Here is a 57,132-nt window from a genome sequence, read left to right as displayed (position 1 = left end):
CGGGGAGAGGGCCGGTCAGACCAGCACGACGACTTCGCCGAGCGCGTCCCAGATCGGCATGGGGTCGACGCCTTCGGGCAGCTCGGCGGCCAACTCCCACCAGTCGGAGCCGGGCACCGACTCCTGCGGGTAGTGGGGGAGGCCACGGCACCCGTCCACGCACGCCCGATCGGCGGGACTGCCGCAGGCCGCGCAGTCGGTGATCTTGACGGTCTGGCGCACGTCCCAGACCTTGACCACGGTCGCGCCGCTCTCGCCCCGGTAACGCACCGGCTCCGGCTCGTGCTGGACGGCGGTTTCCTGCTCGTGCGGGGGGCGCAGGTCCGGGGCGAGCACATCCGCCCCCTCCGAGCGTCCCCACGGGCCCGCGCCGGGGGAGCGGGTGACGGCCAGCAGGGACAGGCCGCGCTGTCCGCCGGGGATCTGGCGACCGTGGGACCGCCACGCCCCGCTCCCGGCCAGGCTCGTCGCCTGGGGGTCCTGAAACAGAGCGAGTGCCCGGTTGCGGGCGGTGTAGCGACCGATGCGGTCGGCTGAGGCGATGAGGTCCTGCCACGCCTGGGGCGTGGTCAGCGAGCACAGTTTCTTCTCAAGCATCAGCTTGAGCTGGGGCGGGGTGATCCGCGCGCGCGCCATCAGCGCTCTCTTTCATTGCGGAGACGGTCGTATCGGTGCTGATGGGGAGAGGCCAATCCCCCTCATCAACAATCCCTATTCTAACACACTTTTGGTGGTGTTCGTTCACCACCAGCGGCTTCGGCTGTCTCCAATCATGGGCAGGATGGTTCCATGACAGATGCCTCCGCTCCTGCTGACTCCAACCCTTTGGACTCTCCCGCCGAGTCCATCGCCCGCATGCGCAACGCAGTCGAGCGCACCCGTGCCCGCAACATCACGCACCTCCACCGAGCCCGCGCGAGCATGGACCGGCTCCAAGAGACGATCCGAGGCCAAAAGACCCAGTCCACAGAGAAGGAGGAGACGCCGTCGTGGACGGACCCGGAGAAGGACTGACCGCGGCCGCACGGTCCGAGGCGTTCCAGCACCGGCTCCGCCCTTCGACGTCTACCACCCCAGCCACAGGACGAGCATGCTGATCACCACCGTGACCCTCAACCCTGAGCACGCGCCTCACCGGCCCGGCAGCGACATGGACACGGTCATCGCGCGCGCCATCGACGCCGATGAGGACACCCCGCGTCCGCTGTGGGTGCTGGCCGACCACACTCACCTCATCCTCCAGTCGGACGTGGCACCCGAGTGGGACCTGATCCCGGGGGCGGTCTCGGCGACATCACGCCGTGCGCCCACGCATGCCCGAGGGGATCGCGTTCATTGGTCGGTCCTGGTGACCGCGGAGCGCAGCATCCCCTCTGGGGTGCCTGGAAGGCGCGGAAAGAAGGTCACCGTCCGTGATGACGAGCTGGAGGGGTGGCTCCGAGAGAGGATGGGCGGTCTACGCCTGGACCAGGTCAGGGCCCGGCCCGTGCTGGAACACCGGCGCCAGCGCCGGTACGCCGCTCAGGGCACGGGGGTTGTCACGGATCCGGATACGTTGGCCAAGGTCAAGGCGGCCGGTCTCGGCACGAAGAAACACCAGGGGTGTGGGCTTCTGCTCACCTGGAACGCCTGACGGGTCCGCCCTGGTGGACACGCACACCCGTGCGGGCACCACGCGGGCCGGTCACGGAGTGCGCCCTGAGAACACCAACGAGGACCGGGCCTGTCCGCCGTGAAATGCCCCCGGTCCCTGCCGGAGCACTCCACCACTCCGGGCTGGACGTTGATACAGGTCAGCTAGTCGTAGGCGGGCTCGGCTGGCAGCACGGCCGCTTCCAGCGCGAACAGCTCGGCATGCCCGCGGGCGCCACCTACACCCCGGGGCGGGGGTGGACGGCATGACCGCGGCTAGGACCGTGGTCATGCGCGTGGGCGGGGTGCCTGGAGCGGCGGGAGACGGCTCCCACGCGGGCGCCGGCGCGCTGCGGCCCCTGATCGACGCCAACGACAACCAATGAGCGAGCGTCCCATGTTCTACGACCCACACAACGATTCTGAACTACCACGCAGGAGAGACACCCACATGGACGAAACCGAACGTGAACCGCGAGCGGAGATCGCCGAGCCCACGGAACACGATGAGCCCAAACCCCTACCGACCCCCGAGGAACTGGCAGCGGCACACGATCCCTCGCCATGGGAACCCTCACGTCAGCACTGGAGGAGCTGACGTGACCGCCCCCTCGCTGGAGGATGGCGCGCTCACGGCCGCCTCCGACGACCTGCGCGACCACGGGCCGGGGTACCCGGGCCTGGACCAGGCCGTGCGCGACGTGCTCGCCTGCGGGCGGAACCTGGACTGGCTGGCCGGGGCCACCAGGCCCGGGAGGACCAGCGCGGTCGAGGCCCTGACACGGAGGGCGATCGCGGGTGTGACCACCACGCGGCTCTCGGTCGGCCAGCTGGCCGCGGCCACCCACGTGCCCTACACCACCCCTGACCGCGTGTCCTGTCAACCGCTCCCGGACCGGGGATTGGTGCTGGTCAACGACGGCGACCTGGTCACGTTCAGGCGTGGACGGACTGGCTCGACACGCTCGCCGAACGGGTGCGTGCCGCCGACGGCAAACTCGTCCTCATCGTCCCGGCCTCCGTTCCCGGCTGGGAGTGGTGGACGTGAACGCATCCGACTGCCCCGCCCCCGCCCAACAGGACACTGCGGACACCTGGTTGCCTCACCTTCGAGAGAAACAGGAGTCATGAACGAAGAGCTGTCGAAGGAAGAGCTGTGGTCCGGGGTCGCGGTCCTGCTCAAGGGTCTGGGCGCTGTCGTGGCGGTGGGGGCGTGGGCGCTCGCCGCGCAGTGGATGCTCTGGCCCGTCGCGCAGAATGGCACCTCCCCCGCGGATTCGTTCCTACCGCCTGGGTATGTGGTGTGTGCCCCGCCCGCTTGGGATGTCGATGAGCGTCAGGAGTGGCCGGGGTGTCTGGAGCGGCGGGAGAAGGCTCCCGCGCGGGCGCTGACGGCCGTGGTGATCGCGCTGCCCGCGACCTGGCTGTGGCTGGGGCTGCGTGTGCCGTCCTCGCCGACCAGGCGTACCGAGGACGAGGGGTGATCAGCCGCCCCGGTCTGCCCTCAACCCGGACCGACCGCCGACACGTTGCGCACCCTGGTCTGCTCCTGCGAACCGGTAGGGGTGCGCCACGGTCACCGGCAACCGCCGACGTACACAGGTGAGCGGCCCAGCACACTCAGCGACCGTCGGGGTGTAACTTCGCTCGCATGAGCACGCGGCGAATCTGCACCGTCCCTGTGGAGACTGTCCACGAGCCAGGTGAGGCGGACCAAGGCACCGCACGGACCGGGCCGGGCACCTTCTCCTCCCGAGCACCGTCGGCGGCGGCCGCCCGTCACCTCCTGGCGGCCGCCGCAACCCTGGAGGGCGTCGGTGGTCGTGCTGACGCCGCGACGACCGGTGCCCCCCGACCGCCTCTCTTCGTCATGCCCACGATGAGAGGACCACCGTCGTGCGCGGCCACCTCCGGCGCCGCCCCAACACCAGCACCAACGCCCCTGCCTCGTCCCGCTCCGGCGGCTCCGCCGGTGAGGTTGACCTCGGCGCCGTCGTCGGCGCGATCATCGTGGGCCTGATCGTCCTGGGCCTGATCGCGCGCATCGCGGGCTGATCGCCCCCACCCGCACCACCACACGTGATCGCGGCGAGGTTCGCCTCCTCTGGCCAGGGGCGAACCCCGCCGTCGACCACCCCGACGGTGCGACCCGCACCGGCTGGTGGGGGATGGCACGAGCACAGGGGCGTCAGCGGTCCGTGAGGCACAACCCCGCACTCGTTCGGCGCGCGATCACGAACTCTCGATCCCACAGGTTCGACGCAGTCCGGCCCGGGGCCTGGGCGAGGCGGCCGCGGCCTCGAACACCCGGCAGCCGGTGACTCCGGATCGGGGGATCCGGTCACCGGCGCAGCACGTACACCCGCTCCTCGCCGATGATGGGGGCGTCCTCGCACCCCTCAGGGGTGGCCAGGTAGGGGCCGCGCCAGACCCGCTTGGTCTCCCCGCGCTTGGGCCAGTGGCGGGTGATCCGGTGGGGGGCGACCCACCAACGGACGCTGTAGGTGCGGCCCGTCCCGTCGCCGGGGGAGGGGCGGGCCCCGGTGGCGGCTCCGGTGGGCGGCTCGTAGCGGCGCAGCGTCACATAGTCCACGGTGCGGGTCGGATCTCCTCCGGCGCGCTCGATGCGCCGCGCCGCAGACTTGGAGGCGCTGACGCGCTCCACCTCGTGCAGGCTGCGGCGGCTCGCGGGCTGGCGGATCACCAGCCAGGTCGCCAGCAGCATCCGCATCACGGCCACGGTGTCGCTCTCGGCCTCCTGGGTGCCGTCGCCGTTGATCAGCGCGGACCAGGGGCGTTCGCGCCCATCGGCGGGGATGCGCGACTCCCACAGCGGGACCAGGTCGGGGATCAGGTGGGGCGGGGTGTGGCGCGCGATGCCGGCGCGCAGGCTCTGGCCGAGTCGGGGCGGGTCGGTGGCGTGCGGGTGCATCAGGAGGTTGACCTCGATGGTGCGGCCGCGGGTGCGCCACATGACGCCGTCGGGGGCGTAACGCATCCCGTCGTCGGGGTCGGCCGGAACGTGGGGGCGCCGTCCCCACAGCAGGATGCCGTGGGGTTGGGGGAGGTCGTCCTCAGCGTCCACGGCGAGCGTGCTCAACTGGTCGGCCATCTCCTGGGCGGTCTCGCACATGTCCGGGGCGACGTAGACCATGCCCGCCCGGTCCAGGGCCTGGCTCCACCGCTGGGTGACGCGCCGGGCCTGGCCGGTGTCCATCTCGGCGGAGGCGGCGACGGTGTCCACGGCGGCGGGGGAGGCGTACCACGCGGCGAGCCGGTGGCGGATCTCGGGCAGGTGGCGGGGGCCGGTCGCAGGGGGCGCACTCATGGATCCCAGTGTGTGCCGTACCGGTGACAGTCCGCCAGTGCCCGAGGGTGTTCGCCCCCTCTCACGCAGCGGGCCCGGCCGCACGGCCGGGCCCGTTCCCCTCACAGGAGCGATGATGTCTCTCACCTGGTCAGATCCCCCATTCCTGGACGTCCTTGATGTCGTCGATCAGGTCGCTGATCTGCTCGCTGAGCATCGTCCACAACGCGTCTTCGGTGGGACGCTCCTCGCCGTGCTGGCCGTGGGACGTGGCGGCCCACTCCTGGTCGCTGATCCGGCGCAGGAGGGACAGGGCGTAGCTGACCTGCGCTCCGCTCGCCTTGGGGAGCGCGTCCAGGCGCTCGCGCTCGGCCTGCTTGCGGTCGGCGGCGTAGGCGCGCTGGGCGTCCTCGGGCCAGATGCCGTACTTCTTACGGACCGGGCCGTCGTCGGTGTGCTCGACCACCTCCATGACCAGGCGGTTGTCGGCGGTCCAGCCGAGTACCTTGCCCTGGTAGCGGCGTCGGGTGCCGTCCTCGCGCTGGGCGTCGACCACGCACAGATCGCCCTTGTCATGGCCCAACCGGAGCCAGATCTGATGTTTGCGCACGCGGGTGTTCTCCTTCTTCCTCGTGATGAGGTGCCGGGGCCCGCTCTCCACGCGCCCCGGCACCGGTGGGTGAGTCGGCACTGGCCGCGTGCTCCCGGCCCACTCCGCAGGCGGGGGAGCGGGAGCACGCAACATGGTGCCTACCTGGTGGGTAGGTCGGGGAGCGTGAACGCCTCCACGCCGCTCCCGGGCAGGCGCAGGGCCTGGCCGGGCCCGTGCTCGTGCACCCGCGTCAGCGCTCCCGTGGCGGCTCCGAGTAGCCAGGTGAGGATCTCCGCCTGGACGGTGCGGTCGATCTCCGGGTCGGTGAGCGACCCCAGGGACACCCGAACCGCTTGCTCGACGGTGCACACCCGGTGGGTGGGCACGACCGCGTGCAGCACGAGGTGGTCGTGCTCGGCCGCGGCGACGGCGTGCACCCCGATCCGCTCCCACGGCCCGTCGGTGAGCGGCCCGATCTCCTGATGGTTCTCCCCGGTGGTGTGCACGGCCAGGAGCCTCAGGTCGCCGATCCCCTGGAACTGGACGGGCGGGGGGTCGGCCCACACCAGCAGCGGCGGATCCATGTCGGCCAGGCCGGGGGCGGGGATCTGGTCGGGTGCGTCCACGGAGTGGCCGATCACTATGACGGGGCCGCGGCCCCAGAACCGGTGCGCCGCGACCAGGGCGGCAGCGCGTCCGACCATGGCCTGGGTGTCCTGGTCCAGGCCGGGGACGGTGACCTCGCCCAGGCGCGGACCGTGCAGGGCGTGGCCGAGGCCAGCGCGGGCCAGGTCGGTCTCGTACTCGGCGACCAGGTGGTGGAGTCGGAGCAGGGCGCGGGCGCCCTGCTTTGCGGCGGTGGGGGTTGTCAACGGGCTCCTCCATGGGCAGCGGACGGCAGGCTGTTCGGCGACGTCGAACGCGTCGCCTGGTGATGGGGTGCAGGGCCCGTTCTCCACGGGCCCCGGCACCGGTGGGTCAGGTGCGGGCCGGGCGTGGTCCCGCCCCGCCCGCGGAGCGGAGCGGGACCACGCAACCCGGGTGTCTACACGACCACGGTGAAGTGTTCGCAGTCGCGGCGGGCGTGCTCGTCCAGGTCCGGGTGGTCCATCAGGAGGTAGACGTCCCCGTAGGTGGCGGTGTGCGCGGCCACGATCGGGTGCGCGGCCAGACCCTCGGGAACCGGTGCCGCCGAGAGCATGGCTCCGATGCAGTCGCAGTTCCTGTACAGCCCGTTGTTGAGCGTGTAGGAGCGCCGTGCCAGCGGGGCCAGGGCCGCCCGGTAGGACACGGGAGACAGGCCAAGCAGTCCACCCACGTTGAACGTGGCGCGTTCCCAACCGCCGATGCGCTCCCACCGGCACCGGGCCAGCATGCGTTCGGCCGCGGCCACCGCCTCGTCCTCGGTGCGCTGACGTCCCAACGGGATCTGAGCCAGGGGACGGCTCTCGGCGTAGCCGTCAGCGGACAGGTCCACGGTCAGTTCCCACCGGTCGCCCGTCTGCGGGTGCACACCCGCCCTGTAGTCGGTCATGATGCCTTCCTCACGTCGTTGGGGAAGGGCGCCCACCCCTGGCCTGGGGTGGGCGCCGCCGTGTCGGCGCGTTGGGATCCTCACCCCCGCAAGGGGGGTGCCACCGGAGCCACCACGGGAGGGTGACCCCGAACGGTGCGACCGTCATGCTGGGGGCGTGATGGTCCGCTCCGCCCAGGCGGGCAACGTCGTGGGCGCGGTCGGGTCGATGTTGATGCTCAGCGCGCTGGCGCCCTCCGAGACCGGCACGTCGCGCACCACGGCGTGCAGCTCCTGCTGGAGCAGCGGCGCCACCCACCGGGGCAGGTCCTGTCCGCCCACCCCCGTGGCGGGCTCGGCGTAGGAGGTGGCGATGTCGCGCGGCACCGGTTCCTGCACGACCACGATCTTGGCCCCTCCCTCGTAGTCGGCCACCGCCTCGAACCAGGCGTCCGAGACCGTGACAGCCCCCAACTCCTCCAGCAGCGACGCATGAGAGAACGCCATGACCGCGTTTCCGCGCCGGTGCAGCGACGTCGGCAGGGGCAGGCGAGGGATGTCCTCGGCGTCCTCCGCGGCCAGGACCAGGAACGGGATGAGGTAGTCCTGCCCGCTGGCCTCCGGGGTGAGCACAAAAGTCGTGAAGTGCGCCGACGGCGCCGATCCGGGCCGCGCGGCGGTGTCCTCCTCCGGGGCGGGGGCGGTCCCGCCCGCGTCGCGAACACGCCAGGTGGGGCCCTGCCCGTACCGGTCCGGGCCCTGCTCGACCTGGCCATCCTCGGCCAGCGCCCCCAACGCCAGACGCAGCGCTACGACCTCCTCGGGGCCGATTCCACTCACCTCACCGATCTGGGCCATCACCAACCACTGTCCGGGCCGGTCCGCCAACACCTCCAGGACCTGGGGGCGGATCTGCTCGGCGCGCCGCTGCTCGTCAGGCTCGGCCATCGCCCCGGCCAGCCCACCGAACAACGCGTCCAGACCGCCCGCCCCCGCCCCGGGGGACGGCGCGGGGGCGGGGCGGCCCTGGTCATCCACGGTCAGCCCCATCCGGCCCAGCATCTGCGCCATCACCTCACGCACCTCCGGCGGCGCCCCGGCCATACCGCGGTCGGCCAAAATCCGTTCGGCGTCCACGCGGCCGCGCGCGGTCGGGTCCCCCATGCCCAGGCGCATCAGCGCCCGCTCGTACAGGTCGGTGACGTAGCCGCCCTCGCTGTCGGCCTCGGCGCGTACCCGGGTCAGGGCCTGTTCGGCCTGCTCTGCGCTGTACCCCGCCAGGCGGGCCCGCTCCAGGTAGTCCCTGTGCTTCCTGCTCGGCACGTTCATGCTCCTTCGTGGTGGTCGGTGTGACGCTAGCGTGGGGTGATGACCGGGGGGCGGGGCGCGGATTGATCCGGGGGCGGACGCACCGCGCTCGAACCCCCCGCGTCCTGTCGGTGGGTGGGGCGCCCCGGAACGGGCGCCCCACCGTGGGATGGGTCAGCGGACGGGCCCGTACTCGGCGGCCAACTCGGCCAGCAGCGTTTCACGCTCCGGTGTCAATGCATGGCGCACAGCGATGAACGCTCCCCAGGTGGAGGCATCCCACGTGTCACCGTCGCGGCCGTTGTAGGCCAGGGTCCACACAATCCGGTGTGTGCGGTCCACCCGCAGCTCATCGGGCAGCCCCGCGCGAAACAGCGGCCGTTCCTGGTAGGGGACCGGCTCGGCCTCCTCCGGGGTCGGGCCGGTGATCGGGCGCGGGCACACCGCCCCCAACGCCTCGTCCGGGATCCGCCAGGACAACAGGGCGCGCGTGCGCGCGGCCAGCTCGTGGCGCCGCCGCCGGTCGGCCTCGCGTGCCAGGATCGGCGCGGCCTCCTCGGCGGTGGCCGGGCGCACGGTGGCGGTGTAGACGTATCCGGTATCGGCACCGGCGCCGAAGCTCATCCCGTCCTCGGCGTAGTACCGGGAGTCGGTTTCCACCGGCACGACGATCCCGCTCACCCACTCCTGCCGGTCCACCCACCCGCCGGGCACCTGCTCGGGCGTGAACGCCCCGTCCCCGGTGGGCGGCCAGGACAGCCGTTCGGCCACCCCCACTCGGTAGGGGCCCGCCTCCACCTCCGACTCGCCACCCGACCCGCGAGACACCCGCATCGTCGGCGTGCCCGGCTCGACCGTCACGCGCTCGCGCCGCCCCGCGCGCCCGAAGTGCCCGCTGCCCAGACTCCGCCCCCGGGGCCGGTGGTTGGGCTTGACGAACTCGTGTTCGCGGTAGGCGTCCCACGCCTCTTCCTTGGTGGTGAAGCGCCCCGTGGCACCGTCGGACACGTCGATGTCGTCGTAGTCGCCCCCGGCCCACCCTCCGGCCCCGGACACCTCCACGTCCCACTGGGTGGTCGTGGTGCTATCCGACAGGTGCAGCGTCACCTCGTACAGGTAGGCGCGGCCGCGCCCCCACCCCAGCCCCTTGGACGTGACCTCGGCCCGTTCGGTACGGACCACGTCCAGGTCTTTGATGCGTTCGGCCTCGGCCGCCCGCGCCGCCGCCTCCGCGGCCTCCTTGGCGGCCTTCTTGGCCGCGCGGCGCTCACGGTCACGCTGGCGCCGTTTCTCGCGCTTGGTCTCCTCGGCGCGCTCGCGCTCGCGCTGGGCGCGGATCTGGGCGGCGCGTTCGGCCTGCTCGGACTGGTAGTCCTCGAACGACCGGACGGGGGTGGTGGTGCATTCCAGGCTGGCCCGGTGGCGGGTGGTCCAGGTGCCGGGCTCCCCGCCTCGGACGGCGACCTGTTCGGCCTCGCGCGCCAGCACGCTCACCCCGCACAGCGCGCACTGGGCGCCGTCGCGGGCGCTGCGGGTGGGGCAGGCGTCGTCGTCGTGCTCGAACCTGGTGTTCTCGTGCCACCCGGCCAGCCAGCCGCGGCGGGCCTTGACCATCTGCCCGCACCAGTGGCATTCGACGTCGCGGCTGTTGCGGCCCCGCCGGTCGGTGGTGGCCACCACGGGCGCGGCGGCCACCTGCGCGTCCAACGCGGCCAGGGCGGCGCGCAGCTGCTTGAGGGTGGTGGCACCCCACGCCCCGGTCATGGTCTTGTAGCTGCGCCGCCAGACCTCGACCAGGGCACCGGGGGCGCCCTCCTCGACCCTGTACAGGGTCAGAGTGGGGGCGTGCACCGGCACCTCGCGGTCGCGGTACCGGTCCACGGTCCAGCCGGTGGTGGCCTTGTCCACGGCCAACACCAGGGTCCCGGCCGCCAACTCCGCGGCCGTGCCCGGGGCGAGGAACGCGCCCTGGACCATGGCGCCCTTGGTCTCGGTCTCGTCCAGGCCGGTGAGGGTCTTGCGCCAGGCGGCGCGGGGGTGGATCCCCTCGGGCACGTCGGGGACGGTGACCGTCACCGACGGGGGAGTGCTCTGGGTGCTCATATACTCGTTCTCCTGTGATCCGTGCGCTGCGTGTACGTGGTCACCAGGGCTCGGCCGGGTGCGACCACACCCGCCGGGCCCGCCTCATTTCTCAGTCGGCCACCGTGTCCTCCTCCTCGCTCGCGTGCGGGCCGTCATCGACCGCCGGGGGCGGGTCGACCCGCAGCACCCCCCCGGCGTAGGCGTAGGTGCCCACCGGGATCGGACGCCCGTCCTGGTCGGTGAGCTGCTCGCCGTCAAACCGCAGCTCGTCGGCCTCCAACACGGGATGCCCCTCCTCCAGCACGCGGGCGTGCTCGGCCGAGACCAGCACGGCGACGTCTGCGCTGCGGCTGGTGACGATGGCCTGGGGGCCCTGGTCCTCGGCCAACTGCCGCACGCGCGCCAACTGCCGGCGGGCCTCCTCCACGGGCCACGACCCGCTCAGGGCCAGTCCGGCCCGGAGCACGTCGCGCGTCGATACCAGGGCGCCCCCGGGGTGTCCGTCACTGGTGAAGGTCAGGCGCGTGCCGGTACTCGATACCTGGGTGACGAACTCGCCCAACTTGGGGCGCAGCCGTCGAATGGGCACCGGGTCGGTGGACATACCCCTCCTCGTTCCTTACACGGGTGTAAGTTCACGATCTACCTTACACGCGTGTAAGCATCTGAGGGTGGGGTTCCACAAAAATCTCCGGGGAACCTGGTCTCGGCTCCCCCGAAGCCAGGGCGAAGGGCAAAGTGACCGTCAAAGGCGCCGACCTCCCCCGCCGAGACAACCTCGGCGGGGGAGGGTCCTCATGTCAGGAGATCAGGGAGTCCGTGAATTTGAACGCGGCAGCCCACGCGGCCGCTGCCGCAAGGACATCTTCGGCGGGGTGGTATCCAGCCACCCACAGCAGTACGGCGGTGACTCCAGCACACACGGTCGCGGCCAGAACCACCATGGCGGTGCGGGCGGGCACCGACGAGCGGTCGGGATCAGTGGTCATGCGGGTCCTTCCTGGTCGTTCTCCATGTGGTGGCGGCCGCCGTGGAACACGCTAGGCCGCATGGAGATCGCCCGGACCCACAAAAATCTCACTCTCTGCAACAGATTCGGCCAGCCAGAAGAAGACAGTGAGCCATAAACAGGGCAATTCGAGTGCGAGATAGGCGCTTTCCCAACTCCCGAACACCGAACTTCATGGAAACCCGACGCCGAGCGACCAGCTGTTATCTCGGAGCGTGACGAAAACGGGTCATTCGTCGGCCGTCGGGGCATCGACCGCCGCGCCCCTGTCGGCGTCAGTCGGCAGCTCATATTGTTGTGTGGTGGCGGGGCAAGAGTGCCCCATGAGTTCGGCGACGGTCCAGATATCCGTTTTCCCGCTTCTGACGAGCTGGGTTCCGAAAGTGTGCCGCAGAACGTGGGGGCCGAAGGGCTCGCCATGGTCGTCAGATTCGAGCCCGGCCGCCCTGCCCAGTACGGCGATAATTGTGCTGGCCGTGCGGGTGGAGAGTCGGGTGCCACGAACATTTCGGAAAACCGGTCCGCTCTCAGGCCGACCCGCCTCCTCTAACAGGGCCTCCAGGGTGGCGCGGAGGGTGGATTGCATGGGAACCACACGGTCCTTGCCGTTGCGTCCCTTGCCACGCACATCCACCCTGCGCGCGGTGATGCGCACGTCTTCGACGTCCAGGGCGACGATCTCGGAGACGCGCAGGCCCGCGTAGTAGGCCAAGTGGCAGATCGCCCGGTCGCGCACCGCGGCATCGCGCTCCACGATGCGCAGGAAACGGGTGAGCTGGCGCTCGTCCAAAACGCGCGGTGCGGTGCGCCGTGTAGCGTCCTCCCGGTCCACCCGGGGCCTGCCCAACCCGCGCAGCAGGAAGAAGCATTCGATGGCGGCGAGCCGGTTGTTGATGGTGGCGGGGGTGAGCCGGGTGCCGCGGTCGGTGCGCACGGTCTTCAGGTAGGCGAGGTAGTCCCTGACTGCCCGGTCGCGAGCGTCGGTCCCAGTGAAGGGGTCGCTGTCGGGCGCTCCGGGGTCGCGGGCTTCGGCGAGCCAGGACAAAAAGCGAGCGACGTTGCGGGCGTATTTGTCGCGCGTGGCAGCACGGAGGCGAGTTCGGCGCTGCATCCCTTTAACGAAGGCGACCTGCTCGGCGTTAAGGTCGGTCGGAAGTGCGGGGGTACGGGCCGACCACCCCAGCCTTTTCTTTTCAGAGGCCGCACGGGAAGTGTTCTCTGTTATAGAGGCCGCGTTTTCAGAAGCCATGCCAGTATTATATTGCTAGAAATGTTTGCCTTCAGAAACATGACACCTGCTGGCGCAGGTCAGCGCCCCGCGACACGATAACGCACCACACCCGGCAGTCGGCGTAGGCTCGACGCCATGACCCACGCCCCCGACACCCCCGGCGTCCTGGTGCCCACGGCCGGGCAGATCACCGCCCACGACGGCCCAAACCACTCCGGTCCCGGTCTGGTCGATCGGATCCGCGCCGCGTGGCTACTCGCGCAGACCTCCGCGCACACCCGCGCCGCCTACGCCCGGGACCTGGACATGTGGGCCGGGTTCCTCGACGGCCTGGGCGTGGACGTGCTGGCGGCGCGACGCACGCACGTGGACGCCTGGGCGCGCGTGCGGGAGGCGTCCCGCGACTCGGCGGCCACGCTCGCCCGGCGCCTGGCCGCCGTCTCGGCGTTCTACGCCTTCGCGGCCGCCTACGTGGACGAACACGCCCTGGCCGTGGACGTGACCAACCCTGCGGCCCTGGTACGGCGGCCGCGACAGGATGCCGGGTCGAGTACGCGGGCGCTCACCGCGCAGGAGTACGCGCACCTGCTGGAAGCGGCCGCCGACGAACCACCGGCGTGGGGGGCGCGCGACGCCGCGGTGGTGGCCATGCTCGGCCTGGGGGGCTTCCGAGTCTCGACCCTGACCGGGATGGACGTGTCCGACCTGGGGGTCCAGGGCGCGCACCGCACGATCTCCTACCGGGTCAAGGGCGGACGTCGCAAGACCGCGCCGATCTCACCGGTGACCCTGGTGTACCTGAACTCCCACCTGGACGCGCGCCGGGAGCTGGGCACGTTCCTGCCCGGGGAGCCGCTGATCCTGTCGAACAGTGGGGGCAGGTTGGACCGCCACCAGGTGAACCGGCTACTGGTCCGGTGCGCGCGCCGCGCGGGCCTGGCCGATCCGGACGGAATCCACGCGCACGTGCTGCGGGCCACGTACATGACGGTGGGGGAGGAGGCGGGGATCTCGTTGCGCGACCTCCAGCAGGGCGCGGACCACCAGGACCCGCGCACCACGGAGGGTTACATCAAGCGGGGCCAACGGCTGGACCAGGCGCCCACCTACCGGCTGGCGAACCACATCCTGGGGAGCCGGTGAGCGGCGAGCTGCTCAGGCAGACCTGAGACCAGGCACCCCCACAGGACGTCGGATCACACCAGGACCCGCGCGTTCGCGCCCGTGCGGACGTTCTGACGTGGACACTCACAGCAGATATGTACACAAAAAACGGCGTGGTGGGAGAACTGACCACCGCAGCGGGCTTTACGTCGTAGATTCACCATGAGGTGGCGCAGGAGTGGCGGCCCCTCATGGTCCAGGGTAGCCGTGTCCGTCCTCGGGGTGGGGCCGGTTCGTCGGACTTCTGGATTCGCGTTGCCGTGGCCGTTACGGTGATCGGGTGAACGTCGATGTTGCCGAAGATGTGCGGGACCTGGTGCCCGCCGAGGAACTCCAAACGCTGCTGGACGCCTTCGCCTTCGAGTGTGTGGAGTGCGGACGGCGGGGGTCGACGCAGGACGCCCCGACCTCGGTCGTGGTGCGCCGTGACGGCCGATTGACCGTGGCCGGGCTCGCGCACACGGCGTGCTCGCCCTCACGGGTGCGCGAGGTGGCGTCGGGGTCGCTCCAGGTCCGGGCGGATACGGACATGGTCGCGCAGGCGATCGTCATTCCCGGGCTGGACGTCAACCGGCCGGCCATCGTGTGCGAGGTGCCCGGGGTGCGGGCCCTGGTCGTAGGCGGGGGTGATCTGCTGATGCCGGGGCTGCGCAGATTGGGGCTGCGTCCGGTGTCCAAGATCGCCGCCACGCCTGCGGCGCTGGAGGGTTGGCGGGTACGCCTGCCCGATGAGACCAGGGCCTCCATCAGCGCCCCGGGCTCTCCGGGGCTCTACAGCGGGCCGCTGCTCCAGCCTGCGCAGTGGCACGCGATGGTCCGGAACTCCCTGGGGGTGGTCGCGCTGCTGGTCGGCGTGGGTCTGGAGCTGTCGGCCGACCGGGAGCCGGGCGCGCTGCTGCGGGCCCTGCATCAGGCGGCGCGGCGCGGGGAGCTGGTGGGCGGCACGGTACCGGTCACCGGGTGAGGGCCAGGACGTGACGGCGGCCCCCCCGGGGGTGAACTCCTCGGGGGCCGCCGTCGCGGGGGGTCTACCCGGGGTAGGGGTCGGACGCCTCCCACAGGTCGGCGAACTGGGCCCGGTAGGCGGCCATGATCTCGCCCGGTTCGCCGGGTGGGGTGTAGGCGCCGGTGGGGCCCTCCACCATCACGCCGTCCGCGCCGTGCAGGATCTGGAACCCGTTGGGGTGCGCCGGGACGCACCCGGGGAGCACACGCAGCTCGATGTGGTTCAGACGTGACAGGTCGGCGAACTGGGCCCACTGGCGCGACATCGCGGCCTCCGGCAGGATCGGCCGTTCGATCCCGGCGCGGGTGGGGGATGGTGCGCAAGATCGAGACGCGGACCATGCGGTCGGCCACGGCCTGGGCGGCCTCGTCGTGGGTGTAGGTCGTCACGGCTGTCAGGATGGCGGCCGCGTACTCGGCGGTCTGCATGTAGCCGGGGACGGCGGATGGACACCAGTGGTCGACGGGCCCGGCGCCCTCCTGGCTCCCCAGTTCTCGCTGGCTGGGCAGCATGCTCATGGCCAGTGTGCGGCGGGTGGTGTCGGTCGTGGTCATCGTCGTTTTTCTCCTTGTCGGGTTGTGCAACGTAGCGGCCCCCGAGTGAGGGGGCTCAGGGGCCGCTGGTCCGGCCACACCACACCGGTGGGCCTGGGCCGCCCCTGGCAGATGGGGCGGCGGTCCGTGCCCGGGACGTGGCGGGCACGGGTCGGGTGGTCACATGGTGATGTAGGGCCTCACCAGGGCGGAGGGCGGTTCGGTCTCGGCCTCGTGGATACGGAGGCGCAGCTTCTCGGGGGAGGGGGCGCGCACGGTGAGACCGGCGCGGGTGGCGACGTAGTCGGTGCGGCCGGTCGGGCTCGGCAGTGCGTACGCCGCCCATCCGTGGTGGTCGTGCTCGATGAGGTCGACGTGGGGGTCGTGGAGGCGACGGCGCGCCTGCAACGGGATCGAAGGGTGTGGGGGTGGTGCGGGGTCGTGGGCGTGGTTGGCGGTGGCGGGCCGCACGGCTGCGGCCGCCAGACACAGGACCAGGTCGGGCAGACTCATCGGGGTCCGCCCTTGTACGTGAATCGGACCTGCACGGACACCGTGCCGTCGGTGTTGAGCGACCAGTCCCACCTGGTGCTGAGCGCCTCGACCAAGCGCAGCCCCAAACCTGTGGGCTCCTCGCCGGGGGCAGTGTCGCACAGGCGCGGGTACGCGGTGTCCTGCCCGGGGCGGGGGCCGTCGTCGGTGACCCGCAACAGGTAGTGGTCGTGTGTGGTGATCAGCTCGATGACGACGCGGCCGCCCGTTTGACCGGATCGGGTGTGCTTGAACGCGTTGGTGGTCAGCTCGCTCGCGGCCAGGGCCACGTCCTGGGACAGGCTTGGGGTGGCGCGGGTCGCGTGGGTGGCCCATCGTCGTACTGGGCCGAGGTTGGTGGGCTCGCACCCGATGACGATGCCGGTGTGGGTGGGCGAACAGGTGGCCAGACGGCGGGGCCGCCCTGACAGCGGCGCCGGTCCTGTGCGGTGGGACATCGGCTCTCCTGGTGGTCGGATCGCACCCGATGACAGGTGAATGCCATAGAGTGCCGTAGCTCCACCATGCACAGCACCTCGGCGTGCGGCTACGAATAGGCGATTACTCAGCCACAATTCCGGCATGCCGTGGCCTAGACATGGCATATGCCTGTCATACTCATGGCATGGCACGGCAGAAGAATGTGGTTGATGATCTCGCTCTGTCCCGATTCGCCGAGGAACTCAAGTCGCGACGCGTTGAGGCTGGCCTGAGCCAGACCGAGCTGGGCGAACTCGCGGGCTACTCCCGCCAAGCCGTCGGCGAGGTCGAACGGCTCCGGCAACCCCCCACACGGAAGCTGGCGGAGAAGCTGGATGAGGCCCTGGAAGCACGCGGCGAACTGCTGGGACTGTTCCCCCGGCGCGGGGTCCCTGAGCGCAGCCGGTTGCTGGCCGGGTACGTGCCCCTGGAGCGCCAGGCGGCCGCGCTCGACCAGTTCCACGCGCAGGTCGTGCCCGCGCTGCTCCAGACCGAGGACTACGCGCGGGCGGACCTGGCCGGGACCGTGCCGCCCCAACCCGCGCCGGTGCTGGATGAGTGGCTCAGCACGCGGATGGAACGCCAACGGGTCCAGCGGGACCGGCCGTTGGCGGCGCAGTTCGTCGTGGATGAGGGGGCCCTCCGGCGGCAGATCGGCGGCTCTGCGGTGATGGGCGCGCAGTACGCCCACGTACTGGAGCGGACGGACGATCCGTTCATAACGGTGCAGGTGCTACCGTTCGCAGCCGGTGCGCATCCCGCGCAGCACGGGGCCTGCACGCTCCTGCACCTGGACGGGCCGCCCGCCGAGTCCGTGCTATATGTCGAGACGATGGCCGGCAGCCAGATCGTGGCCGACCCTGCCGTGGTCGCGCAGGCCGCGCGGCGGTTCGCCGCCCTGCGGGGGATCGCTCTCTCACCGGCGGTCAGCCGGGATTTCATCCGAGCACTATCAGAAGGACACGCATGAGCAGCATTCCCGTCCCGCCCAATGAGGCTTTCCGTAAGTCCTCCTACTCCTCTCAGGGCGGCGAGTGCGTGGAGGTGGCTCAGACCGGGCCCCATGCCTACCTGCGCGACACCAAGCACCGTCAGGACCTGTGCCTGTCGGTCTCCGCGCAGGAGATGGTGGCCTTCCTCCACGCGGCCCCCTCCTCATAACCCACAGCACCCGCGCGTCACTGGTCCAGGGTGGACCTCTCACCCCTTGGGGCCGGGCCACCAGATGCACGGGCCCGGCCTCCTCGCATGTCTACAGGCGGTACGCGACATCCGGCACCACCGGAGGAGGCCGGGGCGCACTAGTCAGGGAAACAGTGGAGGCTGCGGTGGGCCAGTCGCAGAAGGTGGGCTCACCGGGGTTGGAGGAGTTTGAGGTGCGCGCCGATCCCCAAGGGGTGACTGTGACTGCCGGACACGATGCGTTGACTTGGCCCAATCCACATCAGAGGATCTTGTGCTCCCTGCGACAACCAGAGAACCGCTGTGCCCCTGGAAACGGGGCTCTACAGTGGCCGTGTGGCTGAATCGTCTCCACCGCCCGCCCTCACTGCTCCGACCGCCATGAGCATTGCCGCTACGACGGCACACCACCTGCGGTGGGACGCCACCGCGGCACGTCTGTTGGGCCCTATCGCTGAGAACGCGACCGTGCTGCTCCCCCGCCGTCGGGTGGTCCTGCGTATCACCGCCGCCCCACACCATGAACGGGCCGTGAGAGAGTTGCGCCTGGCCCGCTGGCTACAGGAACACGAGGTTCCCGTCATACGGCCAGTCGACATCGACCAGCCCCTGCGGCCTGAGTGGGGTGAGGCGCGGTGGATCGTCTCGGTCTGGGAGGAGATCCCTGATCCGCGCCCCGCACACACCAGGGTGATCGGGGAAGCCCTGCGCCACCTTCACCAGTTGAGCGAACCGCCCAACGTGGAACTGCCAGTCCTCGATCCTTTCGATGGGATCGACGACTACCTCAGGCAGGCGCACCTGGAACCTCACGAAGCGTTTTTTCTCCACAACCGACTGGACCAGCTACGCGGCGCCTACACAGACCTCGAGTTCGCACTCCTCCGGGGGCCTGTCCACGGTGATGCGCACAGGAAGAACATCGTCCAGGATGCTGACGGCAGGCCCGTGCTGTTGGATCTGGAGCGGTTCAGCAGCGGGGCACGCGAGTGGGACCTCGTGGTCGCCGCTGTCTATGAACGCTTGGGCTGGTACACGTCCGACGACTACGCGGCCTTCACCCGTGCCTACGGGTGGGACGTGCGCGACTGGGAGGGGTTCTCCACGTTGGCCGCGGTGCGGGAGTTGCGAATGACGGCGTGGCTGTGCGCGCGCACCGGACGCGAGCCACGTCTGCTTCCGGAAGCGCGTCGACGGATCGCTTCCCTGAGGGATCCCGATAGTCCTCGCGTCTGGACGCCGGGGACCTGACGTCAATGCGCTGCGGAGGGCAAGCTGGCGACGCGGTCCTGGATGTCGCGCACTGACGGTTCCTGGGCGTAGGGGCGTAGGCGTTTCTGGAAGCGCGCGAGGTACTCCTTCACGCGTGCTGAGCGCAGCGGTCCGGCTTCTTCGATCACGTGTGTGGCTGTTGCGCATGCCTCGTCTACGGCGACGCTCCGGGGGCCGAGAAGGTGGGCGTTGGCGTGGATGAGGCCGGCGAAGGCACGGCTGCGGCGGAAGGTGGTGGGGGCGAGGCGGACCGATTGTTGCGCGTGCTCGATGGCCAGGGCGCTCTTGCCGAGGTCGTGGAAGCAGTGCGCGAGCTCGTCGGAGAGTTCGGAGGCGTCGAAGTAGGCCATCCAGGTGGGTTCGTTGTCAGAGTTGATGCGCTCGAACGTGTGCTCCATCTCGGACAGGGCAGCGGTGCAGGCGCGCTCGTCGCCGAGCGAGGCGAGGGCTCGGGCTTCCATCGCGGCGAGCATGGCCTGAATCGCGGGTGTGGCGTGGCTTTGGGCGCCGACCTTGGCGGTACGTGCGAAGTCCAGCGCTGATCGGTACTCACCGAGGAAGTTGGCTTGGTGGCTCAGGAGCGCGAGCGTTTTGGCTCCGAGGAGGCGGTCTCCTGCCAGGTGGGCGAGATTGAGCCCGAGGAGGAAGTAGCGTCTGCCCAGCGCGTGGTTGCCGGAGTCGTAGGCCATCGCACCGACCTTGGCGGAGAACCGGGCGCTGGCGCTGAACAGGCTCGTACCCACCTGTGGCGTGTAGCGGCCGTGCAGGAGCGGTGCGACTTCGCTGGACAAGTATTGGACGGCCGCGGTGCGGGCGTGGCCTCCGCCGAACTCGTGGTCGAGTTGCTCGAACAAGTCACAGGCACGGTTGATGGCGTGGACGTCGTTCGCGCTGACGTTGATCTGTCCGTGGGGGGCGGCTTCGATGATGGCCGGGGGTGCCAGGAGCCAGCGCAGGAGCGGGGTGCTCAGCTGGGTTTCGGAGGTGACCAGCCAGCAGTCCGGGGTGGCGGCGGCCAGATCAGCTGCCCATAGGCGTTGGGCTATACGAACGGCGTCGTTTTGGGACTCGATGAACAGTTCTGGCTCGGCTGCTGGCACGGCGGCGGGGGTGGATGGCGGGGTTGAGCGGGGCTGCGGAGTGGGTTCCGTGTCCGGGGTGTGCGGGGCTCCCAGGTCGGTAAGAAGACGGCGGACTCGGGTCTCCTCAGGAGTCAGGCGTCCCGACTCGATCCGACTGATGGTGCTTTGCGACAGCCCGGTCATGCGGCCGATGCTCTCCTGGGTGAGGGAGTGGACGCTGCCACGCAGGAGCCGGATGATCTTGACGGCGTCGAGTGTTCTGACGGCGTCTTGCATCTCTGGCATTCGCCACACCCATGCGGGAATGCACGCGCAGGCATCGGGGGAAGCCTCGCGCATACGGCCACACACCACACAGGACACCGGCTCTGAGGTTTCGATCATGTCCTCCCCAACCCATGCGAACAGGGCGCTTCTCCGATTGTGGCAGGACTCTGGGAAATACACGGGAGAATAGGCGACGTCGTTCCCTGAGGCCATCCTGGGCAGTTGTGCGCGGTCAGATGTAGGACCTGCCTGAGGTAGGTGGGTGCAGTTCAGGCGACGGCGAGGGCGGTGGCCAGTTCGTCCATGCTGTGGATGATCAGGTCGCTGCCCAGCGGTAGGAAACGCGCGGTCTTTCCTGGTTTGTTGGCGTACCCGGCCGCCATCGCTCCTACCGCGTGCGCGGCTTCGATGTCGGTGGTCGAGTCCCCGACCATCAGACAGTGCCGGGCCTTGGTGTTGATGTCCCTCAGGGCCAGCTCCAGCAGATGGGGGTGTGGTTTCATCAGGCGGGGTGAGGTTTTGTCTCGGCCGTGGATCCCCACCACGAGGTGATCCAACCGGTGCCGGGTGAGGAAGTCGGCCACCGCTTCGGCTGAATTGTTGCTCACCACGACCACGGGTCGGTGCGTCCGACGGCACGACTCCAACAGGGCCACGACTCCTGTTTCCGGTTCGGCCTGGCCGACCGAGGTGACCTCCGCCCGGGTCAGGAACTCCTCCATCTGCGCGTGGAGGTCCGGCGCGATCCGGTACAGCTGCCTCAGGACTTGCATGGGGTCGGTCTGCTGGGTGAGCTCCTCGGGGATGCTGGCCCCGGACCGGGAGGCGTGGGTGAGCATGTCCGCGGCGACCGTCGGGGCGGGGTAGCCAGCGAAGGCGCTGCACACGGGCCCGTCGAAGTCCAGCAGAATCGCCCGGGCCCGGGCGAGGAGTTGGGGTTGGCTCACTCTGTACGCTCCTGGGCGATCGAGGTCCAGACGCTGTCGAACCAGGCCTGAGCTTGGGCGACGTACTGCGACCCCACGGACTGGGGGTTGTCGTCGGCCGTGTGGTGGAAGAGCAGGCTGTCGCGCCCCATGAGGTCGTGGATCTCCACGGTCTGGCCGGCGAGCGGCACCAGGTTCGCCTTCACGGGGTAGAACCCGAAGAACGCCTCGGCCGCGTTGATGAGATAGATCTTGAACATGGGGGCGATCGGGTACACGCGGGTGTGCACCGTGGCGGTGGGGACCAGCCCCCTGTGTTGGAGTTCGTGGACGACGTCCTCGATGCCCTGGGTGTAGCGGAGCATGATGCGGCGCATCCTCTCCCGGGCGTGGGGGTCGTCCTGGCCGGTGTCGGTACGGGCTGGGAGCCCACGCGGCTGGGTCAGGTCCGGCACCAGGATACGGATGCGGATGCTGCGTGGTGCCATGCGGCGCTCGCGAACCCGGTCGAGGGGTTCCCCGAGCGCTGCGTGCAGGGTCTCGCTGCTGAACCCGGCGAAGTCGATGGTGACTTCCTCGGCCGCGAACGCCCTCTCGATGTGGGGGCGCAACCCCACGGGGCGGGAGAAGAACTCCTGCCCGATCTGGGATGAGGCACTCCGCTGCATCGAGGCGTGGGGCAACGCGTCCTGGCGGGCCGGTGGGGCTTCAACCTCGGCCTGCGGGGCCAAGGCCGCGTGTGAACGCGTCACCGCGCCGCCCTCTGCCCCGGGGGCCGCGGGGGGCGGTTCCTGACCGTGCCCCATGGGTGACATCGGTGCGTTCAGCTCCTGGAACACCTTCAGGGAGCGCTCCAGGCCCAGGGCACGTCCGGATTCGATACGGCTGACGGTGCTCTGCGACAGGCCGACCATGGACGCCACACTCATCTGGTCCAGGCCGCGCGCGCGGCGCCGCAGCAGACGAATCACTTCGGCCGCGTCATAGCCAGACAACGCGGACACCACCTCCGAATCCTCCCAAAACCCTGGTGGGATGCAGGAGCAGGTGGGAGATTCCCCAGAACGGTAACGTCCACAGTTTCTGCAGGTCATGGCCGTTATCTTCACTGCTTTCTTCGGACTGGGGGCGGGATATGCGTCGGGCATGCGCGATATCCACGACGGTATATGCACGCGTGCATAAAGAATAGTCCGGGGTGCATGGACTTATGCAAACGCGGTCGTGACAGTAGGGGCCATGTCCTCCTCTCCACACCTGGGTGGGGTGCCACACGCGAACGACGTGACGCGGATCGTGGTCGACCTCGCCCACCGTTTCGACGACATCACCGGCATCGTGGTGTTCTCCCATGACGGTCTGCTGCGCGTCTTCGCTCCGCCCCTGTCCTTGCAGGAGGCCGAGCGGTGGGCCGCTCTGCTCAACCAGCTGGTGGCCCTGGCGCGGCGGGCCGACACCGTGTTGGACCGCGGCGGTGTCGACAGCACACTGGTGCGGGTGTCGGCTCAGCACGCGGTGCTGGTCCAGCCGGTCACCGAGGCCACCGACATCGGGGTCCTGGCCCAAGGAGCGGCCCCCCTGGCCCAGATCGCGCACGCCAGCGCCCAGGCCGCTGCCCGGCTGCGTCCGTTGCTCCCCCGTGAGGTGTCCCGACGGATCGGGGCTCCCCTGCAGGCGGCGGTCGCATGAGCACCACACCCCTGACCTCGACGCCCCGCGCCAGCACCCCCGTCCAGACCAGCACGCACCCCAGCACGTGCGTCATGGTGCACAGCCTGATCGCCGCCCGGCCCGGCAGCCCCCGCCCCGTCGGCACCTCCGTCTTGCACGAGCGGGTCTTCGACCTGTGCCACCGCACCGGGCGCCGCGTCTTCGTCGGTGAGATCGCCAGCCAGCTGGGCACCTCTCCCGCCCTGGCCAGTGTCGCGGTCAGCGACCTGATCCGGGACGGCCACCTGGTGCTGCACCACCCCAAGCACCACCGGACCACGGCCCGAGGGCGCGCCCACGTCGAGCGGCTCCTGTCCCACCTACGTGATCACCCGCCCGTGCACGCCGACACCGTCAAGGTCGTGGTGATCGGCGAACAGGGACACGGGGTCACCACGTTCCTGTCGCACATGGGCGCCACCGACCCGATCGACGCGGCCCCCACCCCTGAGGGGCCCGGCCGCACCCTGGAATGCACCCTGGGCACGATCGACGTCGACCTGTACCTGGCCGTGCTCGGTGTGCACGGCACCGACCATCTGCAGGCGCAGTGGCCCGACGTCATGCGCGACGCCGACGGCGTGATCGTCCTGGTGCGCTCCGACCACCTGGCCCAGGCCCAGGACACCGCGTGGATGCTCCACTCCCACGGGCAGGTGCCGTACCTGGTCGCGGTGAATCTGGTCGACGAGAGCGCCGATCCCACCGCCGATGAGGTGCGCTCCACCTTGCACCTGGCGGCCCAGACCCCAGTGGTGATGGTGGACGCCCGCGAGGCGATGTCCGTGACCACCGCGATCGCTGATCTGTGCACGTGGGTGCTCAAGCAGGAGGAGGGCCGATGACGCGCATCGGGATCGCCGGGTCCGGGCAGGCCGGGCTGGCCACGGCCACCGGCCTGCTGGAGCTGGGCGTGGACGTGGACGTGTTCACCCCCCACACCACCGAGGAGCTGATGGGGGACGCCGCGCGCCTGACCCAGCTGACCTTCCCCAGCGTGGGCGCCATCGAACGCCGGGCGGGGCTGGACTTTTGGCCCACCGAAGCCCCGGTGTTCTCCTCCATCGAACTCACCATGGCCTCCGGGCAGGCGCCACCGAGCTCGTTCACCGCGCACCTGCGCGGCCCGAACGGGTTGACCCGCTACGGCACGGCGATAGACCACCGTGCCAAGACCGCGGCCTGGCTGCAGGCGGTCGAGAACAAGGGCGGCCGACCCCGCATCCAGACGGTGACGCCCAACGAACTCGCGTGGTTCGCCACCAGCGGGATGTACGACCTGTTCATCGTCGCCACCGGCGACCGCGACGACAAGCTCGCCCCCCTGTTCGCCCACAACCCCACCCGCTCGACCGGCGCCGCACGCCGCATCGTGATCCAGGCCCACTTCGAGGGCTCCCTGCCTGAGGGCGCGGACGTGCGGGTGGTCACCACCCCCTTCGGTGAGGTGTTCGCCTACCCGGTCCTGACCGCCAACGGCTCCCCCACCAACCCCGGGGTGTACCCGGCCACGTGTGTGCAGATCTTCGCCCGCCCCGGCGGACCGTTGGACCCGCGGTTGATGATCTCGGGCCGCGACCACGCCCGCGTGCTCTGGGAGGGCGACGAGAGCGGCCCCTCCCCGGCCGAGCGGGCGCTGGCCCGGTTCGCGCCCGACATCGCCGCCTGGTGCGCCACCACCGCACGGGTGCCGCGGTCCGAACTACTGCGCCCGGTCCTACCCGCGGTGCGTCAGGCCGTCACCACCATCAAGGGCACCCCCGTGGTGGGGATCGGTGACGCCGTCCTGACCGTGGATCCGACCTCCGCCCAGGGCGCCCACGCCTCCACGCTGGTCGCCGCCACCATCGTCGATCAGATCCGACAGTGCCTGCACCAGCAGCGGCGCCTCGCCGACACACACTTCCTCCAGACCACGCATGACCAGTTCTGGCACACCCATGGCCAGCACACGGGCGTGTTCGGCGAGCTGGTCAACGACTTCTGGGGCGGCAGCCTCGACCCGGCCGTGGCCGCCCAGTTCGCCCGCGCCGCGACCGAGCCCGCCATCGCGGACCGTATCGCCACCGGATGGGACAACCCGGCGACCTTCCAGGAATGGCTCCTGCCCACCTGAACCACACCCACCCCTGACCCCGCACTCGACCGGCCACCGCCGAAGTGAGGTACCCCCATGCCTGAACACCCCCCGACCAACACCCCTCCCGCCCCGGCTCCGGGCATCTACACCCGGCTGATCATGAGCACCGTGTACCCGGTCTGGGTACACGGGATCTGCCACCCGCTGGCCTGGGGCGTCTCCAACGCGTGGTTGCGGCGCTCCTACCGCACATGGCCCGGCCAGGTCCACCTGACCATCGGCCCCGGCAACGGCCGCTTTCTGCGCCACCTCAGCCCCGGCGTGCGGGTGCTGCACCTGATGGACTTCGCCGAAAACTGCCTGAGCATGGGGGAGCGGGCCGCGCGCCGCCGCGCGCTCACCCCGCAGATCCACTTCCAGGACGTGCTGGAGCGGTGGCGGGACCTGCCCGATGCCAGCGTGGACAGCATCGACTGCGTCATGGTCATGCACTGCCTGCCCGGCACCGGCCTCGCCGAGAAGGCGTCCCTGTTCGCCGAGGCCCACCGGGTTCTGCGCCCTGGTGGGGTGTTCTTCGGCGCCACCATCCTCGCCTCGGGGCCGGGGGTGCGGGTCAACGGATTCGCCCGGCGGCTCATGGCCGCCTACATCGCCAAGGGCTGGTTCGACAACCGAGGCGACACCGCCACCGGGCTCGAGCGTGAGCTGCGGACCCACTTTTCCGACGCGGATATCAGCGTGCAGGGCTGTACGGGTGTGTGGACGGCGGTGAAGCGATGACCTCGAACACGAGCCCGGTCCCGGTGGCGGTGGCGGTGGTGGGAATGTCCTGCCGCCTGCCCGGCAACATCACCACCCCCACCGAGTTCTGGCACGCGCTCCTCCAGGGGCGGGATCTGGTCACCGACCACTCCCTGGACCACCCCCGCGCCGACATCCTGCCCGCCGCCCTCCTGGACGCGGCCGACCAGCGCTTGGACACCGCCCACTTCGGTGTCTCGCCCACCGAGGTTGAGGCGATGGATCCCCAGCAGCGGATGCTGCTGGAGCTGGTCGACGAAGCCTTCCAGAACGCCGGCATCGCCCTGGCGGACTGGCGGGGGCGCCGGGTCGGGGTGTGGGTCGGCTCGTCCTGCCTGGACCAGGCGCTGCTGCGGTTGGGGCCGGGGCAGGGCGGCACGATGGTCGACACCGCGGGCGCCATCCCGAGCATGCTCGCCAACCGCGTCTCCCGCCACCGGCTGATGGACTGGCGGGGTCCCTCGGAGACGATCGACACCGCCTGCTCAGCGTCCCTGGTGGCGGTGCACCGTGCCCGCCAGGCTCTGGTGGGCGGCGAGGTCGACCTCGCCGTCGTCGGCGGCACCAACCTGCTGGCCCTGGACACCCACACCCGCATGTTCCGTGCGTCCCGGGTCCTGTCCGAGCGGGGACGCACCCGCCCGTTCGACACCAACGCCGATGGGTTCGTGCGCGGCGAGGGCGGCGGCGTCGTGGTGTTGCAGCGCGCCGAGGACGCCGACGCGGCGGGTGTGCCGGTGCGGGCCCTGCTGGTGGGCAGCCAGACCGGCTCGGACGGGTACGGCACCCCCATCGGCGCACCCTCGGTGGAGGGCCAGCGCGCCCTGCTGGAGTGGACCTACGCCCGTACCCCGGTGGATCCGTCCGGGGTGGACTACCTGGAGGCGCACGGCACCGGGACCCGCGCGGGGGACGCCGCGGAGTCGCGCGCCGCGGGCCGGTTCCTGGCCCGCGGCCGGGCAGCGGACACTCCGCTGCTGGTGGGGTCGGTCAAGTCCAACCTGGGGCATCTGGAGGGCGCGGCCGGGATCATCGCCCTGATCAAAACGGTCCTGGCTCTGGAGCACCGGGTGGTGCCGCCGACCCTGCACCACCAAGATCCTTTGCCGATCCTGGCCCGGTTGGGGTTGCAGGTGCCCACCCAGGCCCGCCCCTGGCCCCGCACCGGACGCCCGCCCGTGGCGGCGGTGCAGGCGTTCGGGTTCGGCGGCACCAACGCCCACGTCGTCCTCCAAGCCCCACCCTCCGCAGCCGCCGACGGCGCGTCCGACGATGAGGGCGTCGCTGAGCACCTGGTGCCGGTGTCTGCGTCCAGCCCCCAGGCGCTGCGGGCCACCGCCGCCCGGTGGGCGAGCGCCGTCGAGGAGCAGGATCTGGCGTTGGTGTCGGCCACTGCCGCGCACCGGCGTGACCACCACCGCGGGGCCCGCGCCGCCGTCGTGGCCACCACCCCGGCCCAGGCCGCCCAGGCGTTGGAGGCCGCCAGCGAGCACCGCACGGACCTGGCGCTGGTGGGGCCGCGCGTGCCCGCCCCGGGCCGCCCCCGGGTGGTGCTCGTCTACCCGGGGCACGGCGCCCACCCCCGTGAGAGTGGGGATCTGGCCGAGACGGAGCCGGTGTTCGCCGCCGCGCTGGCGCGCACCCACCAGGCGCTGGCCGCCCACCAACACCACCCCCTCAACGCCGCTGGTGGGGGGTTGGATGTGGTCCAGCCCGCCCAGTGGGCGTGGCAGGTCGCCGCCACCGCCCTGCTGGCCTCATGGGGCATCACCCCCGACGTGGTGGTCGGCCACTCGTTGGGGGAGGTCGCCGCCGCGACCGCCGCGGGCGCGTTGGACATCGACGACGCCGCCCGGGTGGTGGTGGAGCGCAGCCGCCTGCTCGCCGGCACTGCCCCTTCTGGGGGGTTGCTGGCCACAGCGTTGCGCACCGACCAGGCCCAGGCCGTCACCGTCGATCACCCCCGGGTGGGGATCGCCGCGATCAACGCCACCACCTCCACCGTGCTGTCCGGGCCCCACGCCGACCTGGAGGCGATCGCCGCCCGGCTGGGCGCTGACCGGGTGTGGTGTCGGCGGGTGGACGGTGCGCCGCCCGCGCACAGCCCCCTGATGGGCCAGGCCGCCCAGAGTCTGCCCGCACGGCTGGACGGGTTGAGGGTCAGGCCGGGGTCGGTGGCGCTGTGGTCCACCGTGACCGGCGACCGGGTGCCCGGAACGGACCTGGCCCCCGACTACTGGGGGCGGCAGTTGCGCGCCACGGTGCGCCTGCACCGGGTGATGCGCTCCCTGGCCGAAGCCGACCAGCCGATCGTGGTGGTGGAGGTCGGCGCCCGCTCCGTGCTGGCCGCCGCGCTCGCCCACACCCTGAGCGGCGCCCACGGGCGTTACGAGGTCGACCCGCCGCTGGTGTCGCTGGGGCTCACCGGGGACGCCGAGCGCGCCGACGCCCTGGCCGCCCTGGCGGGTCTGTACACGTTCGGGGCCGATCCCGCCTGGCCGATCGGGCGCAGCGCGGCGGTGGAGTTGCCGGTGCGGGCCTGGACCCACACCACCCCCACCACAAGCCCCGCACCCGCCACCGCTGTGCTGGCGCACTGCTCACCCGAGCAGGCCCGCGCCCTCATCGGCGAGCACGTGCGTGCGCTGGTGGCACAGATGGCACCCACCGACAGCGGCCCGGCCGGAGTGGAGGTCCACCGCGACCTGGCCGCGCTGGGGCTGAAGTCCCTGGCCCTGGCGCACCTGCACCACCAGCTGCTGCGCCGCCTGCCCGACCTGGCCGGGATGCCGGCCGTGACCACCCTGGGCGCCCAAACCCCGGCGGACCTGATCGAGGCGACCACCCAGTACTGGAACCGCTCTTGCGAGCCGGTGTCCACCACCTGAGGACAAGACGATGACCACCTGGCACCAGCGCACACACGTCCTGGACGACGTGGCGATCATCGGTATGAGCTGCCACCTCCCCGGGGGGACCACCACTCTGGGCGGGCTGTGGCGGCACCTCACCGACGCCGCGTTCGCCCCGCACGGGGGCGACGGTGCGCCCGCGGATGTGCTGGGCGTGGTCGACGCAGCCCTGGACGACGCCGGCGTGGATCCGCTCACGCTGGGTGGGGTGCGCGTGAGTGTGACGCTGGCCGGCCCCGCCTCCTGCGCGGACCCGGTGGCCCACCGGGTCGCCGCCCGCCTGTACCAACCCCGTGGTACCGCGTCCGTGCACGCCGACGCGTTGGGTGCGCTGCACCGCGCACACCATCAGGTGCGCCACGGTGAGGCCCACACCGGGCTGGTCATCGCCCACCACCCGGCCGGGGGTGCGGCCGCGGTGGTGGTGACGTCGGCCGCCGCCGCCCGCACCCACCGGTACCGCGCCTGGGCGCTCCTTCGCTCCCTCCTGACCCGGCCCGTCCGCCTACCCGACACCGCGGTCCAGGGTCTGCTCGACCTGGCCTTGGCCCGCGCGGGCCGGGGCCGGGCCGACCTGGTCCACCTCCACTCAACAGGCACCGGCCGCGACGACCTGGGCGGGATCGGGGCGCCGGTGCACACCCTGGACCACCTCGGCGCACGCGAACCCACCAGCGGCCTGGCCGCGGTGATGGCCAGCGCCCTGATGCTCCACCACACCCACCCGGTCACCGACAGCCCCGCCGCGGTGGCCGCGGTCCACGAGAGCACGCGTGAGAGCACCGGCCTGGTGCTGCTGACCGCACCTCCCGCCCTGCTGTGCCCGGCCGCCGCGCCAGAGCCCTGGCCCGAGGTCGTACTCATCTCGGCCCCCACCCGATCCGACCTGGTCGCGACCGCACGGGACTGGGCCGACCGCGCCCCCGCCCTGGGCAATGTGAGCGCTGTCGCCAACGCCGCTAAGCACACCGCACATCACCGGGTGCGGGCGGCGGTGGCCGCCCGCGACCTCGGCGGTCTCATCCAGGCCCTGCGCTCTGTCCAAGACGATGCCCCCAACGCTGACGTGATCGAACCCCACGTGATACCCGCTATCCCCGCCCCTGTGGTGTTCGCCTTCGCCAACGCCCCCCACACCGTGTTGGCCCCCTCCACGGCCCTGATGCGCCTGGACGCCTACGCCCGCGGCCTGGCCCGTGCCCGCCAGGCCCTGGCGGCGCTGGGCGTCACCCCCGGCATCTGGCAACCAGGCACCCCCCTGACAGGGGAAGACGCCCGCCAAGCGACCTTCGCGCACCAGGTGGCGTTGAGTGACCTGCTCGCCTGGCACGGAGTCCGGCCCGACCACACCCTCGGCTACGGGGTCGGACGCGCCAGCGCCGCTTACGCCCTGGGGGACCTGTCCCTGGACCAGGCCGCCCGCGCGCTCGGTGACACTCCCCTGGACGAGCCCCGGGATCCGGTGGTCGACGACCGGGCGGTGGTCGTGGAGGTGGGCCCCTACCCCATGCTGGCCCGCCACCTGGTCGATGCCGGGATCGCCCGGCACGCCAGCATCGTCACCTGCGACCCGGTGAGTGTGGCCCACACCCTCGGCGAGCTGTACGCCCTGGGCCACCTCCACGCCCCCACTCCCGCCCCCGCTGCGGTACCGGCCGATACGGACCTGGCACGCCCGACTGACGTGGCGGAGACCGCGGGCGGGGGCGAGGCGCTCACCGCCACGCGCAACCAGACCGCCGCGTTCCTGCTCCGTCTCCTGCGGCGCATCACCCACCTGGAAGTCGGCGTCGGCTTGGCGGTGACCTGGGGCGAGCTGGAGCTGACCGACCGACAGCTGATCCGCGTGGTCGGCCACCTCAGGCAGGTCCCGGCGTGGGCGCACCTGACCACCGCCGACCTGCACCCCGACCAGTCACTGGCCCGCTGCGCCGAACAGCTGACCGCTCTGCTCACCCCGGTGGAGGCCATCCGATGAGCCACCCGACCGGGCGCCGACCGTCCACTGCGGCGCCCTGGTGTCCCCGCCCCGTCCAATGCCCTGGGGCGGGGACACCACCCCACCCGTTCGACGCACGCCACGACGACCCGCTGACCCCTGCTCCGCCCCGCCCCCTCTCCCCGTGTGTCCGGGGCGGAGCAGGCCCCCACACCCCGGAGAGGAGATCGGCCATGCCCCTACCCCCGACGCCTGTTCCGCCGCTGCCGTGCGAGGAGGAACCGGAGGCGTTCTACGTCGCGGGCGTCGCTCAGCACCAGGCCGCGGCACGGTGCCGTCCCTGCCCCCAGTGGGCGGAGTGCTTGGCCGAGGCGTTGGACGAGCGCATCCAGTTCGGGGTCTGGGGCGGCATGACCGAACGCCAGCGGCGCGCCCTGCTGCGCAACCACCCCGACGTGTCCAGCTGGCGCGACGTGCTGACCCAGGCCTGTCAGGACAACCCGGGCCTGCGTGCCCCCGGTGAGAGGAGCCGCGCATGAGCGGGGAGTCGTTCCGCCGCCCTACCGCACCACCACCCCTCCCCCGTCGCAGACCCGGCCGTGGAGCCGGGCCCATGACGCCGACCAGTACGCCACGGCCGCTGCCCTGCAAGCAGACCACCACCCCCGGTGGTGGGTGCTCTGGGGGCCGCATTCACGCCGGTTCTGGGCCTTCTACCTGGGTGAGGAGGCCGTCGACCCGGCCGGGCTACGCACACCCCAGGACGTCCGCGCGCACATCGCCCGCGTCGAAAGCGAACTGGCGCGCCCGCCGGCCGCGCGGCACCGGTTGGGACCACGCCCTCCCACGTGGTGGGGGTGAGCTCTGATGCCGGGGTTCAACCACCCCCGCCGCCGACCCAGCGGTGTCACGCTGTGGAACCTGGCGGCCCGTCACGGGCTCCGCGTCAGTGCCACCCGTGGTCAGCTCGTGCTGTCCCGGTTCGGGATCTCGGTCCAGGCCCACGCCATCGACGGCCACTGGCGGCTGGGCCCCGTGGGGCACAGCCCCCACAACGTCGAACCGGTCTGCGCGGTCGGTGACGAGAAAGCCCTCATGGAAGCCGCCTCCCACCGCATCGACCAGGACCGGCACGACCAACGCGCGGGGCTGGCCCGCGGGAGGCCGCGATGAGCCCGACCCCCACCAGCGCCTACAACCTGGCCTGGTTCCGACATTTGTACGCCCAGGGCGGGATCGAGCAGGTCTTCGCCCAGGGCGATGCGGACCTCATCCAGTGGCTGGCCCGCCAGCGCAGCAACTTCCGGTGCGGGCACATGAGCCAGTCCTGGGCGCGCACCCTGGGCGCCATCGGCCCCGACGTCCTGACCCCCACGACCCCGCCTACCGATCAGACCAACACCCCTGGAGACCCCGTGCCCACCGCCCCCACCACAAGACCCGGCTCCTGGAACATCCACCCCTCACCTGAGGGGTGGCGGTACCGCTGCCCCTGGGATTCCCAGGAGCGCACCGCCCCCGTGGACATGGTCAAGGTGTTGCAGTCCCTGGAGGAGCTGGAGCGCGACCTGCCCGACACCTGGGTGGTCGGCATCTCGCCCACCGCCGACACCCGTCGGGAGCGGCTGTGGGCGCAGTTCCCCGGTGAGGTGCTCGTGCGCGGGGCCACCGCCAAAGAGCTCGCGGCCCAGGTCACCACCGCCCGCACCCTCCTCAACCTGTGACCTGGCCGGTTCGGGACGTGTGGGGTGTCCCTGAGTCCGTGCCCTGCGCACCTCCGTGCACGGCCTACCTGTACCGGCACTGGCCGCACCTGGGGGCGCCCCGCTACCCCGCCTCCCCCCTGCCCTGGTTCCCCACCGATGGAAAGGACGCGATGCCGCCCCGATCACTGAAGGCCCTGGGTCGATGAGGCAGGACACCGCCCCCGCCGGGCCGGTGCCGGTGGGGGTGGCGGTCGCACCCCATGTGAGCGGGTGGTGGGCCTGGCGGGTGCACACCGACACCGTGCGGTGGAGCGGCACCCACACCGACGCGCAAACCGTGGCCGACCTGGCCTCGGTCATCCGCGACCAGGTCCACGACCGCCTCGGTGAACAGGTGGTGCTCATCGCCCCGCCCGAACTCGGATACGGGCCACCCACCGGTCACGAACACCTGCTGATCCGCGCGGCCGACCACGCCCGTGACGCTGCCCGCACCCTGGCCACCGGCCACGTCCGTGACCTGTCCGTGCGGCTCCTGCCCCACCGGGACCGTGTGCTGGTGGGCCCGGAGTGGACCCTGTCGGTGCACGCGGTGGTCGACGAGGACGGCGCGGACTGGGTGTGGGTGTCGGGGGCGGGCTGGTACGCCACCGGCCGCAGCGATTCGGGCGATCTGACCGAGGTCGCCGCCGCGGGGATCGACGCCGCCGCCACCGCCTCCCCGCGCGGCGGCCGGGTCAGGATCGACTGCGACGAACCGGTGGCGGTCAAACGCCAACACGCCCTGGCCCAGGCCCTGCGCCGAGCCCAGCAGGCGGCCCACCCAGGCGGGGCCGTCGACCAGGTGGACATCACCCACATCGACACCGCCTCCACCCCCCACCACCAGATGGCGGTCCAGTTGTGCGCCGGCCTGCCCCACCAGGAGCACGACCGCGACCGGGACGGGGGTTTGCGCCCCTACCAGGAACGCGGGGTGGCCGCCCTCCTCCAGACATGGCAGGGCCGCGGTCGCGGGCAGTGGAACTGGGCGTGCGGGGCCGGTAAGACGGTGGGCTACGCCGCGAGCGCGGCGGCTGTGGACGCCCAGCGGGTGCTCGTGCTGGTGCCCACCCTGGACCTGGTCACGCAGGTGGCCGAGGCGTGGGTGCGCCGGTGGGGGCCGCGGTTGCGTCAGGTCGTGGCGGTGTGCGCCCAGCAGGACACCCTGTCCACCGAACCGATCACGGCCGCGGCCCACCACCACCGGATGCACGCCACCGTGGTCCGCGACCCGGTGCTGTTGACCACGCTGCTGGACCTGCTCACCCCCACCCTGGTCGTGGCCACCTACCACAGCCTGCACCTGGTGGTGGACGCCCACGCCGACCATGACCTGCCCGCCTGGGACGTGGTCTACGCCGACGAGGCCCACCACACCGCCGGGCGAGCCGATAACGCCTGGACCGTGGTGCACGACCACACGCGGCTGCCCGCCCACCGCCGCTGCTACGGCACCGCCACCCCGCGCCGCGTGGTCTCCAACGACGGGGCGCCGGTCGCGTCGATGGACGACACGAACGTGTTCGGGCCGGTGGCCCACACCTACACCGTCGGCGAGGCCATCGCTGACGGCTACCTGGACGACTACCAGCTCGTCGGCGCCGTGGTGGACACCGACCAGATCCGCCACGTGATCGGCCGCGGCCACACCGTGGACCTGGACGGCCGCGCGGTGCCCGCGGACCTGGTCGCCGCCCAGGTCGCGGTGCTGCGCTCGATCCGCGCCCACGACCTGCGCAGCCTGATCTGCTACGGCCCCAACCTGGCCTGGGCCCGCCAGTTCGCTGACACGTTGGCCGCCACCGCCGACCTGCTGGGCGCCGACGCCCCAGGACGGCCGATCACCGCCCTGCACGTCAACGGGCACTCCTCCCACCAGGAGCGGCGCGCGGCCCTGCACGCCCTGGCCCGCCCCGGCAACCGGGTGTCGGTGGTCACCGCCCTGGGATGCTTCGTTGAGGGCATCGACGTCCCCGGTGTGGACGCCGTCGGGTTGTTCGGGTCCAACCGGTCCAGGTCCCAGCTCATCCAGCGCATCGGCCGCAGCCTGCGCCCGGGGACGGGGCCGCGCACGGTCGCGCGGATCATCGCGCCGCTGTACGTGGCACCCGGCGCCACACCCGAGGAGGTGCTGGACACCCCCGCCTACGCCGCGTTCGCCCGCATCATCAGCGGCCTACGCTCAGTGGACGCCCGGTTCGCCCACGCCCTGACCAACCACCTGGTCACCACCACCGGCAACGCCACCACCACAAGTGCGCCCTCCCGGTGGCTGCGGCTGACGGACGCGCACACCGGCCGCGCCAGCGACCTCACCCAGGCCATCACCACGGTCGTGCTCAACGACGGATCATCGCTGTGGTGGGCCAACGCCCACCTGGCCGAGCAGTGGTACGAACGCCACGGCCACCTGGACGTGGACCCCGACGTGGCCAGCGCGACCAGCCAGCCCCTGCGCGCCTGGCTGGGGGTGCAGGCCTCCCTGTTCCGACGCGGGCTGCTCCCACCCCGCCACTACGACGCGCTCAGCCGTATCGGTATGGACTGGAGTTCGCGGGCGGCCGGACCGTTCTGGCCGCGGCTCCAGGCGGCCGTCACCGCCTGGTACCGCGAGCACGAGCACCTGCTCCCGCCCAGTGACCATCCCCTGTACCCGATGCTGGTCAGGGCCCGCCATCTGGCCAACACCGGCCGGTGGAGCGCCGAGCAGACCGCGTGGCTGGACGAGCACGACATGGTGTGGGACCTGCGCCGCCACCAGCGCACCCGCAAGATCCACGAGCTGGGACGCTTCATCGCCTCCCACCACCGGCTCCCCTTCAGCCGGTCGCCGGAGGAACGGGCCCTGTACAAGGTGCTGAGCGGTCTACAGGCCAGCCACCGCAAGCAGCAACTGGACGAGGAACAACAGCGCCTGTGCGACCAGGTCCGCATCCCCCTGGGCGCCGATGACCCACACGCACTCCCACCGCCCCCGCACGGTCCGCGGGTGTTCGAGCTGGACGGCGTCACCGGAGCACACCTGCTCGCCGCAATCCGTGCCGGCGCGACCCTGGACGAACTCGTACACGCCAGCGGGCGAAGCCAACCCTTCATCTACCAGCAGCTGCGCGCTTCAGGACTGGAGTCCTTCACCGACCTGCGCCACCAGGCGATCGCCGAGCAGGTCCGCCACGGGCACGACCGCACCGAGGTAGCGCGCACCTTCCAGGTCCCGGTCCTGACGGTGGGCAGCATCTGCGCCCTCACCCCCGCACAACCACACACACCCCTCACCCATGGGGCGGGTGAGCCCGCGTGGATGACACCCGAGCAGGCCACGCGGACCAGCGGGCTCAGCGCCAGAGAACTGCTCGTGTGGGCCAACGCCCACCACCTGACCGTCTCCTTCACCCCCGGCGGCCGCCCCCGCTACGAGCCCTTCTCCGTCCAGGCGCTCGCCGCCCTGCTGGAGGACTACTACACCCCGAGCCAGGCCAGCACGGTGCTGGGCGTGACCACCCACACCCTCAACCGCATGGCCCGCGAGGGCCGCATCCAACGCCTCACACCCTGCGCCAACCACAGCCGCTACCTCAAGACCGACGTGCACGCATGCGCCCAGAACCCTCCCCGACACGGCCCCACACCACCCCTGACCCACCGCCGCGACAGGAACTCTCCCCAGCCATGACCGACCCCACCCACCAGGTTCAAGGACGCTACCCCCACGACCGCGCCCGCGCGGCACGGCTGCTGGCCGTCCACCCCGGACCCGTACTGACCACGGACCTGGCCGCACCCCTGATCGGCACCTCCGAAACGGACGCCCGCACCTGGTTGAGCGAACTCGCCCGCGACGGACTCCTGGCTCACCTGGGCCAGGGCCGCTACACCCACCGGCTCCCCGGGCGCGACCTGACCCAGGACCTGACCGAGGCCGACCACCACCACGCCATCAACGCCCTGGTCCAGTACTTCCGGTTGCGGCTGGCCGCCGCGGCCGCCCACCTGTCCCCCGGCCGACTCCCCGTGGACACCGGCGGCGCCGCCCTGGCCGCCATCGCCCAACAGGCCACCGACCCTTGGTTCGAGGATGTGGCGGAGGTGGCCACATGGCTCAGGACGCACCGCGACAACCTGCGCGCCGTCACCCGCATGGCGTTCCGCCTGGGGCGGCACACGGTGGTGTGGCAGATCGCCGACCACCTGGGCGAATGCGCGCACACCCTGCCCACGACCACCCCCACCCTGCAGGGGGAGCTTTACCCGCTGGCCCTGGAGGCCGCCCGAGAACACGGAGGACTGTCGGCGCGGGCCCGGATGCACCAGCGCATGTACACCCTGGCCCAAGGCCGACGCCACACCCTGTACCACGGGCGGTGCGCCCGCGAGTACTACATCGCCGGCGGCGATGCCCACGGAGTGGCGTCGGCCACCGTCGACCTCGGCGTGGCCTGCGCGGTGAACGCAACCACCGACGATCTCCTGCACGCCGAACACCTCCTCATGGCCGCTGAGCACCGGTTCTGGGAGCTGAACCACGGGCGCGGGGCGGCGATCGCGGCGCTGGAGCGCGGCCAGGTCCACGCCCAACGCGGCCACCCCGACGCGGCACTGGCCACGCTGGGCCGCGCCCAGCACACCCTGAAGAGCCTGGAAGGCAGCGACCACTTCCAGATGGGGCGATGCCTCATGGCTCAGGCTCGCATCCACCACCAGGGCCAGACGGAGCGCGCCGGTGCGGTGGCCCACGCCGCCCTGGTGCGCTTCCGCGCCGCGCACGCCCCAGAGTTCGAGGCCCTGGCGCGCGCCCTGATCACCAACCCGGCGCACCCCGCAGATTCCCCTTCCCCCGCTGTGTCCTGACCGCCCCCACCCGTGCCGCAGAGGCGCACCCGACGACGAAACGAGACGATGAGCACGCCCTCCACGACCGCCACCACCAGCAGGCACCCCTGGTGGGCCCCCGCCACGGCCCCCGACCAGATCCGCACCCCCCACCCATGGCTAACCCCCTGGCAGGCCTACGCTCTGCTGGCCGTGCTGTGGGCGGCCACCGGCGGGTACATCCTCGTCCTGGCCTGGAAGGGCATCACCATCCCGCTGGACATCACCAGCAGCGGGGTCATCTTCCTCGGCCTGGTGGGAGTGGGCATGCTCAGCACCCGCGCCGGACACCCCGGCTTCGACACCCTCGGCTTCTCCCCCCGCTGGCCCCAGGACACCGACGACCCACAACGGTGGCGCCGCCAGGCATGGGCCGTGTTCGGCTACGCCATCGTCGCCCTGCTGGCCGGGGAGGCGGTCTATGCGGCCCTGCACCTGCTGGCGCCCGAACCCCTCGCCCCCACCCCCGTGATCGCGGACTTCATCCTCCGGACCCCTTTCGTCTACGCGGTCACCGTCGCCGCAGTGGTGGCGCTGCTGTCCGCGGCCCGACGTCCCGCGTGGGAGATGTACCTCGTCTCCGCGCTGACCACGGCGGGCATGTTCGTCGTGCCCTTCGGTGCGGGAGCCATCGCCGCCGCCGTTCCCGCCCTGGTGATGACGGGGCTGTTCCGACGCACCCGACGGCTCACTCCCTTGGTCCTCGCGGAGGCTCCCGCCATGGGTGTCGCCGCGGGGCTCACCCTCGTGATCACCCACCTGGTCGGCTGAGGAACCTCTGCGGTCATGCCCCCTCTGCGAGAGACGAACGGAGAACCTGTGCGGATCATGAGCCAGAACCTGCGCCACGGTGCCCTGCAGGATGCCGAGGGCCGCGGCGACGACCGCTGGTCCGGCATCGCCGAGATCATCCGCGACCTGGCCCCGGACATCCTGTGCCTGCAGGAGGTACAGGGGTGGCGGGAACGGAACGCCAGGCAGGTGTTCCGGGCCGAGCGCGACCTGGGGTTGCGCATCGCGGGGTGGATCCCCGCCACGGCCAGCCCCGGCGGCACGCTGGTGATGTACCGCCACCAGCCGGGTGTGCTGGAGCAGGTCGCCTGGGAGCACATCAACCAGTCCACGGTCTACAAGGGATTGTGCGTGCCGGTGTTCGACACCGGCCACCCCACACCGTTGGCCGTCACGTCGGTGCACCTGACCTCGGTGAGCGCCGCCACCGCTGAGCAGGAGGCGCTGTGGATCTCCTCGCGGGTGCACCGCTACGGCGGGGTGGGGGTGATGGCCGGGGACATCAACCACCATCCAATGGTCGACGACGGCTATCCGGATCCTTCTGAACTGCCGTCGCTGAACGTGGGCGCGCGGTTCGTCGACAACGGCGACGGCCAGTTCGTTGCCGACCGGCGGGTCGCCCAGGCGCTGATGCGCGCCCGGATGGTGGACGCCGCCGCCCACCTGGCCGAGCAGCATCAGGACACCTCCTACCTCGCCCCGGCCTCGGGCGGCCGACTGCGCGTGGACCAGGTGTGGGTCACCCAGCCCCTGCGCGCCGCAGTGGTCGAGTACCACCGCATCCCGCACGGATTCTCCGACCACCACGCGATCGCCGTGGACCTGGACCTGGACATGGTGGACTACACCGCCCTGCCGCGGGTCTCCTAACCCCGTCCACGAAGGCCTCGGTATCTCCGCACTGGCTTGACGTTGTGGACCCCCACCGCTCAGGCATCGGCGCTCACCCTCCTCCGGTTGGGTCTGCTCCGATACCAGCACAGATCCGGGCTAGGCCAAGCCCGCGCTCTACTACCCACAGGGCCCCGCAGCGTCGGGATCGCCCTTGGTCACACCCTGGCTGACCTGGTCACCGACGACACCCACTACCTGCCCCTGGCCACCTTGGACGAAGGCCAGCTGTGCGAGTTGATCACCACGCTCGTCCCACACTAAGAGGGAGCGGCGTGACTCTTCGTTCCTCCAGGTAGGGGCCAAGGCGTGGCCCAGGGATGCCCAGCGAGGTAGAGGTTACCCACACGGCGTGGGCAACTTCCCGCTATTCGCACGCTCAGGAGGTCTAATCACTCAGATCGAGCGCCGATGAGTACCTGCGCCCAACACCTGATTAACGGCGTTAATCCGCAGGTGAGGAGGTGAGCGTGGCCGATCAACCCCTCACGACCCTGAGAAGAAGCTCACGGTGTGGCCTCAGATGCTCTCGTTGACTTCTAAGGACGCGGCAGCATCGGGATAATGGCCTGCATGACGATCTACACAGTGGCGGCCTGGAAGGGTGGCGTGGGCAAGTCCACGATCGCCTACGAACTGGCCTGGCAGTTGAACGCCGTCCTCCTTGACCTGGACTTCGATGACGGCGGACTGACGAAGGCATGGGGGTACGACTTCGAGGACAGGGTGAACGCACCCCTCCTCGACGCGATCGAGAAGGGGCGTACACCGCGTCCGTTGAAGGGGCGCAACAAGCCGGACCTGGTCCCGTCGCACCGCGACCTGGAGATGGTCCAGCCCGATGTGCGCACCATGCAGAAGCTGATCAGGACGTGGGCGGACGAATGGGATCGTGACGTAGTCATCGACACCCACCCGGGCGGGCTGCCTATGACGTATGCCGCAATGGGAGTCGCGAAGGTGACCGTGAGCCCGGTCACCTTCGGGCAGAAGGAGTTCAAGTCTCTGGAGTCAATGACGCGGGAGCTGGCGGACTACCCGATCATCATCGCTCCCAACAAGACTCCGATCTCCCCTCCGCAGTGGGCGATTGACCGGTTGGAGAAGATCGAAGCTGCCGGGTTCCAGATCGCGGATCCGCTGCCAAACGAGACGTGGATCCCCAACCGTCAGATCCGTATCCCCATCACACGCGAGCCGGTTCCCAAGCGCGCTCAGCGTTTCGAGGAAGGGATCCTCTCTCTTGGCGAGATGATGTTGGCCTATGAGTAACGGACTGAACAAGCTCAGGAACCAGCGCCAGCGTCGGCAGGCTCCTCCCCCTGACCACCCCCGCCCCCAACGACCTCTGATCAGCGCCTCCCTCGAAAGGTTGGCGCCAAACCCCCACAACCCTCGAACCGCCCTGACCGAGATCGAGGAACTCGCACAGAGCTTCCGGGCCGTTGGTCAGTTGCAGCCCGTCACGGCTATGACCCGTGACGCCTACCTCAAGCTGATGCCTGACGATGAGGAGATCATCGGAGCGGCTGACCTGGTTGTCGTCGCAGGGTGTCGGCGTCTGGCCGCGGCGCATGTTGCTCCGTTGAAGGAGCTGAAGATCCATGTCGATGACTCGCCGGAGAGCGCGTCACACGTACTTGAGTCGGCCCTGGTGGAGAACATGCACCGGATCGACCTCCATCCTCTGGAAGAAGCTCGTTCTCTGGTTGAGCTGCGCAACCTGCGTGGGCTGAACCAGAAGGAACTGGCAGCCCGCCTGGGACGGACTCCGGCCTTCATCTCACAGCGCCTTAGCCTACTCAACCTCAGCTCGGAGATGCAGGACCTCTTCCTGACCGGGCAGATGAAGATCGAACAGGCACGCACGCTGGCTCGCCACAAGGAGACCGACCAGATATCCGCGTGGCAGGACATGATTAACGGCGTTAATCATGAGCGCTCCTCAGGTCGGGTGGACAGCACGGACCACCTCACCGTCGACGGTCACGAGCCTGAGGAGGACCTGCCCTCCTCGATTAACGGCGTTAAGCCGACGGAGGCCAACGGAGCGGCAGAGCTGGACGGCGCAGAGGACCAGAGGCCGATTAACGGCGTTAATCCTGGCAAGGTTCTTGTTCCTGACGGTATCGAGGTGAACCACACACCCGACCCAGGCCATCGAGCTGTCTCCGAAGATCATGAGCCCGCGGGGGAGCTTCAACACGAGCAACTGACCCTAGACCTTCAGTGGGAACCTCAGACGATGGCGGATCGACTCTACGAGGAACTTGGACCAGAGAAGTTCGCCCAGCTCCTCGATGCTGGCATGGAGCGCCTCAAATAACCATGAAGTGAAGATGTGCTGCGGAGCTTCACCCAAGCACTGGTGGCCCGACCAGGGAGCTGGTCGGGCCACCAGTGTGCGGGCCTCCTACCGACAACCTCTGCTCTGGGTACGGTAAGCGCGCTCCGACTTGCTGGTGCGGTTGTACCCAAACTGGCCAGCCTTCGCACCGCACGCTGAACACTGCGGACCGCTGGTGACGCTCGACCCAGGCGACAGATAAAGTTTGTAACTTTTAATGTTAGCAACTTAGGAAGTTACGATGTACCCTTGCGCGCAGGAGGTGAACACGTGAGCCCAACACATGCTGTGTCCTGATGGCCATGGCGATGAAGGCTGCGGTTCCGAAGGTCGGCGCTCTGGGAGATGACCTCTACAGCCAACATGGACTGGAACCTTGAGACATGACTGAATCGTCGCGAACCCGGATCTATGAGATCCGAACAGGCGATACCCAACAACGCAAGTCGGTGCCGTTGTGGCGGGACCAGTTGGACGAGCTGACGCCACTGGCACGGGACCTGCAAGCAGCGAAGGAGAATCCAGACACGCCACGGATCACCGAAAACACCTTGATCCGCGTTGCCGTGGACGTCCTACTGGAACATGCCCACCTGGTAGCAGGCGGGACAGAGGACGCCATCCGCGCGAACCTGCGGTCCGCCCTTCACAACGATCAATGACTAATCACCCCGACCGGCGCCGCATCTCGCCAAAGAACCGCGCTCGGCCGGGGCGTCCAACGAAACGAAAGGTTCCGTCGTGTCTCCAAGACTATGGCCTCGATCCTCTTCGGCAACGCCGAGCGACGATCAACTGACTCTCACGCCAGATGAGGATGACCGTCCGGTGATCCGCGACCAGGACACTGCCGAGCCGGGCCAGTGGAAGCCCAAGCCCCCGGGCGTTCGTGAGGTCCACAACTACGCGGTGAAGCTGCCCCAACGCGGTGGTGCTCCTCGTGACTGGGGATACCAGGCCGCTATCTCGGTGGCTGGCCTGCTTCTGGTACTTCTCGCGGCCGCCACCATGTACGTCAGCTTCGACGCCCAGCGCGTGTACGTGGCTGGGTTCAAGACTGATGACTGGGCGGTGATCCTGGAAGCGCTGAGCTGGGACCTCGCCGCGCTGAGCTTCGCGATTCTCGGTCTGGCCACGGCTCTTCGCGGCCGGTCAGCGCTGAACGCGCGTGTCGGCAACCTACTGAGCGTGGCCGTGAGCGTGGCCATGAACGTCGCTCAGGCCGACCTGAACGACTGGGGGAGTCTTCTGGTCTGGGCTGGTCCACCGCTATTGTACGCGGGCGTCTCGGACCGGATCATCGTGGAGATCCAGCACCGCATGGTCGAACGCCGCGGTCTGCCTCCGGGCCACACTCTGTGGTCAGTGACCTCTCTGGTCGTTGCTGTGATCTGGGGGGTCTTCCTGTGGCTGGTCCGGATGGCCTTCCACCCGGCCGAGACGTTCGGGAAGTTCCGGGCGTGGTTCCTCGATGAGGTCCCCTACGCCCCCGGACGCACCGTGGCGGGAGACCGCGCGGACGCGGCGTTGGCCGAGGCACGCGAGTCCAAGCAGCTCCAGGAGCTGGCGTCTCGGACGGCAGCGGAGAAGGTGGCCGACGCCGAGCGGCAGGCGCAGGAAAGGATCTCCGCGGCTGAGCGGCAGCACGCCCAGGAGATGGAGGCCGTGCGCGCCGAGTTCGCAAGCTCACTGGAGTCGGTGAAGGGGGACACCGCTGAGCGTGAAAGGGGCATGAAGGAGCGCCACCGGGCAGAGCGCGAGGAGCTGGAAGGCAAGCTCGCGGCCCTGGGTGAGCAGTCGGGCAACACGGTCATAAAGCTGCGCGCGGACTTCGAGGAGCAGCTCACACGGCTGCGTGAGCGGCAGGGGCAGGAGCTGGAGAGCGAGCGGAACCGGCACGCGCAGGTCGTCCGTAGCCTTGAAGACCGCTTCACCGATCAGCTGAACGGCCTGATGCGCCAGGTCGCCGAGCGCGACCAGGCCTTGGAGGATGCTTCCGTTCAGGCCCGGAATCTGGAAGCTGAGCTGTGCGTCATGCGGGAGGCGGCTCCCAGCAAGCAGCGGATGCGGTGGTTGTACAGGGAGATGGGCCGCAATGGTGACCCCCGGTACGGGCGTCGGGAGTGCGTGCGTGAGGTCGCTTACGAACTACTCGAGGCCGCGGGGATGAGCCCCAATTCCGTTGGAACCGCGGTGGGATACCTGCTCTCTTACCTTGATGAGGATGAGGTTGCGGAGCAGCGCGGTTCGGGCGTCAACGGGCACGCACTGGCGGGACTGTCATGATGTGGGCGCAGGATGAGAACACCGCGAGCGCAGGGGAGTGGAGGGCCATGTCGGATCAGACGCAGATGACCACCGTCGCCGTGCCCGACGAGCCGTCCCCTGGTTGGGAGGACTGGGAGGCTTCTCCGGCTGTGGGTGAGGTGTTCGTTCCGGCCGAGTCCTTCGAGGCGGTGCTCGCCGACGACATGGCTGCCTTCGACCCTCAACTGCCCGCGTTCCTTCCAGCCCTGCTGGCGTTCGGGCTGGCCTCCGGCACGGTGTTCGCCTGGTGGCGCCACTCCATCAACCGTCAGCACCGCCGTACGTGGTTGCCCATGCAGACCCGTACATGGATCGGGTTCTGGCCCGGCCCCGGGTTCGCCGGATGGCGGACCCTGAACCGGGAGTACGGGCGTCGTCGGCCGCGCCAGATCGCCAAGCACATCCGCCCTTCGCTCACCTGGCGGGACCGCTGGTTGGGTAACCCTCGGGCCTACTCGGTCGAGCACGGCAAGGCACACCGGGCCTGGTGCGGATTCCGCCATACCGTCCGCTCGAGTTTCCAGGACAACAGCCTGATCATCGGCCCGGCCCAGGAAGGCAAGTCGGCCCTAGCGGTCTTCTACGCGTGGGACGCCCCGGGCCCGCTCGTGGCGACCACCATCCGTTCGGACCTGCTGGAGGCCAGCGGCGGGTACAGGGCGAAGCTGGGCAAACTGCATGTGTGGAACCCGGCCGGGGTCGGCACCATCGGGTCGACGTTCCGGTGGAATGTCATCGACGGCTGCCAGGACTACGCGGTGGCGGTACGGCGTGCCTACGCCATCGTCTACGCCAGCAAGAGCGGCGGGTTGTCGGACGCCCAGTTCTGGAAGAACAACGCGGCTCAGGCTCTGTCGGCGTACATGCACGCGGCCGCGCTGGTGATGGCCACCCCAGAGGAAGCGGCGTCGATGGAGTCCGGTGCGCAGGTGGAGTACATCGACGCGCCGGTGACGTTGCAGACGGTCGTGGACTGGCTGACCAGTCTGAATCTGGAGCCGTACGAGATCTTGCGGGTGCATCCGGGCGCCGACCGCAACGCCGCGAACGCCCTGCTGGACCTGTTCAGCGCACCGACCAACACGCGGGGGTCGATCATCAAGACCCTCAACGAAGCGCTGCGGTTCATGGCTGATGGGGCTACGGTGGACGCGCTCACCCCGCGTCCCGGCTTCCCGCCGTTCGACATCGATGCGTTCTTGCGCTCGAAGGACAGCCTCTACCTGATGTCGCCTCCGGCCGACGCGCAGTCGCCGGTGGCGCCGTTGCTGTCGGCGTTCGTGAGCGAGTTGTACAACGCCGCTATGCTCGCCAACAGCAAGCGCAGGCTGGATCCCCACCTGACCATGCTGCTGGACGAGGTGGTCAACATCTGCCCTGTGCCGCTTCCTGAGTGGTTGTCCTACGGGGCCGGGTCGGGCATCCAGATCCATTCCCTGGGGCAGTCCTGGGCGCAGTTCGAGGACCGGTGGGGGCCCCAGGGTGCAGCCACCATCTGGAACAACTCCAAGCTCAAGATGATGTGGCCCACCAACGATGATCCGATCACCGAACGCCAGTTGATCAAGTTGGGCGGCCGGATCCGCATCGACACCAAGAAGAAGGACGCCACGGACAGCTCGGCACCTCGCGAGCGGGAAACCGACGCCCTGATGGACCCGGGCACACAGGTACCCAACGGCTACGTCGTGTGCCGGTTGAGGGGCAGAAGGCCAGTGTTGGTCAAAGCACGGGTGCACTGGAAGGACAAGCGTTCCCGGCTACCGCTGCCGCTCGAACTGCCCCCGGTCATGACCCGGTATGTGCCCAGTGCCATGCCGGAACTGCGCGACCAGGTGCACCAGGACGGTCTGCCCTCGTCGGAATCGCTGCGCAACGGCAACAACGGTGGTGGCCAGCAAGGACGTGATCCGGGAGGGGCTCCCAAGCTGCGCCGCCCATCATCGGTGCATTCGGGCAACGAACTGGAAGCGCCGAGGGGTCCGCGCACGTTGCGGGGATGGAACCCCGCAGCGACGTCCATCGAGACGGATGAGGGCTTGTGAGCGGCTACCTCGGCGACCTTCCAGAGGACGGGGGCCCGAATCAGGGCCGGGCCCCCGGCTCTGGTGTGCCCTCTCCGACCGTGGCGGCGCAGCTCGGGATCGACTACGCCGAGCTGCGCGCGGAAGTTCAGGAGCTGCGGGACCAACTACAGGGCATCCTCGACGGGCAAACGGAACAGGACACAACGTACGCGGATCTGCGTGCTCGCGTGGAGGAGTTGCACACGTCCCTGAAGGTGATCAACGAGAACCTCGCTCAGGGTCAGACCGAGGGCGCGGACACCGAACCGCCCGCGGACTGGCAGCACGTTCCAGAAAAGGAGCGGGTCACGTGGATGAACGAACTCCAGGAATGGGTGCGCGACACCCTGTTCGTGCAGTGGCCCCACACCCAAGAGCAGTTGCGGTGGTGCTGGCCGTTGCACATGGGCATCGTCTCGGATCTGTGGCTGCTCTACCGGGGCTACCTCAAGGGGTTCGACGCCAAGGATCGCCGGTTCGCCGACGCCGAACACTGGCGCCGGTTGCTGGACTATCTGCTCAAGCAGGCCCGGGAGACAACGGGGGAGTGCCCTGATTTCGGAGGAGAGGATCTGCACCCGATCCCGGACATGGCCGGACGTGATGACTCGGCGGTGAGCTCACTGGTACCAGTGATGTCTGAACTGCTCCAGGCGTATGGCTGCTATGTCGAGGCGGGCAAGCATCTGGATGCGGCTCAGCACCCGGACACGCAGCCGGATCTTCGCGAGCAGCATGAGCACTACGCCGAACGGTTCATGGACAGGTGTCAGGGGATCGTCCGGTCAGCGGGGGTCACCACCGAGCAGTGGGAGCTGTTCATCGTGCTCCAACAAGGCAAAGACAAGGAAACGGAGAACGACCAGTAGGACGCCCCTGGAAGGGGCCCGTGCCTACATTGGGTGCGGGTACTGGGGCAGGCGAAGTAGTCGACAGTCGCGGTGCTCGCAGAGTCAGCCGCCATCAGCCGAAACCCTTGCTACCGTGGACGCGCGGCGCAGTGGCGACGTTCTGGCCCTTGAGCCAGTGAAGGACTCTTCGTAGTTCCCACGCCGAAGGGCCCCTGAACAGGGGCCCTTCGTGTTGTCCAACGTGCTGACGATGCGACTTTGCTCGTTTTCTCTCAGGCCGTCCAAGGGTGGGCGTTTCCGTCGCACACCAACCACAACAGCGTGCACTCGACCCCGGACACATACTCGGGGGGGTGCCCGGACCTGGGGTGTCCAGCCAGGATCTCGGCGGCGTCGGCCGCCTCGCGCTCCATCTCGACGGTGCTGGGCAACCGGGCTTGGGGTTTGGCCCCGGTGGTGGGGGCCTCGCGCCGTTCGCCGTGGGCCCATGCCACCGCGTCCAGGACCCCGGCGGCATAGCTGCGGCTGCGGGAGGCCGGCGGCGCGTCCAAGGCCTCACGACTGACCTGGGCTACCAGAGCGTCGACATCCTGGTGGTACCGCACGATGCCCATGGCGTAGTAGGCGCGGTGCTCGTCCGGGGTCAGGGCCAGATCGCCGTCAGCGTTCAGACGGCGGCGAAGGTCAGCGACTTCCTCGTCGCTGAGTCTGCGCGGTGGGGGAGCCGCGCCGAAGCGTTTGCGAAGCTCGGCCGGGGTGAGCAGGTGCAGCGGTTTGCCCTCGGTCATGGCCTCTACCGTAACCCTCCCTCTGCGGCTCCGGCGGTCTCTACAGCTCCAGCTCGACCGGCTGTTCGGCGGCGCGCTCGGCCTCACGCTCTTCCACCTGTTCGCGTGCTGCTTCCTCACGCTCGGCGAGTTGGGTGTCGACCTCCCGGGCCTGCTGCTGGCGGTATTCCCGGTCGGCTTCCTCTTGGGCGACCATGGTGGCATCGCGCTCCTGGTTGCGGTAGGCGGCCAGGTCGGCGGCGTGCCGGGCCTGGTCGATGACTCGGTCCAGTTCGGCGTCGTTGTCGATGACCTCATCCCACAAGGTGGGCTGGTCCGCGCTCACCTCCGGTTCACGCTCCCGCTCGGGCTCAGTCGTGGGTTCGACGGGACGTTCCCTCTCCGGTTCACGCTCGGGCTCGGTGAGGCGCTGCCAGGGGTCGACGGCCTCGACCTCGGTGACCGTGATCCCTTCGTCTGTGACCTGTGCGGTGCCCTCCACGATCTCGGACGTGACCTCCACATCAATGGCCACCAGCTCCTCAACAGGCTCCGGCCTGGGTTCGGGCTCGGGACCGTCGATGATCTCGGCTTCAACCACATCAACCGTCTCCTGCACCTCCGCTTCGGGTGTCGCGCCGAAGGCAGTGAACTCCGCCTGGGCGAACTCGGGTGCCAAGAGCGGTTCCCACACGACCGGGTCCGCCTCGGCCTCGGCGAGCATCTGCTCGTCCACCACCGGTTCGGGGTCCTCGATCTCCACCCGCTCGGCGACCTGCTCGACCTGTGGGGCTTCGGTCTCCACGGGTTCGGCGTCGACCGCCTCGGGGACAGGCCCGGGGGCGGTGATGTCGTCCAGGCTCATCTGGTTGGGGTGGACCTGGTTGCGTTCGGCCTCCTCGGTCTCAACGCGCCGCTGCTGGGCCTCCTCGTACTCGCGGCCGCCGGCACCGTCCAGCGCCAGCGGACGCAGCGCTTCCACGTCCACCCGCGTGGGCTTGTTCTCCGCGGCGTCGCGTTCGGCACGGCGGCGCAACTCCTGGTCGGCGCGCTCAGCCAGGATCCGCTTGTCCTCGGTCGCCTCATACCACCCTTGTCGGGCGGTGTCGATTCGGATCAGGTCCTGGCGGTGGGCGTGCATCTCCTCGGCCAGATCGGCGCGGGCCTGGGCCTGGGCCTCCAACGCCGTGCGCCGCTCGGGGTCCACCTCTTGGTTGGCGGCCGCGCGCAAGCGGGATACCTGCTGGTCCAGCTCGCGGGCCTGACGCGAGGCGGTGCGCAGCTCGTCGGCCACGTAGGCGGGGGCCCACCGGGTCTCACGCTCGTAGGCAGCTCGAGCAACGTACAGCTCGCCCAGCGAAGCACCGGACAGGTCACGTCCACCCTCCGGGACCCCCAGAGCGTCGTGTGCGGCCAACCAGCTCGCCCGCTGCTCGGGGTTGGCCCGCGACGGCGCCGGACCGATCGCGTCGCTCTCAGCCTTGTACATCCACTGTTCGCGGTAGCCCAGCACCCGGCCGGCGCGCTGCATCCACTGCTCTCGCTCGCGCCCGTGTGTCTCGGCGGGGGCGGGGCCGATGTGCTCGACCAGCCAGCGGGGCGGTTTGTGGGCGACGCGCTCGGCCAGCTCTCGGGTGCGCTCGTCCATGCGCTGAGCGATGTCGTGCCGCGCCACGTCGATGGTAGGCACCCCGAGATCCTTGGTGCGCTCGGACCAGGTCGCGTTGATCTGCTCCTCGCTGGGGTCCAACGACGTGACATCGACGTTGCGCATCCCGCCTTCCTCGGCGATGCGCCAGTACAACACCTGCGTGACTTCGTCGGCGCTGTCCAGCTCACGCGAGCTGATCGCCCCGTCCAAGATGGTGTCGGCCTTGTATCCGGCCATGTCCAACTGGGTGAGCATCCGCCCCAGGGTGCCGAGCGCTTCCTCCTTCAGAGCCCGTTCCAGGTGCTTCGGGGGGAGCACACCGCGCTGCGCGGCACGCTCCAGGTAGCCGCGCGCGGTGTACTCGCGGGTCATGTCCACCCACATTGCCCCCAGGTGTCCCAGGTGACGGGGCAGCTCGGCCTCACCGAGCATGGCCTCGGTGGCCATCGGGTCAGCGGCCTCGCGCTGCATAGCCGCGGCGAACACCGACAGACGCTGTTCGTCGGCTTCCCGCGCCAGGCGGGCGCGCTCGGCCTCCTGGTCTCGGGGCAGGTGCTCGCCGCGCTCGCGCGCTGCGGTCTGGCGCACCTGGGCGGTGTACTCCTGAGCCTGGTCCGGTCCGATCCGCAGGTCCGCGGACGTGTCCTCGGCCACGCCGAACCCGTAGTTGCCTTTCTCAGCACGGGTGAGCATGACGTACAGCATCTCGGCTGTGACCCTGTCGTCCACGATGCTGTAGCAGGTGTCGACGTCACGCCCTTGGGCGGCGTGCGTGGTCCCGGCATAGGCCAGCTCGACCTTGCTGGACACGTACTCTGCGGGCAGGGTCACCACGGTCTCCGTCTCGGTGCCCTCCTCGATCAGGACCGCCCGGATTCCGCCACCGGGTTCGATGTCGACTACGCGCAGCACGTCACGGTTGGACAGCGCCCGCTCTTCGTCCCCGACCGTGATCTTGGTGTCGTTGCCGCGGGCCATGATCAGGTCACCGCGCCCGGCGGTGTTCGCATCCCGCAACCGTGTGCCGTTGGCCTCGACCAGCCCAGCCTCGATCAGGGCTGCGCGGACCTGCCTCGATAGTGTTGAGGCGTTCTCGTTGGTGGAGGTCAGCAACAGGGTGTCCTTGCCATCCAGGAGATCGGCGAGGTACCCGCGCAGGGCCTCTGCTTCGACGTCGGCACGGCTCCCGGCCATCAGTCGGCCGTGTTTGTCGTAGGTGGTCAACGCCTCGACCGCACCGTCACGCAGTTGTAGGGAGGCCTTTGCCTCCCAGGGCTCAGCGAACCGGTGTACGGCGGTCAGCTCGTAGGCGCCACCGAGTTCGACCAGGTGACGCATGGCGCCGGCCGCGCCGGGCGCGCTGAGTTGGGCGTGGTCTCCCGCCCACACCACCTTGGCGCGGGCCTGGCTGGCGATCTCCTGGATGTCCTTCAACTGGGTGGTGGTGACCATGCTGGCCTCGTCCACCACGATCAGCGACCCCGGGACGATCCGCTCCTTGCCGGACTCCACCAGGTACAGCCACTTAGCGATGTTGTGGGTGGCGTCGAACGCCTTGGCGCCGTTGACCTTCTTCGCGCCCAGGATGTTCGCGGCGTTCTGCGCTGTCGCCAAACCCACCACGGGGGCGTTGGTCTTGTCCTTCCACAGGTCAGCGAGGTAGCCCACCGTGGTCGACTTACCCGAACCGGCCGGGCCGACCAGGACGTCCACGCCGCGACCGCTGGTGGCGATACCCGCGATGGCGTCGGCCTGGTCGATGTGCAGCCGCGGATACCGGTCTAGGAGTTCGGCCCGCACCTGAGCCGATTCGCGCAGAGCGCGCGCCGTTTCCTCCGACACCCGCGGCATCTGGGGCCACACCTGATCGGGCTCCACCCCGCCGTCCTCTACCTCGGCAGGCGCGGGGACGGTCTCGGCCGCATCGTCGGAGAGTTCGGGCGACTTCGCAGACTCGGCCTCGACGGCAGCCTGCTCGGCCGCGCGCCGCTGGTCCTCTTCGCGCCAAGCGGCCTGTGTCTGGGGCGAGATCAGCGAGGCCACGACCCGCTTGCGATCCCACGGGCTGCTCGGCTGCATGAGGTCCGCGGCGGGTTCGTCCGTGGGGAACATGGCATCGAGGACGATGTCCCGTGGGGCGCCCGTTTCCTCGACCAGCCGATCAACAGCGCGCATGGCCATGAAACCCGCATTGGGGGCGTCCGGGTCGATCAACTCGGCGGCCTGACGGATGGCCGCGCTGCACGCCTCAGGGGTGAGGTCACCCTCCTGGTAGCGCGGCCGCTCCATCCGTGGCTGGGAGGTCTGGTGGCCGTCCTCGCGCTCGCGTATCTTCTGCTGGACGCTGGCCTGGATCTCTTCGGGGGCGAACCCCCAGGACTCGGCGGCCTCACGGAGCATCTCCTCTGGCGTGGCCGTCGATCCCTCGTAGCGGGTGGGCGTCCACCGGTGGGAGTCCACGCATGCGATGATCGCCACATCCAGCAACAAGCGGTCGCGCTCATCCAGGATGTCGTGCAGGCGCTCGGGGTCGTCAGCCAGGTCGCCAGGGTCGACGCCGGGGGGCAGAGTGGCGGCGTTCACGGGGCCGGGGTGGTCGCGCAGCAGGTCGTAGGCGCGCACGGCGGCCTTCTGTCCGGCCTTGTCACCGTCGAAGGCGACCACCACACCGGCCTCGTCATCGGCGACGGTGGACAGTTCGGCGACCTGCTCGGCGGTCAGGGCGGTCCCGCACGGCGCCACCGCGACCAGCCCCGGCCCGTCGTCCTCGCGGGCGCCGGCCACGGCCAGGACGTCGAACGGTCCCTCGACGACGACGGGGCGCGCACCGGCAGCGAGGGCCTCGCGCTGTTGGCCCACGCCGAACAGCACGTCCTTCTTGCTGTAGATCGGCGACTCAGGGCTGTTCATCCACTTGGCGGGGGAGATGGCGGCCGGGGTGTTACGGCCCACGAATGCGACCGGTTCACCTGTGGAGTTCAGGACTGGAAGGACGACGCGCTCACGAAACCGGTCAATCACACCGCCGTTCTCGGTGCGCAACACCAGGCCCGATGCCAACAGTTCGTCGTTGGTGTAGCCCAACGCCGAAAGGTGGTTGAACAGGGCGTACCGGCTGCCGCCGCCAGGGGCATACCCGATCTGCCAAGGCGAGTCCTCAGCCAGCGCGTGGGCGAATCCGCGGTGGGTGACGTAGTCACGGGCGGCCTGACCGCCTTCGCCTCGTAGCTGCGCCTGGAACCAGGCGGCGGCGTCGCGGTGGGCCTGGATGAGCCGTTCCTGTTCGAGAGAGCGGACAACCTCCTGACCAGGGTTTTCAGTGGTCGGTGTGCCTGTGTTGGGGATCTCGCCCGCCGGGTCCGGACCGGCCTTCGAGCTCTGACCCTCATTCAAAGAAACATGAGGATCATCGGCGCTGATCTCGGTACCTTCGTGAGGATCAACCGCGTTTCCGTCAGAACTCGTAGGCGCTTCATCCCAGCCCCCAGCCGCTTCGGCTGAGACCTCACCCGTGCTGCTGGAAACATCGACCGCTTCATCCGCCACCGACTCCCCACTGCGCTCAGTGGGAGTGGACTCGATCGCCTCGTCCTGGCGCTCAGCCTCAACCGTCGCACCCGCCGCGGGCGCGCCCTCCACACCCGGCGCTGTCTCAACTGAGACAGCATCCGTCTCAGCCGGTTCCGCCTCAGCCTCGGCAGGCTCGACATGGATCCGTGGGGCGTCCAGGCGCAGCGCCTCGGCGATCAGCTCCTGTTCGTTGTCCAACTGCTCCTTGGTGGTGAAACGCTCAGCGTTTGGGGCCACGTAGACGCTGCGGCCATCCACGTCCCTCAGCTCAGCCGGCATGAGGACGATCTCGGGGGCGTTGAGCAGGCGTACGTCGGCAGGTCCGGCCGGGCTCAGCGCCAGGTCGGTCATGCTGTTCACCAATGCGTGGACCTGCTGATCCGACAGGGCACCGAGGTTCGGGGGAAGCTGGTCGTTGATGCGTCGGTAGACGTCGTGTCGGCTGAACACCGCTTTGGCTTCTTGGACCCGTGCCACGGCCGTGGTGATGATCCGGTCCATCTCGATCTGCGTCGGCTCGTAGGCCAGGGCAGCGTTGCGCTCTGGGTCGATGCGGCCGAGCACCCGGTGAGGAAGGCTGGCGAGCTTACCTAGCTCCAGTCCGTCAGCCAGCTTCTCCCATTTCGCCAACAGAGCCTGGCGGTCCAACTTCGGCTCTTTGGTTCTGCGGGTATCCAGGGTGGCTTCCTGAGCCATTTTGTACATGACCCGTGCGTTCGGCAGACGTCCGTGGGCTCCCACGTAGTCCTGGATCTTCTGTTCAAGCGCTGTGGTGACCATGGTGCGCCTAGACGAGAAGCCTATGATTTCCTCAGCCGAAACGCCTTTCAGCTCAAACCCGTTGCCGTCAGCCCGTTCTACCGCCTCAACGCCTAGGTCACGTGTGAGGTCCTGGAACAATTTCCTCTCACCTGCGGCCGCCGCGCCAGGGCGAGATCGGAACAGTGCGCGTGAGTCAATTCCCCTCCACTTTCCGTCCTCGCAGAGCTGCCGTCCGAGAATGGCGTTGTGGACGTGCATTTGGGGCTCGCCCGCGCGGTTGGTGTGTTGGAGAAACTGGGTTACGACCCACCCTCCGGCGGGTGTCCACCGACCGGTGGTACGACTCTCGACCTTGCGGCCATGGTGGCCAGTGCGAGCTGCTCCAGCATGCTCGCGCAGGTACTCCAGGCTCGCCGAGGCACCTGCCATCACGGCCCGCTCGACCGCTTCGGCTCGCTCACGGTACTGCGCGGCGCGCTCGAAGTTTCCGGCCCTCTCGGCGACCTGAGCCGCCGACAAAAGGCCGGCGTGCAACAAAGAGACAGACTTAGGAACGCTGAACGTTGCGTCATAGAAGAAAACTGTTTTCTGCCGACCCTCTTTCTGGACAGCTTCGTTCCTCAACTCCTTCCTGCGCTCCGGCGTCGCCTCAGGCTCCCGCTTGAGGAGTTGCTCATACCAGGCGGATGCATCCTTGTACCGGGGTGGACATATTCCCAGGTGCCGCTTTTCCCTATCAGAAACAGCCCTGTTGAGGAAATTTTCATCCCTGGGATCAACAAAGGAGGAATAGAGTTTTTCCATTACCAAGGGGTTGATTGCTGACCCGGGTGTGAAACCCAGCGCCTCGACCCCTGGACCCCACCACACGCCTGGCGGCTCTCCGTGCTGAGTAACCGCAATCGTGTAGTAATTCTTCGCGCTCGTCAGGGTCTGCTTCGTCAGGTACCCGGGGTCATACCCGGTCGCGATGGTGAGCACCTGACGAACCTCCTCCCTGGCGAGCGACTCTGCGTTGTTGAATCCGAGACGAGCCGGAGTGGATTCTACCAGCCAAGAGCATGGTGCCTAGGTGTGATCACTTTGTTTGGCTTGTCTGGCATCCTGCCTGGTCACTGGCTGGATGCCTCGCTACCTCGCTCGGTGAGGTAGCTCTACCTCCTCCTGGATCGCTCCTGTGATGGCTCTGATTGGCTGTGTAGCGCCTCCTGCTGGCTTCTTGGGAAGCTCCGTACGTTTTGGGACACGCGGACGGTGTCGAAGGCGCCACACGCGAAATGGGCCCCGCCGAAGGCGGGGCCCATTTCTGGGCGAAAGCTGCTCCCAGGGGTAGCAGGCGGGGGCGCGCTCCGGACTGACCCTGTAGCTGTGCTCTGGGGCTGGGGCCACGTTGCTTCTTTGTGGGCCTCGTGTGGGCACCCGTCCACCGATAAGCGGGGCCTGCTCTGACCGCTTCATGCCATCATGGGGTCGGTCGTCATCTCCTATGCGAGGAAACGCAGAATGCCGAATACTGGTCGGTCACTCTCTCCGTCCTCGGCTGGCTCGTCCGCGCGCGCAATGTCCCGAGAGTTGGCGCGCGCTGAACGGCTGCCGATCCTGACAAAATCCGCTCTGGCGGCCCTGCCTTTCGGTCTCCTTGCTGCGTGGCTGGGCGGGATCGTGGTCGGCGTGGTCGTCGGTCTGCTCCTGGCACTCACGGTCGGGGCGCTGCTGTGGCGGCGGGGGGCGTCGGCCTCCTGGCGGCGGGGCGCGGTGGGGGAACGTCGAACGGCTCGGCGTCTGGACCGGTTGCGTCGGCGTGGGTGCGTGGTCCTGCATGACCTGGGTGTGCCTGGGTCGCGTGCGAACATTGATCACGTGGTGATTGGGCCGTTCGGGGTGGCGGTGGCGGACAGTAAATATCGGACTGGATATGTCCGGTTCAATGGTCGGGGGCATCTCCGGATTGGGAATACTGGGGCGCCGCTTCTGGTACGGTCCGTTCTCTGGGAAGCTGGCGAGATTGACCGTTTCCTGTTCGCTGATTTGGGGCGTCGGGTTCCGGTTCGGTCTGTGTTGGCGGTGCATGTTCCGCGTTCGCGTATTCCGCACTGGCGGCGTTTCGAGTGTCGGGGGGTGCTGATTCTGGCGGCTGCTGATGTGAACCGTTGGGTACGGTCGCTGCCTTCAGAGCTGTCTTCGGTCGAAACTGATGCGGTGGTGGCGGCCGTGCGGTCGCGCTTCGCTCCACACACGCGAAGCTGATGCGGGTTCGGGGTGAGACGTTGACCGTGTGGGGTGAGACACGAACGGGGCCACGCCGTGCGGCGTGGCCCCGTTGCCGGGTTCGGTCTGATCAGTTGAACGCTGCGGCGTACAGGCGGGCGGTGTGGGCGCGCTCGTCGTCCATCTCGAAGATGGCGGCGGGTTCGGCTCCCATGGTGTCGGCGTAGGTGGTGGCGGCGTTCTCGCGGGCTCGGATCATCTTGTCGGCGCGGTCGCGGTCCCTGTGGATGATCGCCCAGCGGGCGGCTTCGGCGTAGGCGTCGTGGATGTGCTCGCGCAGCATTGCGGCCGTGTGGAACGGGCTGGGGAAGATGCCTCCCTCGTCGACGTTGATGCGGACGGCGGGCACCTCTCGGATGGTGGTCGGGGGGCAGTAGCGGCCGGGGCCGTGGGCGACGATCACGCGTACGACGTCGTCGGCGTAGGCGAGTCGCTCGGCGCGGGCAACGGCGTCGTGCTCGCCGGTGGGGTAGCCAGTGGGGTAGGTGGCCAGGTGGCTGCGGCCGTTGGTCATGACGACGGTGATGGTGATGCGGTAGCCAGCAAGAGATTCCATGTCTGTTCCTTCGTGTTGGGCGGTGGGGGAGGGTGTCGGGTCTCCCCCGCTCCTTCTAAGATGAGTATATCAGCAATTGGGAGGTGCTAGAACCCTGATCAACAACCAAAACAAGAAAACCCGCGCCGATTCTTCATCAGCGCGGGTGCGGGGTATCGGCTCGGGTCTAGCCGAACGTGGCGCTGTACAGCGCTCCGACGCCGAATGCGATGCTGTCCATCGCTTCGATTGCCTCCGGTTGGGCTGCGGGCAGTGCGGCGTAGCGCTGGGCGGCTTCCTCCATCGCTCGCATCATCTCGCCTGCGTTTGCCTCCTCGCCGTTCTCGATGGCGGTGCGGGCGGTGTGGGCGTGGGCGTCGTGGATGTGCTCGGCTTGGGTGTTGGCAAGGTGCCAGAGGGTGGGGAAGATGCCACCTTGTTGGGGGTTGACGGTGATGGCCGTGTACTCCCTGACAAGCTCCTCGCCGTGGTGGACTCGGACGGTGTGGATGTCGGCCCCGTAGGCGAGTGTTCGGGCTCGGCGTGTGGTGTCCTTGATCGTCTCGCCGTCGGGGCGGGGGGCGGTGTGGGTGGTTCCGTCGGTGTTGACGGTGGTGATGGTGACGGGCTCGGTGCGGTTGGTGGTGTGCATCGGGTGTGTTCCTGTTCGTGTTGGGCGGGGCGGGGGAGGGTGTCGGCTCCTCCCCCGCGCGTTGTGGGTGGGGTTAGGCCGCGAGTCCCAGAACCTGGGCGCGGAAGTCCTGGAATTCCCGCTTACGGGGCTTGTAGTTGGCCAGTGCGGCCAGAACCTGGTTTCGCGTGTAGCGGGTGCAGCGGCGGCGGATTCCGTCCGTGAGGGATCGGGCGGCGAAACCTCGGACTCCGGGGCCGCTGATGCGCTTGCGCAGGGTGGCGGCCATTCCGGTGGCGGTGGCCGTGTCGGCTCCAAGCTTGCGCAGGTGGCTGGCGACGGTGTGGAGTTCGGCGCGGTGGGCGGCGCGGGCGGCGGTGCGCTGTGCGACCAGGGCGCGGCGGGTGTCACGGCGGGCAAGGCGGTTGGCGCGGGCCTGGGTGACGGTGATGCGGGCCATTGGGTGTCTCCTTCGTGTTGGGTGGTGGGGGAGGGTGTCGGGTCTCCCCCGT

50 protein-coding genes and 1 pseudogene are annotated in these 57,132 nt (G+C 69.6%); 29 read left to right on the top strand and 22 right to left on the bottom strand.

The features are described 5' to 3' along the window. Positions 1-15 precede the first annotated feature (15 nt). Positions 16-636, bottom strand: coding sequence for a hypothetical protein (locus ACTVAJ_RS29610; RefSeq protein ID WP_470391600.1), 621 nt, complete (start codon positions 634-636; stop codon positions 16-18). Between the two features lie 153 nt (positions 637-789). On the opposite strand from ACTVAJ_RS29610, the gene ACTVAJ_RS29605 reads away from it, so the two are divergent. The 4 genes from ACTVAJ_RS29605 to ACTVAJ_RS29590 all read left to right on the top strand — a co-directional run bounded on the left by ACTVAJ_RS29605 (position 790) and on the right by ACTVAJ_RS29590 (position 3,687). Further along, positions 790-1,014, top strand: a complete 225-nt coding sequence (locus ACTVAJ_RS29605; RefSeq protein WP_470391599.1) for a hypothetical protein — start codon at positions 790-792, stop codon at positions 1,012-1,014. Between the two features lie 76 nt (positions 1,015-1,090). Further along, positions 1,091-1,633: a type I-E CRISPR-associated protein Cas6/Cse3/CasE gene (locus tag ACTVAJ_RS29600; protein ID WP_470391598.1), complete on the top strand. Its 543-nt coding sequence runs from the start codon at positions 1,091-1,093 to the stop codon at positions 1,631-1,633. A gap of 1,126 nt (positions 1,634-2,759) precedes the next feature. After that, positions 2,760-3,116, top strand: coding sequence for a hypothetical protein (locus ACTVAJ_RS29595; protein WP_470391597.1), 357 nt, complete (start codon positions 2,760-2,762; stop codon positions 3,114-3,116). 412 nt (positions 3,117-3,528) lie between these two features. Next, positions 3,529-3,687, top strand: coding sequence for a hypothetical protein (locus tag ACTVAJ_RS29590; RefSeq protein WP_470391596.1), 159 nt, complete (start codon positions 3,529-3,531; stop codon positions 3,685-3,687). A 286-nt stretch (positions 3,688-3,973) separates the two neighbouring features. On the opposite strand, the gene ACTVAJ_RS29585 is transcribed toward ACTVAJ_RS29590, so the two are convergent. From ACTVAJ_RS29585 to ACTVAJ_RS29545, 9 genes are all read right to left on the bottom strand, one after another. Beyond that, positions 3,974-4,960, bottom strand: a complete 987-nt coding sequence (locus tag ACTVAJ_RS29585) for a hypothetical protein (protein WP_470391595.1) — start codon at positions 4,958-4,960, stop codon at positions 3,974-3,976. A 130-nt stretch (positions 4,961-5,090) separates the two neighbouring features. Beyond that, a complete protein-coding gene (locus tag ACTVAJ_RS29580) occupies positions 5,091-5,549 on the bottom strand; it encodes a hypothetical protein (RefSeq protein WP_470391594.1) in 459 nt (152 codons plus the stop codon). Positions 5,550-5,689: 140 nt separating this feature from the next. Continuing rightward, complete coding sequence (locus tag ACTVAJ_RS29575) at positions 5,690-6,403, bottom strand: hypothetical protein (RefSeq protein ID WP_470391593.1); 714 nt, start codon at positions 6,401-6,403, stop codon at positions 5,690-5,692. 173 nt (positions 6,404-6,576) lie between these two features. After that, the gene (locus ACTVAJ_RS29570; protein ID WP_470391592.1) at positions 6,577-7,065 is read right to left on the bottom strand and encodes a hypothetical protein; all 489 of its coding nucleotides are present in this window, start codon (positions 7,063-7,065) and stop codon (positions 6,577-6,579) included. Positions 7,066-7,209: 144 nt separating this feature from the next. Beyond that, positions 7,210-8,367 carry a hypothetical protein gene (locus ACTVAJ_RS29565; RefSeq protein ID WP_470391591.1) on the bottom strand — a complete coding sequence of 386 codons (1,158 nt, stop codon included), beginning with the start codon at positions 8,365-8,367 and terminating at the stop codon, positions 7,210-7,212. Between the two features lie 159 nt (positions 8,368-8,526). Next, positions 8,527-10,455: a hypothetical protein gene (locus ACTVAJ_RS29560; RefSeq protein WP_470391590.1), complete on the bottom strand. Its 1,929-nt coding sequence runs from the start codon at positions 10,453-10,455 to the stop codon at positions 8,527-8,529. A 91-nt stretch (positions 10,456-10,546) separates the two neighbouring features. Further along, complete coding sequence (locus tag ACTVAJ_RS29555; RefSeq protein WP_470391589.1) at positions 10,547-11,041, bottom strand: type II toxin-antitoxin system prevent-host-death family antitoxin; 495 nt, start codon at positions 11,039-11,041, stop codon at positions 10,547-10,549. A gap of 196 nt (positions 11,042-11,237) precedes the next feature. After that, complete coding sequence (locus ACTVAJ_RS29550; RefSeq protein ID WP_470391588.1) at positions 11,238-11,426, bottom strand: hypothetical protein; 189 nt, start codon at positions 11,424-11,426, stop codon at positions 11,238-11,240. Between the two features lie 249 nt (positions 11,427-11,675). After that, positions 11,676-12,695 (bottom strand): tyrosine-type recombinase/integrase, encoded by a 1,020-nt coding sequence (locus tag ACTVAJ_RS29545; protein ID WP_470391587.1) that lies wholly within the window; start codon positions 12,693-12,695, stop codon positions 11,676-11,678. 117 nt (positions 12,696-12,812) lie between these two features. On the opposite strand from ACTVAJ_RS29545, the gene ACTVAJ_RS29540 reads away from it, so the two are divergent. Together ACTVAJ_RS29540 and ACTVAJ_RS29535 are read left to right on the top strand one after the other, a co-directional pair. Then, positions 12,813-13,820, top strand: coding sequence for a tyrosine-type recombinase/integrase (locus ACTVAJ_RS29540; protein WP_470391586.1), 1,008 nt, complete (start codon positions 12,813-12,815; stop codon positions 13,818-13,820). A gap of 301 nt (positions 13,821-14,121) precedes the next feature. Beyond that, a complete protein-coding gene (locus ACTVAJ_RS29535; protein ID WP_470391585.1) occupies positions 14,122-14,805 on the top strand; it encodes a hypothetical protein in 684 nt (227 codons plus the stop codon). A gap of 64 nt (positions 14,806-14,869) precedes the next feature. On the opposite strand, the gene ACTVAJ_RS29530 is transcribed toward ACTVAJ_RS29535, so the two are convergent. From ACTVAJ_RS29530 to ACTVAJ_RS29515, 4 genes and pseudogenes are all read right to left on the bottom strand, one after another. After that, positions 14,870-15,130, bottom strand: coding sequence for a hypothetical protein (locus ACTVAJ_RS29530; RefSeq protein WP_470391712.1), 261 nt, complete (start codon positions 15,128-15,130; stop codon positions 14,870-14,872). A 37-nt stretch (positions 15,131-15,167) separates the two neighbouring features. Further along, positions 15,168-15,359: pseudogene (locus tag ACTVAJ_RS29525) on the bottom strand (Scr1 family TA system antitoxin-like transcriptional regulator); the annotation flags it as partial. Between the two features lie 201 nt (positions 15,360-15,560). Next, the gene (locus ACTVAJ_RS29520) at positions 15,561-15,893 is read right to left on the bottom strand and encodes a hypothetical protein (protein WP_470391584.1); all 333 of its coding nucleotides are present in this window, start codon (positions 15,891-15,893) and stop codon (positions 15,561-15,563) included. Then, entirely contained in the window at positions 15,890-16,369 is a 480-nt protein-coding gene (locus ACTVAJ_RS29515; protein ID WP_470391583.1) for an ATP-binding protein, read from the bottom strand. The genes ACTVAJ_RS29520 and ACTVAJ_RS29515 overlap by 4 nt, the downstream gene beginning before the upstream one ends. Positions 16,370-16,536: 167 nt before the next feature. On the opposite strand from ACTVAJ_RS29515, the gene ACTVAJ_RS29510 reads away from it, so the two are divergent. The 3 genes from ACTVAJ_RS29510 (at position 16,537) to ACTVAJ_RS29500 (ending at position 18,824) form a co-directional block, all read left to right on the top strand. Next, positions 16,537-17,361 carry a helix-turn-helix domain-containing protein gene (locus ACTVAJ_RS29510; protein WP_470391582.1) on the top strand — a complete coding sequence of 275 codons (825 nt, stop codon included), beginning with the start codon at positions 16,537-16,539 and terminating at the stop codon, positions 17,359-17,361. Beyond that, entirely contained in the window at positions 17,358-17,552 is a 195-nt protein-coding gene (locus ACTVAJ_RS29505) for a DUF397 domain-containing protein (protein WP_470391581.1), read from the top strand. Before ACTVAJ_RS29510 ends, ACTVAJ_RS29505 begins: the two co-directional genes overlap by 4 nt. Positions 17,553-17,954: 402 nt before the next feature. Continuing rightward, complete coding sequence (locus tag ACTVAJ_RS29500; RefSeq protein ID WP_470391580.1) at positions 17,955-18,824, top strand: phosphotransferase enzyme family protein; 870 nt, start codon at positions 17,955-17,957, stop codon at positions 18,822-18,824. A gap of 2 nt (positions 18,825-18,826) precedes the next feature. Here ACTVAJ_RS29500 and ACTVAJ_RS29495 read toward each other — a convergent pair whose 3' ends face one another. From ACTVAJ_RS29495 to ACTVAJ_RS29485, 3 genes are all read right to left on the bottom strand, one after another. Continuing rightward, positions 18,827-20,311, bottom strand: coding sequence for a helix-turn-helix domain-containing protein (locus tag ACTVAJ_RS29495; protein ID WP_470391579.1), 1,485 nt, complete (start codon positions 20,309-20,311; stop codon positions 18,827-18,829). 152 nt (positions 20,312-20,463) lie between these two features. Beyond that, positions 20,464-21,141: an HAD family hydrolase gene (locus ACTVAJ_RS29490; protein ID WP_470391578.1), complete on the bottom strand. Its 678-nt coding sequence runs from the start codon at positions 21,139-21,141 to the stop codon at positions 20,464-20,466. Then, positions 21,138-22,115, bottom strand: coding sequence for a helix-turn-helix domain-containing protein (locus ACTVAJ_RS29485; protein ID WP_470391577.1), 978 nt, complete (start codon positions 22,113-22,115; stop codon positions 21,138-21,140). The genes ACTVAJ_RS29490 and ACTVAJ_RS29485 overlap by 4 nt, the downstream gene beginning before the upstream one ends. A gap of 244 nt (positions 22,116-22,359) precedes the next feature. On the opposite strand from ACTVAJ_RS29485, the gene ACTVAJ_RS29480 reads away from it, so the two are divergent. The 19 genes from ACTVAJ_RS29480 (at position 22,360) to ACTVAJ_RS29390 (ending at position 46,454) form a co-directional block, all read left to right on the top strand. Further along, positions 22,360-22,809 carry a roadblock/LC7 domain-containing protein gene (locus ACTVAJ_RS29480; RefSeq protein ID WP_470391576.1) on the top strand — a complete coding sequence of 150 codons (450 nt, stop codon included), beginning with the start codon at positions 22,360-22,362 and terminating at the stop codon, positions 22,807-22,809. Beyond that, a complete protein-coding gene (locus tag ACTVAJ_RS29475; RefSeq protein WP_470391575.1) occupies positions 22,806-23,675 on the top strand; it encodes a DUF742 domain-containing protein in 870 nt (289 codons plus the stop codon). Before ACTVAJ_RS29480 ends, ACTVAJ_RS29475 begins: the two co-directional genes overlap by 4 nt. Then, the gene (locus ACTVAJ_RS29470) at positions 23,672-24,946 is read left to right on the top strand and encodes a hypothetical protein (RefSeq protein ID WP_470391574.1); all 1,275 of its coding nucleotides are present in this window, start codon (positions 23,672-23,674) and stop codon (positions 24,944-24,946) included. The genes ACTVAJ_RS29475 and ACTVAJ_RS29470 overlap by 4 nt, the downstream gene beginning before the upstream one ends. Before the next feature lie 57 nt (positions 24,947-25,003). Continuing rightward, positions 25,004-25,690, top strand: a complete 687-nt coding sequence (locus ACTVAJ_RS29465; protein ID WP_470391573.1) for a class I SAM-dependent methyltransferase — start codon at positions 25,004-25,006, stop codon at positions 25,688-25,690. Further along, the gene (locus tag ACTVAJ_RS29460; RefSeq protein WP_470391572.1) at positions 25,687-28,599 is read left to right on the top strand and encodes a beta-ketoacyl synthase N-terminal-like domain-containing protein; all 2,913 of its coding nucleotides are present in this window, start codon (positions 25,687-25,689) and stop codon (positions 28,597-28,599) included. Before ACTVAJ_RS29465 ends, ACTVAJ_RS29460 begins: the two co-directional genes overlap by 4 nt. A gap of 10 nt (positions 28,600-28,609) precedes the next feature. Further along, complete coding sequence (locus tag ACTVAJ_RS29455) at positions 28,610-30,601, top strand: hypothetical protein (protein ID WP_470391571.1); 1,992 nt, start codon at positions 28,610-28,612, stop codon at positions 30,599-30,601. A gap of 194 nt (positions 30,602-30,795) precedes the next feature. Beyond that, positions 30,796-31,101, top strand: coding sequence for a WhiB family transcriptional regulator (locus ACTVAJ_RS29450; protein WP_470391570.1), 306 nt, complete (start codon positions 30,796-30,798; stop codon positions 31,099-31,101). 328 nt (positions 31,102-31,429) lie between these two features. After that, a complete protein-coding gene (locus ACTVAJ_RS29445; RefSeq protein ID WP_470391569.1) occupies positions 31,430-31,735 on the top strand; it encodes a hypothetical protein in 306 nt (101 codons plus the stop codon). Beyond that, positions 31,732-32,286 (top strand): helicase associated domain-containing protein, encoded by a 555-nt coding sequence (locus ACTVAJ_RS29440; RefSeq protein ID WP_470391568.1) that lies wholly within the window; start codon positions 31,732-31,734, stop codon positions 32,284-32,286. Before ACTVAJ_RS29445 ends, ACTVAJ_RS29440 begins: the two co-directional genes overlap by 4 nt. 184 nt (positions 32,287-32,470) lie before the next feature. Beyond that, positions 32,471-35,983: a DEAD/DEAH box helicase family protein gene (locus ACTVAJ_RS29435; RefSeq protein WP_470391567.1), complete on the top strand. Its 3,513-nt coding sequence runs from the start codon at positions 32,471-32,473 to the stop codon at positions 35,981-35,983. Then, on the top strand, positions 35,980-37,158 hold the full coding sequence (locus tag ACTVAJ_RS29430) for a hypothetical protein (RefSeq protein ID WP_470391566.1): 1,179 nt from the start codon (positions 35,980-35,982) through the stop codon (positions 37,156-37,158). The genes ACTVAJ_RS29435 and ACTVAJ_RS29430 overlap by 4 nt, the downstream gene beginning before the upstream one ends. A 48-nt stretch (positions 37,159-37,206) precedes the next feature. Continuing rightward, complete coding sequence (locus ACTVAJ_RS29425; RefSeq protein ID WP_470391565.1) at positions 37,207-37,950, top strand: hypothetical protein; 744 nt, start codon at positions 37,207-37,209, stop codon at positions 37,948-37,950. Between the two features lie 57 nt (positions 37,951-38,007). Further along, complete coding sequence (locus tag ACTVAJ_RS29420) at positions 38,008-38,844, top strand: endonuclease/exonuclease/phosphatase family protein (protein WP_470391564.1); 837 nt, start codon at positions 38,008-38,010, stop codon at positions 38,842-38,844. 594 nt (positions 38,845-39,438) lie between these two features. After that, positions 39,439-40,137, top strand: a complete 699-nt coding sequence (locus ACTVAJ_RS29415) for a ParA family protein (protein ID WP_470391563.1) — start codon at positions 39,439-39,441, stop codon at positions 40,135-40,137. Further along, complete coding sequence (locus ACTVAJ_RS29410; RefSeq protein WP_470391562.1) at positions 40,130-41,191, top strand: ParB/RepB/Spo0J family partition protein; 1,062 nt, start codon at positions 40,130-40,132, stop codon at positions 41,189-41,191. The genes ACTVAJ_RS29415 and ACTVAJ_RS29410 overlap by 8 nt, the downstream gene beginning before the upstream one ends. Before the next feature lie 404 nt (positions 41,192-41,595). Continuing rightward, entirely contained in the window at positions 41,596-41,874 is a 279-nt protein-coding gene (locus tag ACTVAJ_RS29405) for a hypothetical protein (protein WP_470391561.1), read from the top strand. A 166-nt stretch (positions 41,875-42,040) separates the two neighbouring features. Continuing rightward, positions 42,041-43,498: a hypothetical protein gene (locus ACTVAJ_RS29400; protein WP_470391560.1), complete on the top strand. Its 1,458-nt coding sequence runs from the start codon at positions 42,041-42,043 to the stop codon at positions 43,496-43,498. 47 nt (positions 43,499-43,545) lie between these two features. Continuing rightward, positions 43,546-45,564, top strand: coding sequence for a type IV secretory system conjugative DNA transfer family protein (locus ACTVAJ_RS29395; protein WP_470391559.1), 2,019 nt, complete (start codon positions 43,546-43,548; stop codon positions 45,562-45,564). Next, complete coding sequence (locus tag ACTVAJ_RS29390; protein WP_470391558.1) at positions 45,561-46,454, top strand: hypothetical protein; 894 nt, start codon at positions 45,561-45,563, stop codon at positions 46,452-46,454. The genes ACTVAJ_RS29395 and ACTVAJ_RS29390 overlap by 4 nt, the downstream gene beginning before the upstream one ends. A 254-nt stretch (positions 46,455-46,708) precedes the next feature. Here the strand turns inward: ACTVAJ_RS29390 and ACTVAJ_RS29385 are convergent, their stop codons facing one another. Together ACTVAJ_RS29385 and mobF are read right to left on the bottom strand one after the other, a co-directional pair. Beyond that, a complete protein-coding gene (locus ACTVAJ_RS29385; RefSeq protein WP_470391557.1) occupies positions 46,709-47,224 on the bottom strand; it encodes a hypothetical protein in 516 nt (171 codons plus the stop codon). A 40-nt stretch (positions 47,225-47,264) separates the two neighbouring features. Then, positions 47,265-54,167, bottom strand: a complete 6,903-nt coding sequence (gene mobF, locus ACTVAJ_RS29380; protein WP_470391556.1) for a MobF family relaxase — start codon at positions 54,165-54,167, stop codon at positions 47,265-47,267. Positions 54,168-54,650: 483 nt separating this feature from the next. Between mobF and ACTVAJ_RS29375 the strand changes: the two genes are divergently transcribed. After that, the gene (locus ACTVAJ_RS29375) at positions 54,651-55,433 is read left to right on the top strand and encodes a nuclease-related domain-containing protein (RefSeq protein WP_470391555.1); all 783 of its coding nucleotides are present in this window, start codon (positions 54,651-54,653) and stop codon (positions 55,431-55,433) included. A 91-nt stretch (positions 55,434-55,524) separates the two neighbouring features. Here ACTVAJ_RS29375 and ACTVAJ_RS29370 read toward each other — a convergent pair whose 3' ends face one another. From ACTVAJ_RS29370 to ACTVAJ_RS29360, 3 genes are all read right to left on the bottom strand, one after another. Further along, positions 55,525-56,010 (bottom strand): hypothetical protein, encoded by a 486-nt coding sequence (locus tag ACTVAJ_RS29370; RefSeq protein WP_470391554.1) that lies wholly within the window; start codon positions 56,008-56,010, stop codon positions 55,525-55,527. Positions 56,011-56,176: 166 nt separating this feature from the next. Beyond that, positions 56,177-56,641 carry a hypothetical protein gene (locus ACTVAJ_RS29365; protein ID WP_470391553.1) on the bottom strand — a complete coding sequence of 155 codons (465 nt, stop codon included), beginning with the start codon at positions 56,639-56,641 and terminating at the stop codon, positions 56,177-56,179. A gap of 73 nt (positions 56,642-56,714) precedes the next feature. After that, positions 56,715-57,080, bottom strand: a complete 366-nt coding sequence (locus ACTVAJ_RS29360) for a hypothetical protein (protein ID WP_470391552.1) — start codon at positions 57,078-57,080, stop codon at positions 56,715-56,717. Positions 57,081-57,132 lie beyond the last annotated feature (52 nt).

The sequence above is a fragment of the Nocardiopsis sp. KDC1DS13DA1 genome, assembly GCF_055632325.1.
Note: the sequence above shows the minus strand (reverse complement) of the source record. Positions and strands in the feature narration are given on the sequence as shown.

What these genes read in the sequence shown, in the direction of transcription:
- ACTVAJ_RS29360 (WP_470391552.1), bottom strand. Translation starts at nt 57,080, where the DNA reads ATGGCCCGCATCACCGTCACCCAGGCCCGCGCCAACCGCCTTGCCCGC.
- ACTVAJ_RS29445 (WP_470391569.1), top strand. Translation starts at nt 31,430, where the DNA reads ATGCCGGGGTTCAACCACCCCCGCCGCCGACCCAGCGGTGTCACGCTG.
- ACTVAJ_RS29470 (WP_470391574.1), top strand. Translation starts at nt 23,672, where the DNA reads ATGACGCGCATCGGGATCGCCGGGTCCGGGCAGGCCGGGCTGGCCACG.
- ACTVAJ_RS29465 (WP_470391573.1), top strand. Translation starts at nt 25,004, where the DNA reads ATGCCTGAACACCCCCCGACCAACACCCCTCCCGCCCCGGCTCCGGGC.
- ACTVAJ_RS29500 (WP_470391580.1), top strand. Translation starts at nt 17,955, where the DNA reads ATGAGCATTGCCGCTACGACGGCACACCACCTGCGGTGGGACGCCACC.
- ACTVAJ_RS29435 (WP_470391567.1), top strand. Translation starts at nt 32,471, where the DNA reads ATGAGGCAGGACACCGCCCCCGCCGGGCCGGTGCCGGTGGGGGTGGCG.
- ACTVAJ_RS29450 (WP_470391570.1), top strand. Translation starts at nt 30,796, where the DNA reads ATGCCCCTACCCCCGACGCCTGTTCCGCCGCTGCCGTGCGAGGAGGAA.
- ACTVAJ_RS29370 (WP_470391554.1), bottom strand. Translation starts at nt 56,010, where the DNA reads ATGGAATCTCTTGCTGGCTACCGCATCACCATCACCGTCGTCATGACC.
- ACTVAJ_RS29405 (WP_470391561.1), top strand. Translation starts at nt 41,596, where the DNA reads ATGACTGAATCGTCGCGAACCCGGATCTATGAGATCCGAACAGGCGAT.
- ACTVAJ_RS29475 (WP_470391575.1), top strand. Translation starts at nt 22,806, where the DNA reads ATGAGCACCACACCCCTGACCTCGACGCCCCGCGCCAGCACCCCCGTC.
- ACTVAJ_RS29550 (WP_470391588.1), bottom strand. Translation starts at nt 11,426, where the DNA reads ATGACCACTGATCCCGACCGCTCGTCGGTGCCCGCCCGCACCGCCATG.
- ACTVAJ_RS29480 (WP_470391576.1), top strand. Translation starts at nt 22,360, where the DNA reads ATGTCCTCCTCTCCACACCTGGGTGGGGTGCCACACGCGAACGACGTG.
- ACTVAJ_RS29555 (WP_470391589.1), bottom strand. Translation starts at nt 11,041, where the DNA reads ATGTCCACCGACCCGGTGCCCATTCGACGGCTGCGCCCCAAGTTGGGC.
- ACTVAJ_RS29520 (WP_470391584.1), bottom strand. Translation starts at nt 15,893, where the DNA reads ATGAGTCTGCCCGACCTGGTCCTGTGTCTGGCGGCCGCAGCCGTGCGG.
- ACTVAJ_RS29515 (WP_470391583.1), bottom strand. Translation starts at nt 16,369, where the DNA reads ATGTCCCACCGCACAGGACCGGCGCCGCTGTCAGGGCGGCCCCGCCGT.
- ACTVAJ_RS29385 (WP_470391557.1), bottom strand. Translation starts at nt 47,224, where the DNA reads ATGACCGAGGGCAAACCGCTGCACCTGCTCACCCCGGCCGAGCTTCGC.
- ACTVAJ_RS29540 (WP_470391586.1), top strand. Translation starts at nt 12,813, where the DNA reads ATGACCCACGCCCCCGACACCCCCGGCGTCCTGGTGCCCACGGCCGGG.
- ACTVAJ_RS29460 (WP_470391572.1), top strand. Translation starts at nt 25,687, where the DNA reads ATGACCTCGAACACGAGCCCGGTCCCGGTGGCGGTGGCGGTGGTGGGA.
- ACTVAJ_RS29365 (WP_470391553.1), bottom strand. Translation starts at nt 56,641, where the DNA reads ATGCACACCACCAACCGCACCGAGCCCGTCACCATCACCACCGTCAAC.
- ACTVAJ_RS29545 (WP_470391587.1), bottom strand. Translation starts at nt 12,695, where the DNA reads ATGGCTTCTGAAAACGCGGCCTCTATAACAGAGAACACTTCCCGTGCG.
- ACTVAJ_RS29415 (WP_470391563.1), top strand. Translation starts at nt 39,439, where the DNA reads ATGACGATCTACACAGTGGCGGCCTGGAAGGGTGGCGTGGGCAAGTCC.
- ACTVAJ_RS29510 (WP_470391582.1), top strand. Translation starts at nt 16,537, where the DNA reads ATGGCACGGCAGAAGAATGTGGTTGATGATCTCGCTCTGTCCCGATTC.
- ACTVAJ_RS29570 (WP_470391592.1), bottom strand. Translation starts at nt 7,065, where the DNA reads ATGACCGACTACAGGGCGGGTGTGCACCCGCAGACGGGCGACCGGTGG.
- ACTVAJ_RS29430 (WP_470391566.1), top strand. Translation starts at nt 35,980, where the DNA reads ATGACCGACCCCACCCACCAGGTTCAAGGACGCTACCCCCACGACCGC.
- ACTVAJ_RS29595 (WP_470391597.1), top strand. Translation starts at nt 2,760, where the DNA reads ATGAACGAAGAGCTGTCGAAGGAAGAGCTGTGGTCCGGGGTCGCGGTC.
- ACTVAJ_RS29605 (WP_470391599.1), top strand. Translation starts at nt 790, where the DNA reads ATGACAGATGCCTCCGCTCCTGCTGACTCCAACCCTTTGGACTCTCCC.
- ACTVAJ_RS29505 (WP_470391581.1), top strand. Translation starts at nt 17,358, where the DNA reads ATGAGCAGCATTCCCGTCCCGCCCAATGAGGCTTTCCGTAAGTCCTCC.
- ACTVAJ_RS29420 (WP_470391564.1), top strand. Translation starts at nt 38,008, where the DNA reads ATGAGCCAGAACCTGCGCCACGGTGCCCTGCAGGATGCCGAGGGCCGC.
- ACTVAJ_RS29610 (WP_470391600.1), bottom strand. Translation starts at nt 636, where the DNA reads ATGGCGCGCGCGCGGATCACCCCGCCCCAGCTCAAGCTGATGCTTGAG.
- ACTVAJ_RS29585 (WP_470391595.1), bottom strand. Translation starts at nt 4,960, where the DNA reads ATGAGTGCGCCCCCTGCGACCGGCCCCCGCCACCTGCCCGAGATCCGC.
- ACTVAJ_RS29495 (WP_470391579.1), bottom strand. Translation starts at nt 20,311, where the DNA reads ATGATCGAAACCTCAGAGCCGGTGTCCTGTGTGGTGTGTGGCCGTATG.
- ACTVAJ_RS29425 (WP_470391565.1), top strand. Translation starts at nt 37,207, where the DNA reads ATGAGCACGCCCTCCACGACCGCCACCACCAGCAGGCACCCCTGGTGG.
- ACTVAJ_RS29560 (WP_470391590.1), bottom strand. Translation starts at nt 10,455, where the DNA reads ATGAGCACCCAGAGCACTCCCCCGTCGGTGACGGTCACCGTCCCCGAC.
- ACTVAJ_RS29455 (WP_470391571.1), top strand. Translation starts at nt 28,610, where the DNA reads ATGACCACCTGGCACCAGCGCACACACGTCCTGGACGACGTGGCGATC.
- ACTVAJ_RS29395 (WP_470391559.1), top strand. Translation starts at nt 43,546, where the DNA reads ATGTCGGATCAGACGCAGATGACCACCGTCGCCGTGCCCGACGAGCCG.
- ACTVAJ_RS29600 (WP_470391598.1), top strand. Translation starts at nt 1,091, where the DNA reads ATGCTGATCACCACCGTGACCCTCAACCCTGAGCACGCGCCTCACCGG.
- ACTVAJ_RS29440 (WP_470391568.1), top strand. Translation starts at nt 31,732, where the DNA reads ATGAGCCCGACCCCCACCAGCGCCTACAACCTGGCCTGGTTCCGACAT.
- ACTVAJ_RS29410 (WP_470391562.1), top strand. Translation starts at nt 40,130, where the DNA reads ATGAGTAACGGACTGAACAAGCTCAGGAACCAGCGCCAGCGTCGGCAG.
- ACTVAJ_RS29375 (WP_470391555.1), top strand. Translation starts at nt 54,651, where the DNA reads ATGGGGTCGGTCGTCATCTCCTATGCGAGGAAACGCAGAATGCCGAAT.